The 41,264-nt window shown below is 59.4% G+C and carries 42 protein-coding genes; all 42 read right to left on the bottom strand.

What is annotated here, in order from left to right:
- Positions 1-361: 361 nt before the first annotated feature.
- Positions 362-754, bottom strand: coding sequence for a DUF2802 domain-containing protein (locus NTD86_RS13945; RefSeq protein ID WP_262203060.1), 393 nt, complete (start codon positions 752-754; stop codon positions 362-364).
- Complete coding sequence (locus tag NTD86_RS13950) at positions 755-1,234, bottom strand: chemotaxis protein CheW (RefSeq protein ID WP_262203062.1); 480 nt, start codon at positions 1,232-1,234, stop codon at positions 755-757. It abuts the gene before it with no gap.
- Positions 1,235-1,299: 65 nt separating this feature from the next.
- Complete coding sequence (locus NTD86_RS13955; protein WP_262203063.1) at positions 1,300-2,109, bottom strand: CheW domain-containing protein; 810 nt, start codon at positions 2,107-2,109, stop codon at positions 1,300-1,302.
- Between the two features lie 84 nt (positions 2,110-2,193).
- Positions 2,194-2,982 carry a ParA family protein gene (locus tag NTD86_RS13960; RefSeq protein ID WP_262203064.1) on the bottom strand — a complete coding sequence of 263 codons (789 nt, stop codon included), beginning with the start codon at positions 2,980-2,982 and terminating at the stop codon, positions 2,194-2,196.
- Positions 2,983-3,032: 50 nt separating this feature from the next.
- Complete coding sequence (motD, locus tag NTD86_RS13965) at positions 3,033-3,923, bottom strand: flagellar motor protein MotD (RefSeq protein ID WP_262203066.1); 891 nt, start codon at positions 3,921-3,923, stop codon at positions 3,033-3,035.
- Between the two features lie 2 nt (positions 3,924-3,925).
- Positions 3,926-4,666, bottom strand: coding sequence for a flagellar motor protein (locus NTD86_RS13970; RefSeq protein WP_262203067.1), 741 nt, complete (start codon positions 4,664-4,666; stop codon positions 3,926-3,928).
- Positions 4,666-5,787 (bottom strand): chemotaxis response regulator protein-glutamate methylesterase, encoded by a 1,122-nt coding sequence (locus NTD86_RS13975; protein WP_262203069.1) that lies wholly within the window; start codon positions 5,785-5,787, stop codon positions 4,666-4,668. The genes NTD86_RS13970 and NTD86_RS13975 overlap by 1 nt, the downstream gene beginning before the upstream one ends.
- 49 nt (positions 5,788-5,836) lie before the next feature.
- Positions 5,837-8,071 (bottom strand): chemotaxis protein CheA, encoded by a 2,235-nt coding sequence (locus tag NTD86_RS13980; RefSeq protein WP_262203071.1) that lies wholly within the window; start codon positions 8,069-8,071, stop codon positions 5,837-5,839.
- A gap of 65 nt (positions 8,072-8,136) precedes the next feature.
- Positions 8,137-8,925, bottom strand: a complete 789-nt coding sequence (locus NTD86_RS13985; RefSeq protein WP_262203073.1) for a protein phosphatase CheZ — start codon at positions 8,923-8,925, stop codon at positions 8,137-8,139.
- 20 nt (positions 8,926-8,945) lie between these two features.
- Positions 8,946-9,317, bottom strand: coding sequence for a chemotaxis response regulator CheY (locus NTD86_RS13990; protein WP_262203074.1), 372 nt, complete (start codon positions 9,315-9,317; stop codon positions 8,946-8,948).
- Positions 9,318-9,479: 162 nt separating this feature from the next.
- On the bottom strand, positions 9,480-10,223 hold the full coding sequence (gene fliA, locus NTD86_RS13995; protein WP_262203118.1) for an RNA polymerase sigma factor FliA: 744 nt from the start codon (positions 10,221-10,223) through the stop codon (positions 9,480-9,482).
- On the bottom strand, positions 10,220-11,050 hold the full coding sequence (gene fleN / locus NTD86_RS14000) for a flagellar synthesis regulator FleN (protein ID WP_262203076.1): 831 nt from the start codon (positions 11,048-11,050) through the stop codon (positions 10,220-10,222). Before fleN ends, fliA begins: the two co-directional genes overlap by 4 nt.
- 117 nt (positions 11,051-11,167) lie before the next feature.
- Positions 11,168-12,487 (bottom strand): flagellar biosynthesis protein FlhF, encoded by a 1,320-nt coding sequence (gene flhF, locus NTD86_RS14005; RefSeq protein ID WP_262203077.1) that lies wholly within the window; start codon positions 12,485-12,487, stop codon positions 11,168-11,170.
- 11 nt (positions 12,488-12,498) lie between these two features.
- Positions 12,499-14,628, bottom strand: a complete 2,130-nt coding sequence (flhA, locus tag NTD86_RS14010; RefSeq protein WP_262203120.1) for a flagellar biosynthesis protein FlhA — start codon at positions 14,626-14,628, stop codon at positions 12,499-12,501.
- Positions 14,629-15,869: 1,241 nt separating this feature from the next.
- Positions 15,870-16,439 (bottom strand): hypothetical protein, encoded by a 570-nt coding sequence (locus NTD86_RS14015; RefSeq protein ID WP_262203079.1) that lies wholly within the window; start codon positions 16,437-16,439, stop codon positions 15,870-15,872.
- 138 nt (positions 16,440-16,577) lie between these two features.
- A complete protein-coding gene (gene flhB / locus NTD86_RS14020) occupies positions 16,578-17,714 on the bottom strand; it encodes a flagellar biosynthesis protein FlhB (protein ID WP_262203080.1) in 1,137 nt (378 codons plus the stop codon).
- A 2-nt stretch (positions 17,715-17,716) separates the two neighbouring features.
- Positions 17,717-18,499, bottom strand: a complete 783-nt coding sequence (gene fliR / locus NTD86_RS14025; RefSeq protein WP_262203082.1) for a flagellar biosynthetic protein FliR — start codon at positions 18,497-18,499, stop codon at positions 17,717-17,719.
- On the bottom strand, positions 18,500-18,769 hold the full coding sequence (fliQ, locus tag NTD86_RS14030) for a flagellar biosynthesis protein FliQ (protein WP_122783012.1): 270 nt from the start codon (positions 18,767-18,769) through the stop codon (positions 18,500-18,502).
- Positions 18,770-18,773: 4 nt separating this feature from the next.
- A complete protein-coding gene (fliP, locus tag NTD86_RS14035) occupies positions 18,774-19,517 on the bottom strand; it encodes a flagellar type III secretion system pore protein FliP (RefSeq protein WP_262203085.1) in 744 nt (247 codons plus the stop codon).
- Positions 19,517-19,957 (bottom strand): flagellar biosynthetic protein FliO, encoded by a 441-nt coding sequence (gene fliO, locus NTD86_RS14040; protein ID WP_262203086.1) that lies wholly within the window; start codon positions 19,955-19,957, stop codon positions 19,517-19,519. Before fliO ends, fliP begins: the two co-directional genes overlap by 1 nt.
- A complete protein-coding gene (gene fliN / locus NTD86_RS14045; protein WP_262203088.1) occupies positions 19,958-20,422 on the bottom strand; it encodes a flagellar motor switch protein FliN in 465 nt (154 codons plus the stop codon).
- Between the two features lie 38 nt (positions 20,423-20,460).
- Positions 20,461-21,429 carry a flagellar motor switch protein FliM gene (gene fliM / locus NTD86_RS14050; RefSeq protein ID WP_262203089.1) on the bottom strand — a complete coding sequence of 323 codons (969 nt, stop codon included), beginning with the start codon at positions 21,427-21,429 and terminating at the stop codon, positions 20,461-20,463.
- Between the two features lie 9 nt (positions 21,430-21,438).
- Positions 21,439-21,930, bottom strand: a complete 492-nt coding sequence (gene fliL, locus NTD86_RS14055; RefSeq protein WP_262203090.1) for a flagellar basal body-associated protein FliL — start codon at positions 21,928-21,930, stop codon at positions 21,439-21,441.
- 152 nt (positions 21,931-22,082) lie between these two features.
- A complete protein-coding gene (locus NTD86_RS14060) occupies positions 22,083-23,342 on the bottom strand; it encodes a flagellar hook-length control protein FliK (RefSeq protein WP_262203092.1) in 1,260 nt (419 codons plus the stop codon).
- 75 nt (positions 23,343-23,417) lie between these two features.
- Complete coding sequence (locus NTD86_RS14065) at positions 23,418-23,792, bottom strand: Hpt domain-containing protein (RefSeq protein WP_262203093.1); 375 nt, start codon at positions 23,790-23,792, stop codon at positions 23,418-23,420.
- Positions 23,793-23,822: 30 nt separating this feature from the next.
- Positions 23,823-25,532, bottom strand: coding sequence for a fused response regulator/phosphatase (locus tag NTD86_RS14070; RefSeq protein ID WP_262203095.1), 1,710 nt, complete (start codon positions 25,530-25,532; stop codon positions 23,823-23,825).
- Positions 25,529-25,834 (bottom strand): STAS domain-containing protein, encoded by a 306-nt coding sequence (locus NTD86_RS14075; RefSeq protein ID WP_262203096.1) that lies wholly within the window; start codon positions 25,832-25,834, stop codon positions 25,529-25,531. The genes NTD86_RS14070 and NTD86_RS14075 overlap by 4 nt, the downstream gene beginning before the upstream one ends.
- Positions 25,835-25,978: 144 nt before the next feature.
- On the bottom strand, positions 25,979-26,431 hold the full coding sequence (gene fliJ, locus NTD86_RS14080) for a flagellar export protein FliJ (protein ID WP_262203097.1): 453 nt from the start codon (positions 26,429-26,431) through the stop codon (positions 25,979-25,981).
- A 6-nt stretch (positions 26,432-26,437) separates the two neighbouring features.
- Positions 26,438-27,796 carry a flagellar protein export ATPase FliI gene (fliI, locus tag NTD86_RS14085; protein ID WP_262203099.1) on the bottom strand — a complete coding sequence of 453 codons (1,359 nt, stop codon included), beginning with the start codon at positions 27,794-27,796 and terminating at the stop codon, positions 26,438-26,440.
- Entirely contained in the window at positions 27,786-28,562 is a 777-nt protein-coding gene (gene fliH, locus NTD86_RS14090; protein WP_262203101.1) for a flagellar assembly protein FliH, read from the bottom strand. The genes fliI and fliH overlap by 11 nt, the downstream gene beginning before the upstream one ends.
- On the bottom strand, positions 28,563-29,585 hold the full coding sequence (gene fliG / locus NTD86_RS14095; RefSeq protein ID WP_262203103.1) for a flagellar motor switch protein FliG: 1,023 nt from the start codon (positions 29,583-29,585) through the stop codon (positions 28,563-28,565).
- Positions 29,578-31,368, bottom strand: coding sequence for a flagellar basal-body MS-ring/collar protein FliF (gene fliF, locus NTD86_RS14100; protein WP_262203104.1), 1,791 nt, complete (start codon positions 31,366-31,368; stop codon positions 29,578-29,580). The genes fliG and fliF overlap by 8 nt, the downstream gene beginning before the upstream one ends.
- A 15-nt stretch (positions 31,369-31,383) precedes the next feature.
- On the bottom strand, positions 31,384-31,716 hold the full coding sequence (gene fliE / locus NTD86_RS14105) for a flagellar hook-basal body complex protein FliE (protein WP_262203106.1): 333 nt from the start codon (positions 31,714-31,716) through the stop codon (positions 31,384-31,386).
- A gap of 742 nt (positions 31,717-32,458) precedes the next feature.
- Positions 32,459-33,820, bottom strand: coding sequence for a sigma-54-dependent transcriptional regulator (locus NTD86_RS14110; RefSeq protein ID WP_262203122.1), 1,362 nt, complete (start codon positions 33,818-33,820; stop codon positions 32,459-32,461).
- Between the two features lie 5 nt (positions 33,821-33,825).
- On the bottom strand, positions 33,826-34,986 hold the full coding sequence (locus tag NTD86_RS14115; RefSeq protein WP_262203107.1) for a sensor histidine kinase: 1,161 nt from the start codon (positions 34,984-34,986) through the stop codon (positions 33,826-33,828).
- 201 nt (positions 34,987-35,187) lie between these two features.
- Positions 35,188-36,663, bottom strand: a complete 1,476-nt coding sequence (locus NTD86_RS14120; protein WP_262203108.1) for a sigma-54 dependent transcriptional regulator — start codon at positions 36,661-36,663, stop codon at positions 35,188-35,190.
- A 177-nt stretch (positions 36,664-36,840) separates the two neighbouring features.
- Positions 36,841-37,134 (bottom strand): flagellar protein FliT, encoded by a 294-nt coding sequence (locus NTD86_RS14125; protein WP_262203109.1) that lies wholly within the window; start codon positions 37,132-37,134, stop codon positions 36,841-36,843.
- Positions 37,135-37,158: 24 nt separating this feature from the next.
- Positions 37,159-37,548, bottom strand: a complete 390-nt coding sequence (gene fliS, locus NTD86_RS14130; RefSeq protein WP_262203110.1) for a flagellar export chaperone FliS — start codon at positions 37,546-37,548, stop codon at positions 37,159-37,161.
- A 96-nt stretch (positions 37,549-37,644) separates the two neighbouring features.
- Positions 37,645-39,006, bottom strand: a complete 1,362-nt coding sequence (gene fliD, locus NTD86_RS14135) for a flagellar filament capping protein FliD (RefSeq protein WP_262203112.1) — start codon at positions 39,004-39,006, stop codon at positions 37,645-37,647.
- A gap of 96 nt (positions 39,007-39,102) precedes the next feature.
- A complete protein-coding gene (locus tag NTD86_RS14140) occupies positions 39,103-39,453 on the bottom strand; it encodes a flagellar protein FlaG (RefSeq protein WP_262203113.1) in 351 nt (116 codons plus the stop codon).
- 72 nt (positions 39,454-39,525) lie between these two features.
- Positions 39,526-41,028 (bottom strand): flagellin, encoded by a 1,503-nt coding sequence (locus NTD86_RS14145; protein WP_262203114.1) that lies wholly within the window; start codon positions 41,026-41,028, stop codon positions 39,526-39,528.
- Positions 41,029-41,041: 13 nt separating this feature from the next.
- On the bottom strand, positions 41,042-41,264 hold a 223-nt coding region (locus tag NTD86_RS14150), incomplete at its 5' end, for a hypothetical protein (protein ID WP_262203116.1).

The following is a 41,264-nucleotide window of genomic DNA, read 5'->3' on the forward strand; positions in this document are numbered from 1 at the left end:
GCGGCAATGAAAGAATGATTGAGTACATATCCATTCGATGAGTAACGGCCACTTGGGGTTACGCCCTTACGGCGTGTCACTTTGCAAAAGCGGCAAAGTAACCAAAACGCTCTTGCCCCTACCCCTCGGTGCCTCGCTGTGGCTCGGCATACCCTCACCACAGGCCTTGCTCCGTGGGCACGCCGCGATCGGCCATCCATGGCCGTGTCGCGGCTAACCCGGCGTCCTGCCGGGTTACCCACTACGCAAAACCTGCGCTCGGCCAGCAGGGTTTAATGGGGCCTTTAACATCTAGATCACAAGCCAGATCAACAGCCAGATCAACTGCCGGGTGGGCTATGTTCGACAAGCGCTTCGAATGTCAGCCCTTGTGCATCTTGCTCATCAACTCGGCCTCGGCCTGGGTCAGACCGCATGATTGGGTCAATTCGTCGATGCTGGCGCCCATGCCGACCAGTCGGGCCGCCTGATCGAATGACAGGCTGGTGGGGTCACGCTGTTCCAGACGGGTCAGTTTTTCCGGTAAAGGAGCCACCACCGAACGCATTTCATGCAGTTCTTCACCCATTTGCACGTTGCCGTTCTGGTAGGTGTCCAAACGACGGCCAAGTTCCTTGAGGCGACGGTCGCGCTGGGCATCAGCCGCAGCCTGGCGGGCGGCGAGCACGCGCTGCTTGCGCACGTAGACCACCATGGCGCCCACGGTTGCGGCCCATAGAAGGCCCAGCACGATTACCGCCACCTCAAGCATCAATCACATGTTCTCCAGGTCTGACCACTCTTCTTCGGTCATCATTTTGTTCAGCTCGACCAGAATCAGCAACTCGCCGTTCTTGTTGCACACGCCCTGAATGAACTTGGCCGACTCTTCATTGCCCACATTGGGCGCCGTTTCGATTTCAGACTGACGCAGATACACCACTTCAGCCACGCTGTCGACCAGAATACCGACCACTTGCTTGTCAGCCTCGATGATGACAATGCGGGTGTTATCGCTGACATCAGTACCCGGCAAGCCAAAACGCTGGCGGGTGTCGATGACGGTCACTACGTTGCCGCGCAGGTTGATGATGCCCAAAACGTAAGAAGGCGCACCCGGCACCGGGGCGATTTCGGTGTAACGCAGCACTTCCTGTACTTGCATCACATTGATGCCGTAGGTCTCGTTGTCCAGCTTGAAGGTGACCCATTGCAAGATCGGATCTTCGGAACCCTGTGCGGCTGATTTGTTCATACCCCAAACCCCTGACTAAAAACCTTAACGGTGTGTGTGATCTACCCGCGCCAAAGCCGGGCGATTTACGTGTCTGTCTGCTGCGCGGCGTCTGTCGTGTGCCGGGTCGCACCGCTGGCGATCAATTGCGCCAGTTCGGCCACATCCAGCAATGCGCACATGTGTTCGATCACGGTACCCGCCAACCACGGGCGCTGCCCGCGCTGCGAACGCCATTTGATCTGGTTGGGGTCCAGGCGCAAGGCACGGCTGACTTGATGCACCGCCAGTCCCCATTCATAGCCCTGTACCGAAATAACGTATTGCAGCCCCTCGCGAAAATCATCGCGGTAGCGCTCGGGCATCACCCAGCGCGCCGTGTCCAGCACGTTGAGCTTGCCGCTCTGGCTCGGCAGGATCCCCAAAAACCATTCGGGCTGGCCGAACAGCGGGGTCAGTTCACGGCCTTGCAACGAGTAAATCGAGCCCAGGCAGATAAGCGGTACTGCGAGCGTCAGCCCCGCCACATCGAACAATAAGCACTCGAACGGCTCGCTGGCCCAGGCTGGGCGACGATCGTCCTGCACCGGCAAGCGAGTGCCAAAGGCAACCGATCGTTGCACCTCCAACACCGGCGGCGTCAGTAATCCGCCATCGGGCAGCACCTCGGCCAACGGCAACGCGAGCGCCACTGGCGGCTCCTGGGTCACCGTACGAGCATCGCGAACCTGCTCTTCAAGCACCGCGGCGGCGAAGTCGTCCAGCGCTTCGGGTTCGGGCACGGCCGCTGGCGGTTCCTGCGCCGGTACTTGCTCGGTGGCATCAAACAGCAAGTTGTCCAGATAGGACTGCAACGCCACTTGTGGGCTTGCAGTCAGCGCGACCGGTTGCTTCATCAGGTGCCTCACTCAACCCTGGCGCGACCTTTACCTGTCAAGGTTATCGGCCGTGCCATGCAGATACTTGAATGCACGCCCAGCTCACACCGCTTGCGGTGCGAGTTGCTGGGTCAACATATGTTTGAGCAACGCGCGATACGCAATTGCGCCACGGCTTTTGCTGTCGAACTGCGACGGGGTCAGCCCTGCCCGGCTGGCATCGCGCAGCCGCGTGTCAACCGGGATAAAACCCTGCCACAGCGTTTCGGGGTGCGAATCACGCAACACCCGCAACGTACTCATCGAGGCTTGGGTGCGACGGTCAAACAGGGTCGGCACAATGCAGAACGGCAACGCCTGTTTGCGCGAGCGATTGATCATCGCCAGCGTATTGACCATGCGCTCCAGACCCATGAGGGCCAAGTGCTCGGTTTGCACCGGGATGATCAACTGCTGGCTGGCCGCCAAGGCATTGACCATCAGGACGCCAAGCAACGGCGGGCTGTCGATGATGGCGTAATCGTAGTCTTGCCACAGCTGCGCCAGACCCCGGGCAATCACCAGGCCCAGGCCACTCTGGCCCGGCGACTGGCGCTCCAGCGTGGCCAGCGCGGTGCTGGCGGGCAACAAGGCAATCTGCTCGTTGCTGGTGGGCAACAGCAATTGCGCGGTCAACCCGTCAGGCACTTGGCCCTTATGTAAAAACAGGTCGTAGTTGCTGTGCTCAAGGGCATCGGGGTCATAACCGAAGTAACTGGTCATGGAGCCATGCGGATCGAGGTCGACCACGACCACGCGCTTGCCCGCCTCAGCCAGCAAACCCGCCAGGGCGATGGATGTGGTGGTCTTGCCGACTCCACCTTTTTGATTAGCTACTGTCCAGACTCTCATTCGGTTATTCCTCCCGGTTGCACGCGTGCCGACCGAGAATTGCCATGCACTTATAGGGACGGTGACGGGGAATTGACGGCATTCCCACGAACCAACGGCGTTGATCGAGGCGGTGCAGTTTGTGTGCCAGCACGCATCAAGGCGGCATCCGGTGTGACGTTGGCGGTGCCGCTGCTGGTCAAGCTGCGGCGAACGTCCAGATTGCGCGACACCACCAGAACCACTCGACGGTTGAGCGCACGCCCTTCAGGCGTGCCGTTATTGGCCACCGGCTGGTACTCGGCATAACCCACCGACGCCATGCGTCCGGGGTCGACACCTTGCATGGCCAGCATGCGCACAATGCTCGCCGAGCGTGCCGACGACAGTTCCCAGTTGGTGGGATATTGCGCAGTACGGATCGGCAGGTTATCGGTAAAGCCTTCGACGTGAATCGGGTTGTCGAAAGGTTTGAGAATCGCCGCCACCTTGTCGATGATGTTGAACGCCAGGTCACTGGGCATCGCGTCACCACTGCCAAACAGCAGGCTGGAGTTGAGTTCGATCTCGACCCACAACTCGTTGCCACGCACCGTGAGCTGATTGGAAGCAATCAGATCGCCAAAGGCCTGGGTGATTTCATTGGCAATGGTTTTGAGTGGATCGTCCTGCGCCTGCCCCAACCCTGCGTCGGTGTTTTCACTGTCTTTGATCAGTGGCTCGGCGGGCTTGGTGGTCAGCGGGCGCTCCTCGCCCACCGGGATCGGCTTGATGCTGCGTTCGGTGTCATTGAACACCCCCACCAGCGCCTGGGAAATCACCTTGTACTTGCCTTCGTTAATCGATGAGATCGAATACATCACTACAAAAAAAGCAAACAACAAGGTGATGAAGTCCGCGTAGGACACCAGCCAGCGTTCGTGATTGACGTGCTCTTCGGCAGCGCGGCGGCGACGGCTCATCGTTACCCCGTAAACCCTTGGAGTTTGAGTTCGATGGCCCGCGGGTTCTCACCCTCGGCAATCGACAGAATGCCTTCGAGCAACATCTCGCGGTACAGCGACTGGCGCATGGCGATGGCCTTGAGTTTGCTGGCAATCGGCAACAACACCAGGTTGGCACTGGCCACCCCGTAGATGGTCGCCACAAACGCCACGGCAATGCCGCTGCCCAGCTGGCTTGGGTCGGCCAGGTTGCCCATCACATGGATCAGGCCCATCACCGCGCCGATGATGCCGATGGTCGGCGCATAACCGCCCATGCATTCAAACACCTTGGCCGCCTCAATATCACGGGCTTCCTGGGTCATGTAATCCACTTCCAGCACGCTGCGAATGGCTTCGGGTTCAACCCCGTCGACCAGCAATTGCAGGCCCTTGCGCGAGTAACTGTCGGGCTCGGCATCGGCCATGCCTTCGAGCCCCAGCAAACCTTCCTTGCGCGCGGTGAGGCTCCAGTTGACGACCCGGTTGATACCGCCTGCCATGTCGATGTGCGGCGGAAATAAAATCCAGCGCACGGTCTGAATCGCCCGCTTGAAGGCGCTCATCGGCGACTGCAACAGCGCCGCGCCAATGGTGCCACCCAGCACGATGAGCGCCGCCGGGCCGTTGGCCAGCGCGCCCAGGTGACCCCCTTCCAGATAATTGCCGCCGATAATGGCGACAAAGGCCATGATGATGCCGATCAGGCTGAGCACGTCCATCAGTGGCACGCCTCGACCAAGTGACGACCCATGTCATCGAGGCTGTACACCGCGTCGGCCAGGTTGGCCTTGACGATGGCCATCGGCATGCCATAGATCACACAGCTCGCCTCATCCTGTGCCCACACCTGGCTGCCGCCCTGTTTGAGCAAGCGCGCGCCTTCACGGCCATCGGCGCCCATGCCGGTCAAGACAACCGCCAAAACTTTGTCGCCGTAAGTTTTGGCCGCAGAGCCAAAGGTAATGTCGACGCTGGGCTTGTAGTTCAGGCGCTCATCGCCCGGCAGAATTCTTACCGCACCTCGTCCGTCGATCATCATTTGCTTGCCCCCCGGCGCCAACAGGGCCAGCCCCGGGCGCAGGGTGTCGCCGTCCTCGGCTTCCTTGACGGTGATGCGGCACAGTTTGTCCAGACGTTCGGCAAAGGCTTTGGTGAACGCTGCCGGCATGTGCTGCACCAGTACGATGGGCGCCGGAAAGTTGCCCGGCAATTGGGTCAGCACTCGTTGCAAGGCCACCGGACCACCGGTCGACGTGCCAATGGCCACCAGTTTGTAAGGCTTGCGCTTGGGCGCGGGTGAGTGCGGCACCGCAGCCGGGGCTGGGCGGCTGGCAATCGGTGGCGTACGGGTTGGCGAAGACGTTGGCACAGGTGCAGGCGCGCGGCTGACGGGCGCGGCCACCGGGGCGGGTGACGCGGCGCTGTAGCTGGACAGGCGGCGATTGCTGCGCGAAATGGTGTGGACCTTCTCACACAGCAGTTGCTTGACCTTCTCGGGGTTGCGCGAAATGTCTTCGAAGTTCTTCGGCAGAAAGTCCACGGCCCCGGCGTCCAGCGCATCGAGGGTGACGCGGGCGCCTTCATGGGTCAGCGATGAAAACATCAACACCGGCGTCGGGCAGCGCTGCATGATGTGACGCACCGCAGTAATGCCATCCATCATCGGCATTTCATAGTCCATGGTGATCACGTCAGGCTTGAGCGCCAACGCTTGATCAATGGCTTCCTTGCCATTGGTGGCGGTGCCGATCACGTTTATCGTCGGGTCGGCCGACAGTATTTCCGACACTCGGCGGCGGAAAAAACCTGAATCGTCCACCACCAGGACCTTGACTACCATAAACACTCCGTTAGGCGCCGGGGTGCGCTGGCGCCCCCTGCAACCAGAATCAAATACGCCGCGAGGCGTAGTGCTTGAGCATGCTCGGCACGTCCAGGATCAAGGCAATGCGACCGTCACCGGTAATGGTGGCGCCCGACATGCCCGGCGTGCCCTGAAGCATTTTGCCCAACGGTTTGATGACCACCTCTTCCTGGCCCACCAGTTGATCGACCACAAAGCCGATACGCTGGGTGCCAATCGACACAATCACAACATGCCCTTCGCGCTGCTCTTCGTGCACGGCCGAGGCCACCAGCCAGCGCTTGAGATAGAACAGCGGCAGTGCCTTGTCGCGCACAATCACCACTTCCTGGCCGTCCACCACGTTGGTGCGCGACAGGTCGAGGTGGAAAATTTCGTTGACATTGACCAGCGGGAAGGCGAACGCCTGGTTGCCGAGCATGACCATCAGGGTCGGCATGATCGCCAGGGTCAGCGGCACCTTGATGACGATCTTCGAGCCTTTGCCCAAGGTCGACTCAATGGCAAGCGAACCATTGAGCTGGGCAATTTTGGTTTTCACCACGTCCATGCCCACGCCACGCCCCGACACGTCGGAGATTTCGGTCTTGGTCGAGAAACCCGGGGCAAAGATCAGGTTGTAGCAGTCGTTTTCGCTCAGACGGTCAGCGGCATCCTTGTCCATCAGGCCTTTTTTCACCGCAATGGCGCGCAACACGTTGGCGTCCATGCCTTTGCCGTCGTCCGAGATCGACAGCAAGATATGGTCGCCTTCCTGCTCAGCCGACAACACCACCCTCCCGCACCGCGACTTGCCAGCGGCTTCGCGTTCTTCGGGGGTTTCACAGCCGTGGTCAACCGCGTTGCGCACCAAGTGCACCAGCGGGTCGGCCAGTGCTTCCACCAGGTTCTTGTCGAGATCGGTTTCTTCGCCGACCAGCTCCAGGCTGATTTCCTTTTTCAGCTGGCGGGCCAGATCGCGGACCAGACGCGGGAACCGCCCGAAGACTTTCTTGATCGGCTGCATGCGGGTCTTCATGACCGAGGTTTGCAGATCAGCGGTGACCACATCGAGGTTGGACAGCGCCTTGGCCATGGCTTCGTCGTGGATGTTCAGGCCCAGTCGCACCAGACGGTTACGCACCAGCACCAGTTCGCCGACCATGTTCATGATCTCGTCGAGCCGTGCGGTGTCTACCCGAACCGTGGTTTCGGCTTCCGAAGCCACGGGTTTTTCCTGGGGCGGCGGCGCGGGCCGCGCAGGTGTCGGGCGCGCAGCCGGCGCCTTGGCTTCGGGCTTGCTGGCGATCGGAGCCTGCACGGCCGCTGTGCTGGCTGCGCTCGCCCCTGCACTGACGGTCGCAGCGACCACAGGGCTGTCGACCGAAAACTGGCCCTTGCCATGCAGTTCGTCGAGCAGCGCTTCAAATTCCTGATCGGTAATGTGATCGGCTGGCACTTGCGCCGCCGGCTCGTCGGCCACTGTTGCGGGTGCTGCAGCGACCGCCTCCAGAGCATCGGCGCTGAACGAACCCTTGCCATGCAGCTGGTCCAGCAGCGCTTCGAATTCATCGTCGGTGATTTCATGGCTGGCCGCAGCGGGCTCAGCCGGCGCTGGATCCGTCACGCTTGTGGTGACCGCATCCGGGGAGAACTTGCCCTTGCCGTGCAACTGGTCAAGCAGGGACTCGAACTCGGCGTCGCTGATTTCGTCATTCAGGGCTGCAGCGTCTGTGGCCTGCAGCTCTGCGGCCGCATCGGCCTTGACGGCATTCAGCGAGTCGAGCAGTTGTTCGAATTCGTTGTCGGTAATATCGCCGATGTCATCGTTGGGTGCGGCTTCAACCACCGGCGCAGACGCTGCGGGCGCCGGGGTCGATACGCTGACGTCAGCCGGCTCGGCCAGGCGTGCCAGGGCCGCCAGCAATTGAGGGGACGCGGCCGTGATCGGGCTGCGCTCGCGCACCTGGGCAAACATTGCGTTGACCGCGTCCAGCGCTTCCAGCACCACGTCCATCAACTCCGCGTCCACGTGGCGCTCACCCTTGCGCAGGATGTCGAACACGTTCTCGGCGATGTGGCAGCACTCCACCAACTCATTGAGCTGCAGGAAGCCGGCGCCTCCTTTTACAGTGTGAAAACCGCGAAAAATAGCATTGAGCAAGTCAGCGTCATCCGGGCGGCTCTCAAGCTCGACCAGTTGTTCAGACAGCAACTCTAAAATTTCGCCGGCCTCAACCAAAAAATCCTGAAGGATTTCTTCATCGGCGCCGAAGCTCATGTGTGTGCTCCTTGAGGGAGGACCTTTCAGCGCCGGACGTCAGCGCCCGCACGCCTACTCAAGACCTAGAAACCTAAACTGGACAGCAAATCGTCTACATCATCCTGGCCGGATACGACGTCACTACGCTTATCGGCATGAATCTGCGGACCTTCACCCTGAGTCAGGTTTTTTTGCGATTTATTTTCTGCACGCAACGCGTCGTGGTCATGTTCGATCCCGGCAACGCGGTCGACCTGGCTGGCCATCAGCACCAGCTTGAGCAAGTTCTGCTCGACGTCGGTGACCAACTGCGTGACCCGCTTGATCACTTGACCGGTGAGGTCCTGGTAATCCTGGGCCAGCAGAATGTCAGTCAGGTTACTGGACACGATCTGCTGCTCGGCTTCGCTGCGCGTCAAAAAACTGTCTACCCGACGCGCCAGGTCGCGAAACTCTTCAGCACCGATTTCGCGACGCATAAAACGCCCCCAATCGGCGCTCAAGGCCTTGGCTTCCTGGCCCAGGCCATTGACCAACGGCGTGCAGTTCTCGACCAGATCCATGGTCCGGTTAGCGGCGGCTTCCGTGAGTTTCACAACATACGCCAGGCGCTCGGTCGCATCCGTGATCTGCGACACCTCTTCGGCGCGCGGCATGGTCGGGTCAATATGAAAATCGACGATGGCGTTGTGCAACTCACGCGTCAGCTTGCCGACTTCTCTATACAGGCCGCGATCACGGGTCTGGTTCAGTTCGTGAATCAGCTGGACCGCGTCACCGAACTGGCCTTTTTCCAGGCTTTCGACCAGTTCGTGAGCATGTTTTTTCAGGGTCGATTCAAATTCGCCCGTTGTTGCTTGTTGCCGCTCCATAGCGCCCCCCGGGGAACCGTTCAACCGATGCGTTCAAAGATCTTTTCGATCTTGTCTTTGAGTGCGATAGCGGTGAATGGCTTGACCACATAACCGTTCACCCCGGCTTGGGCAGCCTCGATGATCTGCTCGCGCTTGGCTTCGGCCGTCACCATCAGTACCGGCAGGTGTTTGAGTTTTTCGTCGGCGCGTACATGGCGCAGCAAATCGATACCGGTCATGCCCGGCATGTTCCAGTCGGTCACCAGAAAGTCGATGTGCCCCAGGTTGAGGATCGGGATGGCAGTGGTACCGTCATCGGCCTCAATCGTGTTGGTGAACCCGAGGTCACGCAACAGGTTTTTAATGATCCGCCTCATCGTTGAAAAATCATCAACGATGAGGATTTTCATGTTCTTGTCCAATTCGACCTCCAGCAGTCTTAAACGCGTTCACAACGGGACCGCGCCATTCAATCAATTCGGTTTGTTGCACATCTAAACCCGTAGGAGCGAGCTTGCCTCGCGATCTTTTGATCGTTTGAAAGACCGCGAGACAAGCTCGTTACGGGGGGTTCAATGCGCTCGCCACTGCCCCAAACGTGCGCGCAGACGGGCCGCGCACTGGCTGTGCAACTGGCTGACACGCGACTCGCTCACCCCCAGTACCTCACCGATTTCCTTGAGGTTGAGCTCTTCGTCGTAGTACAGCGCCAACACCAGCCGCTCACGCTCGGGCAGCAAACTGATCGCCTCGGCCAGCGCGGCCTGGAAGCGTTCGTCTTCCAGGTCTCGCGACGGCTCAAGATGGGCACTCGCGCCATCTTCATGCAGACCTTCGTGCTCACCGTCCTGCAGCAGATCGTCGAAACTGAACAGACGACTGCCCAGGGTGTCGTTCAAGATGGCGTAATAATCATCAAGGCTTAACTGGAGTTCGGCCGCAACCTCGTGATCTTTAGCGTCACAGCCGGTTTTTGCTTCAATAACGCGAATTGCGTCACTGACCATGCGCGTATTGCGGTGCACCGAGCGCGGCGCCCAGTCCCCTTTGCGCACTTCATCGAGCATCGCGCCGCGTATACGAATACCGGCGTAAGTCTCAAAACTCGCGCCTTTGCTGGCGTCGTACTTGCTCGACACTTCGAGCAGGCCGATCATCCCGGCCTGGATCAGGTCGTCCACCTGGACACTGGCCGGCAAACGCGCCAACAGGTGATACGCGATGCGCTTGACCAACGGCGCATAGCGCTCGATCAGCTCGTATTGGCTGTCACGCGACGGCTTGCTGTACATGCGATAGCCGCTGGCAGTCATCAGACTCGTCCTCCACCCGCTTGCTGTACCAAGCGTTCGACAAAGAATTCCAGATGGCCGCGCGGGTTTGCCGGCAGAGGCCACGTATCGACTTTTTGCGCAATGGCCTTGAACGCCAGCGAGCATTTGGAACGCGGGAAAGCTTCGTACACGGCGCGTTGCTTTTGCACGGCCTTGCGCACGCACTCGTCGTACGGCACAGCGCCCACATATTGCAGGGCAACGTCGAGAAAGCGGTCGGTGACCTTGGTCAGCTTGGCGAACAGGTTGCGTCCTTCCTGCGGGCTCTGGGCCATATTGGCCAGTACCCGGAAACGATTCATGCCGTAGTCGCGGTTGAGCAACTTGATCAACGCGTAGGCGTCGGTGATCGAAGTGGGCTCATCGCACACCACCAGCAGCACTTCCTGGGCGGCGCGGACAAAGCTGACCACGGACTCGCCGATCCCGGCAGCGGTATCAATCACCAGCACATCCAGGTTGTCGCTCAGGTCGCTGAACGCCTGGATCAACCCCGCGTGTTGCGCCGGGCTCAACTGCACCATGCTCTGGGTGCCGGACGCTGCCGGCACTATGCGAATCCCACCGGGCCCCTGGAGCAAGACATCACGCAGCTCACAGCGCCCCTCGACCACATCGGCCAGGGTAAATTTCGGTGTCAGCCCCAACAGGACATCAACATTCGCCAACCCCAGATCGGCGTCCATCAACATGACGCGCCTGCCCAGTTCGGCCAGCGCGATGGACAAATTGACTGACACGTTAGTTTTACCGACGCCACCCTTGCCGCCGGTCACTGCGATCACCTGTACGGGATGCATGCTGCCCATGATCTTTTTTTACCTTGTCTTACTTAGACGCGGCTACAGAGAGTGCTGCGTGTTCCCCCAGGAACAACACTGTGCAGACCATCAATGTAGGTACATTGCAACGTATTCATCTCTACCCTAACCCACCCGTTTGGGCGGGCTGTGGTAGATGTCAGCGAACATATCGGCCATGGCTTCTTCGCTGGGTTCTTCCTGCATTTGCACACTCACCGCCCGGCTCACCAACTGGTGGCGACGCGGCAAGTGCAAGTCATCGGGAATCCGCGGACCGTCCGTGAGGTACGCCACGGGCAGTTCATTGCTGATCGCCAGGCTCAACACTTCGCCCAGGCTCGCTGTTTCATCCAGCTTGGTCAGGATGCAACCTGCCAGCCCGCACCGCTTGTAACTGAGGTAAGCCGCTGACAGCACCTGCTTCTGGCTCGTGGTGGCCAGCACCAGATAATTGCGGGCCTTGATCCCGCGCCCCGCAAGGCTGTCCAGTTGCAGGCGCAACGCCGGGTCACTGGCCTGCAGGCCCGCGGTATCAACCAGCACGACGCGCTTGCGCGCTAGCGGCTCCAGGGTCTGGCCCAACGACTGGCCGGGGGCCACGTGGGTCACCGGTACATTGAGAATGCGCCCCAGGGTTTTAAGCTGCTCCTGGGCGCCGATACGAAAGCTGTCCATGCTCACCAATGCAATGTTTTGCGCGCCGTACTTGAGTACATAGCGTGCCGCCAGCTTGGCCAGCGTTGTGGTTTTGCCCATGCCTGCAGGACCGACCATCGCGATCACTCCGCCCTCTTCCAGCGGCTCCAGTTCAGGGGTCGTTATCATGCGCGCCAGGTGCGCCAGCAACATGCGCCAGGCTTGGCGCGGGTCTTCAATGCCGGCCACCTGGGTCAACAAATCGTGTGACAACGGACCGGACAAACCGATGCGCTGCAAGCGTCGCCACAAGTTGGCCTGCTCGGGCCTGGAGCCTTGCAACTGGTTCCAGGCCAACGAGCCCAACTGCACTTCAAGCAATTCGCGCAGACCATTGAGTTCATTGCGCATGTCGTCAAACACACGCTGGTCAATCGAGGGCGCGGCGGCCGGAGGCGGCGTGGGCCGTGACGGCTCTTCCAGCCGTGGCTCAATCAAGGGCTCGGCAGCGGTCAGCGGCAGGCCTGCAAACAATTGGCGGCTGGCTTCGGTGTCGCCTTCTGCACGCAAGCTCAGCTCAGCCTGGGCCGAAACAATCTTCGATTGGGTCTTGCGCAGTTCTTCTTCCAGCTCAACGTTGGGCACACGCGGTGCCAACGCAGACAGCTTGTAGTCCAGTGCCGCGGTCAATTCCACGCCACCGGCGATCCGGCGATTGCCAATAATGGCGGCATCAGCGCCCAATTCATCACGAATGAGTTTCATGGCCTGACGCATGTCGGCGGCGAAAAATCGCTTCACTTGCATAAATCAAACCCTCAGCCGTTAGGGCCTACTGTCGCAACGATCGTCACTTGCTTGTTGTCAGGGATTTCCTGGTACGCCAGCACGTGCAGGTTAGGCACCGCCAAGCGGCCAAACCGCGAAAGCATCGCGCGTACCGGGCCTGCCACCAGCAAGATCACCGGGTTACCTTGCATCTCCTGACGCTGAGCAGCATCGATCAGCGAACGCTGGAGTTTTTCAGCCATGCTTGGCTCCAGCAACACACCGTCTTCCTGACCTTGGCCGGCCTTCTGCAAACTATTGAGCAATATTTGTTCCAACCTTGGCTCCAAGGTGATCACAGGCAGCTCAGACTCAACGCCGACAATGCTTTGCACGATGGCGCGGGACAAGCCGACCCGCACGGCGGCAACCAAAGCGGCAGTATCTTGACTCTTATGGGCATTGTTGGCGACGGCCTCGGCAATGCTGCGAATGTCGCGGACCGGCACCTGCTCGGCCAGTAGCGCCTGCAACACTTTGAGCAATTGCGACAGGCTCAGCACGCCCGGCACCAACTCTTCCGCCAATTTGGGCGACGATTTGGCCAGCAGCTGCATCAGTTGCTGCACTTCTTCATGACCAATCAGCTCATGGGAATGCTTGTACAGAATCTGGTTGAGGTGCGTCGCCACCACCGTACTGGCATCCACTACGGTATAGCCCAGCGATTGCGCCTGACTGCGCTGGCTGACCTCAATCCACACTGCTTCCAGACCAAAGGCCGGATCTTTGGCGGTAATCCCGTTGAGGGTGCCAAACACTTGGCCGGGGTTGATCGCCAGTTCGCGGTCCGGGTAAATCTCGGCCTCGGCCAAAATCACCCCCATGAGCGTCAGGCGATAGGCACTGGGCGCCAGATCGAGGTTGTCGCGAATGTGCACGGTGGGCATCAAAAAGCCCAGGTCCTGGGACAGCTTTTTACGTACGCCCTTGATCCGCGCCAGCAACTGCCCGCCCTGATTGCGGTCCACCAGCGGGATCAGGCGATAGCCCACTTCCAGGCCGATCATGTCGATGGGCGTCACGTCATCCCAGCCCAGCTCCTTGGTTTCCTGGGCGCGGGCCGGCGAAGGCAACAGCTCTTGCTGACGCTGCACTTCCTGCAGAGCCTGAGCCTTGGCCACGTTTTGCTTTTTCCACATCCAGTAAGCGGCGCCACCGGCCACAGCTGCCAGGCTGAGGAAAGAAATATGCGGCATGCCCGGCACGATCCCCATGACCGCCATCAAGCCTGCCGACACCGCCAGCGCCTTGGGCGAGGCAAACATCTGCCGGTTGATCTGCTTGCCCATGTCTTCGGAGCCCGAAGCCCGGGTGACCATGATCGCGGCGGCGGTCGATAGCAGCAGCGACGGCAATTGCGCCACCAGGCCGTCACCGATGGTCAGCAAGGCGTAGACCTTGCCCGCTTCGCTGAAACTCATGCTGTGCTGGAAAATGCCGACTGCCATGCCGCCGATCAGGTTGATAAACAGAATCAGCAGACCGGCGATGGCGTCCCCGCGCACGAACTTGCTGGCACCGTCCATGGAACCGTAGAACTCGGCCTCTTGGGCGACTTCCTGACGGCGCTGCTTGGCCTGGTTCTGGTCGATCAGCCCGGCGTTGAGGTCGGCGTCGATCGCCATTTGTTTGCCGGGCATGGCATCGAGGGTAAAGCGCGCGCTCACTTCGGAAATTCGCCCGGCACCCTTGGTGACTACCACGAAGTTGATGATCATCAAAATCGCGAACACCACCATACCGACCACGTAGTTGCCGCCGATGACCACCTCACCGAAGGCCTGGATTACCTTACCGGCTGCGGCGTGGCCTTCCTGGCCGTGGAGCATGACAACCCGGGTCGAGGCCACGTTGAGCGCCAGCCGCATCAGCGTCGCCACCAGCAAAATGGTGGGGAACACCGCGAAATCCAGGGGCCGCAGCGCATACACACACACCAGCAGCACCACAATCGACAGCGCGATGTTGAACGTGAAGAACACATCGAGCAGGAACGCAGGGATTGGCAACATCATCATTGCCAGCATCACCAGCAACAACAGCGGCACGCCCAACTGCCCCTGACCCAAACCGGCCAGACCGTTGCGTGCGGTGTTGATTAACTGAGAGCGATCCAGTGACATGCGTAAACCTTTAGCAAACTTTTGACGCCAGATGCGTCTAGAAGCCTGCCATTGCAAGAAGCCTTCCAACTTTTGGGGGGCAGCTCAAATTGTAGGAGCAGGCTGGCCTCGCGATGGTTTGATCTTGAAATGTCTTGCCGGAACACCTACTGCGCAACACCTTCACTTGGCTGTGGATCAAGATCAACAGATCGCGAGACAAGCTCGCTCCTACAGGGGTTGTGGTTACACCGGTCTTTGGCATGCAACACATCCTGTGGCGCATTGCGATTGATCAGTAAAGCGGGATGCAAGCTGAATTCGTCATAAGCTATGCCCAATGGCTAAAAGCAAAAGCCCCCATCGTCACCAAACCTGATCGCCATGAGGGCAAACGCCAACATCTGTAGGACCGAGCTTGTCTCGCTCCTACAGGAGGGTGTGGTTACACCGGTCTTTGGCATGCAACACATCCTGTGGCGCATTGCGATTGATCAGTAAAGCGGGATGCAAGCTGAATTCGTCATAAGTTATGCCCAATGGCTAAAAGCAAAAGCCCCCATCGTCACCAAACCTGATCGCCTGAGGGCAAACGCCAACATCTGTAGGAGCGAGCTCGTCTCGCGATCGTTTGATCTTGAAATGTCTTGCCGGAACACCTACTGCGCAACACCTTCACTTGGCTGTGGATCAAGATCAACAGATCGCGAGACGAGCTCGCTCCTACAGGAGGGTGTGGTTACACCGGTCTTTGGCATGCAACACAGCCAGTGGCGCGTTGCGATCGATCAGTAAAGCGGAATGCAAGCTGAATTCGTCAGAAGTTATGCCCAATGGCTAAAAGCAAAAGCCCCCATCGTCACCAAACCTGATCGCCATGAGGGCAATCGCCAACATCTGTAGGAGCGAGCTCGTCTCGCGATCGTTTGATCTTGAAATGCCTTGCCGGAACACCTACTGCGCAACACCTTCACTTGGCTGTGGATCAAGATCAACAGATCGCGAGACGAGCTCGCTCCTACAGGATGGTGTGGTTACACCGGTCTTTGGCATGCAACACAGCCAGTGGCGCGTTGCGATCGATCAGTAAAGCGGGATGCAAGCTGAATTCGTCAGAAGTTATGCCCAATGGCTAAAAGCAAAAGCCCCCATCGTCGCCAAACCTGGTCGCCATGAGGGCAAACGCCAATATCTGTAGGAGCGAGCTCGTCTCGCGATCTTTTGATCTGGCTTTGGCGAAGTAAGGGGGGGCCGGCTCAGTTCCAGCGCCATTCGCCCAAGTCGATCACCAGGCAGGCGCTGCTGTTTGAACCAAACACCACGTCTATCTTGCGATTCGGCTCGTAGCGCTCAGTGCCGCTGCCACCAATCAAAATGGCCCCACAGCGCCCGTCACGCACATGCGGGTGTTCTTCCCAGACCGGCACGCTGTCCACCTGCAACTGACGGATGAGTTTGTAGAGGATGAAACTGCGCACGCACCGCCCGTTTATGCCCTCGAAACTCAAGGACTTGCGCATAAACGACAAGATCGACTCACGCTCTTTGTAGCAGCGTTCCATGATTGCCCTGTAGTACTGCTCCCGCCCACAACTGTGCGGCACCGTAGGCAGCGAAATAACAGCCAGCAAATTGCTGCCTTCTGTGGTGAAGCCCACTATGTGGCGGTCTTCAAGCTGGTCCAGCCAAAAGATCGCGAACGTACCGTCCAACGCCGGAAACTTGGGGAACAACCCCTCAAGATCAACCTTGGCCTTTTGTTGCGTATCGCTCAGCGCACAGGTTTTGATGGAGCCATTGGGGATAAGGATTAACTCAATCGACATCGCGCATCTCCGTTGCCTGCACACGAACCAAAAAAGCACTCGACGTCACAAGTTAAGCAGGTTTGCAAAAAGCATCTACTGTCAAAAATGACAGTTAGTCTGCAATAGATCGCCGCTTGTCAGGTCTTGACTGCCAATCTAATCATCACGCCGCAAGTCCGGCGGTATTGGCAGGTCTTTCAATGGATCAGGCCGTTTGCCCTTGCCCGCCTGGTGCTGGCGGATCTGGTACACATACGCCAACACCTGCGCCACCGCCAGGTACAGCCCGGCCGGGATCTCCTGCTCAAGCTCGGTGGAATGGTAGATCGAGCGCGCCAGCGCCGCAGACTCCAGCAGCAAGATGTCATGCTTTGCGCCGATTTCTCGAATCTTCAGCGCCAGAAAGTCGCTGCCCTTGGCCAGCAACATCGGCGCCCCGCCCTTTTCGGGGTCGTATTTGAGGGCTACGGCGTAGTGCGTCGGGTTGGTGATGATCACGTCGGCATCGGGGATGGCGCTCATCATGCGGCGCTGGGACATTTCGCGCTGCACCTGGCGAATGCGCTGTTTAACCTCGGGCCGCCCTTCCTGGTCCTTGTGTTCGTCGCGCACTTCCTGCTTGGTCATCAGCAGTTTTTTGTGGCTTTCCCATAGCTGCACCGGCACGTCGACAGCCGCGATCAGGATCAACCCGCAGGCCATCCACAAGGCACTCCAGCCCACCACTTGCAGGCTGTGGACCACCGCCAGCTCCAATGGCTCATGGGCAATGCGCAGCAGGTCATCGATGTCGGAGTTCAACACCAGCAAGGCGACGATCAAGATGATGAAAAACTTGGCCAGCGCCTTGAGCAGCTCCACCAGCGCCTTGGCCGAGAACATTCGCTTTAGCCCCGCCAGCGGGTTCATGCGGCTGAATTTGGGTGCCAGGCTACCCGCGGCAAACAACCAGCCGCCCAGGGCGATTGGCCCGACGATGGCGGCGATCAACAAGGTGATCAGCACCGGCTGCAAGGCGATCAGGGCGATTTTGCCGGAGTACAGCAGGAAGGCCGCCATGGAGTCGGTGTTGTATAAGGTTTCGCGGCTGATGCTGAAGTTGTAGCGCATCACTTGCATCAGGTCTTCGGCCAGCGCCCCGCCAAAGATCAGCAGCCCGGCCGATCCCGCGAGCATGATCGCCAAGGTATTGAGTTCTTTGGAGCGCGCGATTTCGCCCTTTTCCCTGGAGTCTTTTTTTCGTTTCTCCGTGGGGTCTTCTGTTTTATCGGCGCCGCTCTCGCTTTCTGCCATGGCTATTTCGCCTGTGCCAGTTCACGTAAAAACTGCAAGGCCTCAGAGGCCAGCGGCTGATACTGGTTGAGAATGTCAGCCATGCTGATCCACAGAATGACCATGCCCAGCACCAGGGTCAGCGGAAAACCAATGGCGAAGATGTTGAGTTGCGGCGCCGCACGGGTCATGACGCCGAAGGCGATGTTGACCACCAGCAAGGCGGTGATGGCCGGCAGCACCAGCAACAGCGCCGCACCCAGTACCCAGCCCAGCTTGTTGGCGATTTCCCAATAGTGATTGGTCATCAACCCGCCGCCCACCGGCAAGGTGGTGAAGCTCTCGGTGAGCACTTCAAACACCACCAAATGGCCGTTCATGGACAAAAACAACAGGGTCACCAGCATGGTGAAAAATTGCCCGATCACCGCCACGTTAACCCCGTTGGCCGGGTCGACCATGGAGGCGAAGCCCATACCCATCTGCACCGCGACGATTTGCCCAGCCACCACAAACGCCTGGAAAAACAGCTGCAGCGAGAAGCCCAGCAAAGCACCGATGACGATTTGCTCGGCAATCAGCATCAGGCCGCTAAGGTCCAGCGGGTTGACGGTGGGCAGCGGCGGCAAGCTGGGCATGATCGCCAGGGTGATCGCCAAGGCCAGAAACAGCTTGATGCGCTTAGGCACCAGCGGCGTACCGATGATCGGCATGGTGGCCAGCACCGCGCCCACCCGGAACAGCGGCAGCATAAAGCTGGCGACCCAGGTGCTGATCTGCGCGTCCGTCAGGGCCAGGAGCGACATTTAGCCGATCAACTGCGGAATACTGCCGTACAACTGCAGGATGTATTCCATAAAGGTTTGCACCAGCCACGGCCCGGCCACGATCAAGGTGACCAGCATCACCAGCAGACGCGGCAGGAAGCTCAAGGTCTGCTCGTTGATTTGGGTCGCTGCCTGAAACATGGCCACCAGCAGGCCCACCAGCAAACTGGGGATCACCAGCACTGCGACCATCATTGTGGTCAGCCACAAAGCGCTTCGAAACAGATCAACTGCGACTTCTGGGGTCATGGGCTCACACTCCGCCGAAGCTACCGGCCAGGGTGCCGATAATCAGCGCCCAACCGTCCACCAGTACAAACAACATGATTTTGAACGGCAACGAGATGATCAACGGCGAGAGCATCATCATGCCCATGGCCATCAGCACACTGGCCACCACCAGGTCGATGATCAGGAACGGGATGAAGATCATAAAGCCGATCTGGAATGCGGTTTTAAGTTCAGAGGTGACGAAGGCCGGTACCAGAATGGTCAACGGCGCCGCATCGGGCGTCGGGATGTCGGTGCGCTTGGACAAACGCATGAACAACTCAAGGTCGCTGGTACGGGTCTGGGCCAGCATAAAGTCCTTGATCGGCCCTTCTGCCTTGAGGATCGCATCCTGGGCCGTGAGTTTTTCCGCCAGGTACGGCTGCAGGGCATCACGGTTCACCTTGTCGAACACCGGCGCCATGATGAACAGCGTCAGAAACAGCGCCATGCCGGTGAGGATCTGGTTGGACGGGGTCTGTTGCAGCCCCAGCGCCTGACGCAGAATCGAAAACACGATGATGATCCGCGTAAAGCTGGTCATCAGCATCACGAACGCCGGGATAAAACTCAGGGCGGTCATGATCAGCAGGATTTGCAGGCTGACCGAGTATTCCTGCTGCCCGTTGGCGCCGGTGCCCAGGGTGATCGCCGGAATCGACAGCGGGTCGGCCGCCAAGGCGGCTGGCGCGAGCAACGCCAACAACAGTGCGACAACTAAACGCATTACGACTTGTCCTTTTGCTGGCCGAGGGCTTCCATCAGTCGCTTGGCGAACTCAGGCGTGGTCGTTTGCGTATTGTCCGGCATTGCTACCGGCTCTTTCAGCACGTGCAACGGGGTGATACGGCCCGGCGTAAGGCCGAGCAGAATCTGCTCGCTGCCCACTTGCACCAGCACCAGCCGGTCACGGGTGCCCAAGGCGCGCGAACTGATCAGTTCGATAACTTGCCCCTGGCGAGCCCCCCCTTGCTGAACCCGGCGTAACAACCAGGCCAGGGCGAAGATCAGCCCCAGCACCAGCAGCAACCCCAGCACCAGTTGCGTCAACTGCCCGCCCAGGCTGGTGGCGGCCACGGGCGCAACCGCGGTCGCGGTGCTTGCCACCGGTTCTGCTGCCAGGGCGCTGAGCGGGAGCGCCAGTAAACCGCCGAGAATCCGCTTCACTTAGCGCAGCTTCTTGATGCGTTCGCTTGGGCTGATCACGTCGGTGAGACGGATGCCAAACTTTTCGTTGACCACCACCACTTCGCCATGGGCAATCAGCGTGCCGTTGACCAGCACGTCCAGCGGCTCACCCGCCAGGCGATCCAGTTCGATCACCGAGCCCTGGTTAAGTTGCAGCAGGTTACGAATGTTGATGTCGGTACTGCCCACTTCCATGGAGATCGATACCGGAATATCCAGAATCACGTCCAGGTTGGGACCGTCCAGCGATACCGGATCGTTGTTGCGCGGCACGCTGCCGAACTCTTCCATGGGCAAGCGGTTGGAGGCCGGTTTTTTCGCCTCATCGGCCGCCAGCAGTGCGTCGATATCGGCCTGGCCCACATCGCCGGTCTCTTCGAGCGCAGCGGCCCATTCATCGGCCAACGCCTGGTCGGCGGCGCTTGTGTCGTGTTCGTTAGCCATCAGCTGTCCTCAATGAACAAATACGTGGGTTTCGGGCCTTAGCGCCGAACGATGGGTTCCAGCACTTGCAAGGCCAGATTGCCTTTGTGCGAACCCAGTTTGACCTTGAACGTGGGCACGCCATTGGCGCGCATCACCAGTTCATCCTGCAATTCAATCGGGATCACGTCGCCGGGCGCCATGTGCAAAATGTCACGCAGGCGCAATTGGCGCCGGGCCACGGTGGCACTCAGCGGCACACTGACGTCCAGCACGTCTTCGCGCAGGGCCTTGCTCCAGCGCTCATCCTGGTCGTCGAGGTCGGACTGGAAGCCCGCATCGAGCATTTCGCGCACAGGCTCGATCATCGAGTACGGCATGGTCACGTGCAGGTCGCCGCCACCGCCATCGAGTTCGATGTGGAAGGTCGACACCACAATCGCTTCGCTAGGGCCGACGATGTTGGCCATGGCCGGGTTCACTTCCGAGTTGATGTACTCGAAATTGACTTCCATGATCGCCTGCCAGGCTTCCTTCAAATCGACGAAGGCCTGCTCCAGCACCATGCGCACGACACGCAATTCGGTAGGGGTGAATTCACGGCCCTCGATTTTGGCGTGACGGCCGTCACCACCAAAAAAGTTGTCCACCAGCTTGAACACCAACTTGGCGTCGAGGATGAACAAGGCCGTACCGCGTAATGGCTTGATCTTGACCAGGTTGAGGCTGGTGGGCACGTACAGCGAGTGCACGTACTCACCGAACTTCATGACCTGCACCCCGCCCACCGCCACGTCTGCGGAACGGCGCAGCATGTTGAACATACTGATGCGGGTGTAACGGGCGAACCGTTCGTTGATCATTTCCAGGGTCGGCATGCGGCCCCGGACAATCCTGTCCTGACTGGTCAGGTCATAACTTTTGACACTGCCGGGATCGGCAGTCACTTCGGCCTGTACCAGACCGTCATCGACGCCATGCAACAGCGCGTCAATCTCATCCTGGGACAGCAGGTCTTGCACGGCCATGTCGTGGTCCTACTGCAATACAAAGTTAGTAAAGAGAGCCTGATCAATAACCACTTTGCCGAGTTCTTTTTGCGCCACTTCCTGCACGCTGGCAGTGGCTTTCTGACGCAACATTTCCTGGCCCACCGGGGTGGCGAGGCTGTCAAAGGTCTGACCCGAGAACAGCATGACCAGGTTGTTGCGGATCACCGGCATATGCACCTTGAGGGCATTGAGCTCATTTTGATCGCGCGCCTGCAAGGTGATGCTCACTTGCAGATAGCGCTGGCGGCCGTTGTCATTGAGGTTCACCACAAAGGCGGGCGGCAGCGGCTCGTAGATGGCCGGGCGCTTGACGCTGGATTCGGCCACTGGCGGCTCGGCGCTTTTCTCGCCGCTCATGAAATACCAGGTGGCACCCACCGACAGACCGATCGCCAGCAACAGCGCGACTACCACGAGGATAATCAGCTTGAGTTTGCCTTTAACGGCGGGGTCCTTCAGTGCGTCGCTCGTCGCCATGCCAATAATCCGTCACTTTTGGGTTTTCACAGGTGCATGGCTAGGCAGAGCAAGTGTTATGCCAGAACCCTGATGGGGCTGCCGCAGGCTGCGATCTTTTAAGAGATCAAAAGATCGCGAGGCAAGCGCGCTTGTACAGGGCCATTTGGGGTTCAGGCGTAGTAGTCCACGGCGCTGGTGCCCAGCACGATACTAGGGGCTACGGGTTCGGGGGCCGCCAGCGGAGTGTCGTCGTCAAGGCGCCCGCCACTGGCCTGGGAGCGCTGCTGGGCTTGTTGCTCCTGGCCTTGCCCCTGCCAACTGCGCGATTGGTCCGACACGTTGACGTCGACCTGGCCCATGCCCTGCTGGGCAAGCATGTCACGCAGGCGATGCATCTGGCTGTCCAGCGCTTCACGCACAGCCGCATGGCCGCTGACAAAGTTGACTTGGGTCGACTGGTCCGCCGCCACGTTCACTCGAATATCCAGACGCCCAAGCTCAGCCGGTTGCAACTGAATGTCCGCCGATTTGAGGTTGGCACTGGACAAGTACATCACCCGGTTGACGATGTCGTCCGTCCAGCCGCTCTGGTGCATGGCCAACGGCTGATTGACCGGCAGCGCATTGGCGGTTTTCGGCACGGCCGCCTGGGTTAGCGCAGCCAAACGATTGGCAAAGTCATCGACACGGGTGTCGCTGGAAGCGCTTTTGAGGTCTTTGAGGCCGTCATCCACCAAGCCCTTGAAGGCTTTTTCACCGCCCTCACCCGTGCTGGAGGCATCGGCTTCAGGCTCAAGCATCTGCGCAATCACGTTCGGCTGGCCTTGGCTGGCGCTAGCCAGGTTGTCGGGTTGAGCATTTTTAGCCGGTGACTGGCTGCTGGCAGACACATGGCCGCCCTGCTCCATTGCCAGGCGCACAGCGGGCAGGTCATCCAGCGGATCGGCTTGCGGATCAAATGTGTCATCAACCACAGGCGGTGGCGGCGCTTGCACCGCCAGACTAGCGGCAACCCGTTGCGCGGCTTGCTCATCTGTCTGCGGCGGGGCAACTGGCGCAGGCGCTTCTACAACCGCCGGTGGCGCTTGCACAGCAGGCGGTGTCAATTGGGGAGTCGGCAGGCCATCGCCAGGTTTGACCGGCGTGTCATCTTGATCGGTGCTTTGAGGCTTGCCACCAGGCAAGGGTTTGCCGCTATCGGCAATGGCAGGCGATGGGTTTGGAGCGCTGTTATTACTCGCATCTCGTGCGATCGCAGGCTTGCTGCTGGAGACACCTGAGGTGATGTCAGACGCTTTGGCGTAGACCTTGGAAAACGGCTCGCCCCCCGCTTGCACGGGCTCGACGTCAGGCTGTGCAGCTATGCCGGGCGCGGCTTTGGGCGCAGCGACGGCGGGAGTCTGAAGGAACGGGTTGGCGGCGAGTGGCATGGGCAAAGTCTCCGCTGTACGGCAGGCATCGGTACAGGTAGTAGAGACAGAGCAAGGTTCGGGCCAGCTTTACCGTCAACCTCCGGAAACGAGATCAGAGGCGCCAACCCGCTGGCGTTCGGCGCAATACAGTCGGCGCACCATTTGATACTCGTGATCGATTTTGACCACCAGCTCTTTAATGCCCGCCAGTTGCTTTTTTTGCGCACGCTCTTCGAGTTGACCGCATAGCAGCGCCAATCGCGTGGCACCCATGTTGCTGCTACTGCCTTTGAAGCTATGAGCAGCCTGGGTCAGTTCGTTGGTTTCTCGCGCTCTCTCAGCCTTGTGCAGCTCGATGAGGCGCTCGTCGGAATCGGAAAGAAAGGTGTCGAGCAGATCTGCGTACCCGCCTTCCATGACCTCTCGCAAAGAACTAATGACTTGCTGATCCATATGAATATCAGACACTTGTTCACTCCTTGATCAAGAATGTTCGGATTATGCCAGAGCCTCCCATAAAAACTCTACGGTCGCCTTACGACCCTCGTCGGACCAACGTGCTGACGGGCAGAGCTGGCGTACCACACTCAAACCACGGCCCGATAGACGGTCCAGAACCAGGGGCCGGGACAGCATTCTGGTAACGTCAAAGCCCGGCCCGCTGTCTTCTACGTGAAGTGTCAAGCGCCCGCCTCGGCACTCGGGAACCACTTGCATGGACACGCAGACGTAACCATTTGTCAGCGCATCCAGGCGTTTGTTACGCAGTTGGTAATATTTTGCAAAACCTTTTGCGTCTCGCTTGAGCCGAGAATCCAACCCTAACACCCCATGCTCCAGCGCATTGCTATAAAGCTCGGACAGCACCGCATGGATCTGTGCCCCTTGCGCACGCAAGCCATGCACCTCCATCAGCATGTGCAGCAAGTAAGGCAGCGGGTTGAACTGTTTCAGCGTCGAAGCCCGAAACTCGAAACGGGCGCCCCAGTCGAGCGGGCTGCATTGGCCGCTGTCGGTATAAAGCATCGCAGGCGTGCCCAGGTTTTGCGGGACCTGCGAGGTGATCTGCACCATGCTGACGTCATCACGGGTCTGGCCGCGAAAATCGCGCAGCGCTTGTTCCACTTCATCCAGCAAGTGCTGCGGATCGCGATTGGCCTCCAGCACGCGCTGCAACCGCTCCACCCCAAACATCTGCTCATCTGCAGCAGTGGTTTCGGTCACGCCATCGGTCAGTAAGAACAGTTGGTCGCCAGGCAGCATCGGCAACACCTGGGTGGAATGATCAAACGCCTTGGCCTTCAACACCCCGAGCGGTAAATGCCGGGAAGCCAGCGCCGTGCGTTGCCCCGTGGCCTGGGTGTGCAAATAACCGTCCGGCATGCCGCCGCTCCAGACTTCCAGGCTGCGGCGCAGGGCACTGACACACACCACGGCGGCACAACAAAACATGTCAACGGGCAGGATGCGTTTGAGCTTGGCATTCATTTCACGAAGCATTTCGCCCAGGCCGTACCCTTTTGCCGTCATGCTGTAGAACACCTCCGCCAGCGGCATTGCCCCAATGGCCGCGGGCAAACCGTGGCCGGTGAAGTCGGCCAGCAGCAAATGGGTATCGCCAGACGGGGTATGGGCGGCCAGCAACAGGTCACCGTTGAACAAGGCATAGGGCGACTGCCGGTACTGGATGTTCGGCGCGCTCAGGCAACCGGAGTGCGCCACCCGATCAAACACCGCCTTGGCCACGCGCTGCTCATTGAGCAGGTACACGTTGTGCCGGGCGATCAGGTCGCGCTGTTGCAGCACGGTCTCCTGCAGGCGACGCAGGCGATCCATCACGGTGATCTTGGCCGCGAGCAGCATCGGATTATACGGTTTGAGCAGTACGTCATCACCGCCCGCTTCAAGGGTGCGGGCCAGTGCGTCGACATGGCTGAGTGAGGTCAGGAAGATCACCGGCACTAACACTTCACCGGCCAGCGCCTTGATCTGGCGAGTCGCCTCGAAGCCATCCATCACCGGCATCAGGCCATCCATCAACACCAGTTGCGGACGCTGCTGGCGAAACAGCTCCACTGCTTCGGCACCGTTCTTGGCCAGCAACACCGTGTGGCCCTGACGCTGCACGATACTGGACAACAACAGCCGATCCGTGGCGCTGTCTTCAGCGATCAGCACCGTCAAGCCGGACGCGAGCGGCGGGTTCACGAAATGTCGAACAACTTGTCGAAATTGGAGATCGCGAGGATTTTGCGCACATCGGTATTGCTATTGACCACATGGATATCGGCATCATCGCCACCGGCGTGTTCGCGCAGCAGCAACAGCATGCCCAAAGCAGAACTGTCGATGTAGGTGGCTTCTTTTAAGTCCACGACAATCGAGTCGGGTGTTACTTCGCTCTTTTCGTAGGCATCGCGAAAAGCCTGATGCTTGCCAAAGTCAAACCGACCCTTGATGGCGATGGTCAGTTGATTGCCGTCAGCTGAAGCGTGAGAAGTCACGACCATGGGGTAGCTCCTGGTTCAGGTATCGATTGACTTGAACTATAGACGCTCTGAACAAATGGGCAGGTTGTAAGAGCGAGCTTGTGTCGTGATCTTTAAAAGATCAAAAGATCGCGAGACAAGCTCCCTCCTACAGGGGCATGCGGGTTAATAAACCTCTTTGCGCGGCAGGCGCTGGGACAGTTCGTCCATCAGCTTTTGCTCGCGCTTGTCCTCCAGCTGGCGGGCTTCGTCAGCGTAACGCTGCACCAGCTTGCGCAAGCCTTCGACCCGGGCATACGCCTGCTGCCAGGACTCACGAGCTTTGTTGAGGTTGTTTTCATGCCACTGCAAGCTTTGGCGTTGCTGACCTACTGCCGTTTCGAGCTGGCCGAGAAAGTACTGGTAATTGCGCAGCCATTGGCCTGACACGCCCTGGCTGCCGCGCTCAACCCACTGCGCCTGATATTCACCCCGGAAGTTTTCCAGATCGCCGAGCTTGCTGTTGGCCAGATTGACCTGGCCCTGAAAGTGCCCCAGGCGCTGGGCGGCCGCCTTCTCGGTTTTTTCGGCCATTTCGACCACTGGCGCCAGACGCGCCGCCCTTCCCCCGCTCGCCATAATCGCTTAACCACCCGCCGCCGGAGCGAAGATTGTGGCCAGGTGGCCGCTGCTTTCGCCCAGACTGATGTTGTCGTTCAGCCCTTGGCGCAGGTACGCGACCATGGCCGGTTGCAGGGCAATCGCCGTGTCGGTTTCACGGTCGCCACCGGCCACGTAGGCGCCCACACTGATCAAGTCCCGCGCCTGCTGGAAGCGCGACCACAGTTGTTTGAATTGTTGCGCACGGCGCATGTGCTCGGCGCTGACCACCGACGGCATCACCCGGCTGATGGACGCTTCAATATCAATGGCCGGATAGTGGCCTTCTTCAGCCAAACGTCGCGACAGCACGATGTGCCCGTCGAGTACGCCCCGTGCCGAGTCGGCAATCGGGTCTTGCTGGTCATCACCCTCGGACAACACGGTGTAAAACGCGGTGATCGAACCGCCCCCGGCTTCGGCATTACCGGCACGCTCCACCAGCTTGGGCAGTTTGGCGAACACCGACGGCGGGTAGCCCTTGGTCGCGGGCGGCTCGCCAATGGCCAGGGCGATTTCCCGCTGGGCCTGGGCGAAACGGGTCAGGGAGTCCATCAGCAAGAGGACGTTTTTACCCTTGTCGCGAAAGTATTCGGCAATGCGCGTGCAGTACATGGCCGCACGCAAACGCATCAGCGGCGCATCGTCGGCGGGTGACGCGACCACCACCGAGCGCTTTAGCCCTTCTTCGCCAAGGATATGCTCGATGAACTCCTTCACCTCGCGGCCCCGCTCACCGATCAGGCCCACCACGATAATGTCGGCCTCGGTAAAGCGCGTCATCATGCCCAACAGCACACTCTTGCCCACGCCAGTACCGGCAAACAGGCCCAGGCGCTGGCCGCGACCGACCGTCAATAATCCGTTGATGCTGCGAATGCCCACGTCCAGCGGCACGCTGATCGGGTCACGCTTGAGCGGGTTGATGGTCGGGCCGTCCATCGGCACCCAGTCTTCGGCTTTCATCGGGCCTTTGCCGTCCAGCGCCCTGCCCGCGCCATCGAGGACGCGCCCGAGCATGCTCATGCCCATGGGCAAACGCCCGGTGTCAGCCAACGGCACCACGCGGGCCCCCGGCGCGATACCCGCAACGCTGCCCACCGGCATCAGGAAAATTTTGCTGCCCGAAAAGCCCATCACTTCGGCTTCGACTTCCACCGGATGAAACAAGTCGTCGTTGATCACCAGGCAACGGCTGCCCATGGCCGCGCGCAGGCCTTCGGCTTCAAGGGTGAGGCCGACCATGCGCAACAGCCGACCCTCGACCACCGGTTGGGCAGGCAATGACACCGCCGGGGCGTAGCTGCTCAGGCGCTTGGCGAAGCTTGTGCGCTTAAGGTGCATGGGGCTGATCCAGGTCGATGTCGATGTCCGGCGCAGCCGGGTGCAACGACTGTTCGTGCAGTTGATCAAATACCTGGCTCATGGCCAGTTTGATCCGGGTTTCGATACTGGCGTCGATGCGGCTGTGTTCCGTTTCGATCCGGCAGCCGCCCGGTTGCAGGCTGTCGTCCTCGACAATTTTCCAGCGCTCGTCATGGCGCTCGCGCAAAGCCTTGATCTGGTCGAAGTCTTGCGGGTTGATAAACAGCCGGATGTTCTCGGCGCCCATGGGCAAGAGCTTCAGGCCGTCGCGCAACACTTGCTGGATCTGGCTGGAATCGGTTTTCAACTCGCGCTGGATCACCAGCCGGGTCATGTGCTCGACCAGCCCGACCATGGCTTTTTCAAGCTGCTGGTCTTGCTCGGCCAGCGGTGCCAGCAGGCTGCTCATCAACCGCTCAAGGCTGGCGACCTTGGCGTTCAAGGCCACTTCAGCTTCCTGGCGGACCTTGAGCTGGGTGCTGTGAAAGCCTTCTTTTTCGCCCGTGGCAAAACCTTCGTTCCAGGCTTCCTGGCGGATGCTTTCCAGCTCTTCGAGGGTCAGCGGCTGGACCTCTTCCAGCGGCACTTCTTCGCTGTCGACGGGCAGTTCTTCAACCGGTTCGGGCTCAGGTTCTGGCACCTCGGGTTCTTCTTGGTACGGGTCAAAACTGGGCAACCCCCATACGTCAAAAGCACCGACATCCTTGGCGCGGATTACATCCCCGGGCGACTCACCGTTGCTCACTTAGATCATCTCTTCGCCGCCCTTGCCGCCGAGAACGATTTCTCCGGCTTCGGCCATACGGCGGGCAATGGTGAGGATTTCTTTTTGTGCGGTTTCGACATCGCTGACCCGCACCGGGCCTTTGGCCTCCAGGTCGTCGCGCAGCAGTTCGGCCGCGCGCTTGGACATGTTCTTGAAGATCTTGTCCTGAACGTTGTCATCCGAGCCCTTGAGCGCCAGCACCAGCACGTCCGAAGACACTTCGCGCAACAGCGCCTGAATGCCGCGGTCGTCAACATCAGCCAGGTTGTTGAACACGAACATCAGGTCTTCGATCTGCTCGGACAGGTCTTCGTCGATGTCACGGATCGAGTCCATCAACTGCGCTTCCATGGAGCTGTCGAGGAAGTTCATGATGTCGGCCGCCCGCTTGATACCGCCCAGCGAGGTGCGCGCCGCATTGGAGTTGCCGGCGAATTGTTTCTCGAGGATCTGGTTGAGTTCCTTCAACGCTGCCGGTTGCACGGTGTTCAGCGAAGACACGCGCAGGATGATGTCCAGGCGGGCCTTTTGATCGAAATGACCCAGGACTTCGCCCGCCTGATCAGGGTCGAGGTAGGCCACCACAATGGCTTGAATCTGCGGGTGCTCGAAGCGAATCACATCGGCCACGGCACGCGGTTCCATCCACTTCAGGCTGTCCAGGCCGCTGGTATTGCCGCCCAGCAGAATACGGTCGATCAGGCCATTGGCCTTGTCTTCGCCCAGTGCCGAGGTCAGCATTTTACGGATATAGCTGTCAGAGCCGACGCCCAGGCTGGTCTGATCGCCGACAATTTCGACGAACTCGCTCATTACCTGCTCGACTTGCTCGCGGTGCACGTTGCGCATTTGCGCCATCGCCACACCCACACGCTGCACTTCTTTAGGCCCCATGTGCCGCAGCACTTGCGCGGCATCGGCTTCGCCCAACGACAGCAGCAAAATGGCTGCCTTGTCGACACGGGTCAGCTTGGCGTTGGCGGCCGCTCGGTTATCACTCATCAGCGTTGATCCACTCTTTGACAACCTGGGCCACGCGGCCCGGGTCTTCGGCTACCAGACTCTTGATCGCATTGAGCTGCGCGTCATAGCCCTCGCTCGGGCTCGGCAGCATGATGCTTTGCGGGCCGCTGAGGCTGACGCGGTCATTGGCCAGCTCGCTGTCCAGGCCGCCCATCCCGCCCAAGTCACCATCGCTGCCAATGCCCGCCGCGTTTTTATGACGGCCATTGCCGGTGATGTTGTTGAGGACCGGGCGCAGCACGCCAAACACCAGCACCAGAATGAACAGCACACCCAGCACTTGCTTGACCACGTCCCAGAACCAGGGCTGCGAGTAGAACGGAATGTCGGCAATCACTTCGCCACGCTCGCTGGAGAACGGCACGTTGATCACGCTGACACTGTCGCCACGGCTGGCATCAAAGCCCACGGCGTCTTGCACCAGGCGGGTGAAACGCGCCAATTGGTCGGCGCTCCATGGCGTGCGGGTCACTTCGCCATTCGCCGGGTTGACGACGGCCTGATCATCAATGACCACGGCCACCGACAGGCGATTGACCTTGCCCTGCTGCTGCTTGGTGTGACTGATGGAGCGGTCCAGCTCAAAGTTGCGGGTCGACTGCGAACGCTTGTCGGCCGGGTAAGGTGCGAGCATTGGCTGGCCGGTGGCCGGGTCCATGATTTGCTGGCCGTTGGCATCGAGCAGCGGCTGGCCCGGTTGCACCATGCCTGCGCCGCCCGCCCCGGCCTGGCCGGTTTGCTGTGGCGCGGTAGCCGGGGCTGGCGGTTGATTGCTCAACGCCCCCGGTACGCCTTGCGGGCCATTGCTGGCGGTGCGTTGTTCGCTGGTCGATTGCTCGCTGCGCAAAGCCGGCTGGTCCGGGTTGAACTGCTCGGAGGTGGACTCGACCGAGCTGAAATCAACGTCGGCCGACACTTCAGCCTTGTAGCGATCATTGCCCAGCACTGGTTGCAGGATATTGTGCACGCGCTGGGTGAGCATGCCTTCCATGCGGCGGCTGTAATCGAACTGCTTGCCAGCCATGGTCAGTTCGGAGTTTTCCGCCTGATCCGAGAGCAAGTTGCCTTTTTGGTCGACCACGGTGACCTGGGACTTGATCAGTTCCGGCACGCTGGTGGCCACCAGGTTGATGATCGCCATCACCTGGCCCGGCTCCAGCGAGCGACCAGGGTACAGCTCTACCAGGACCGAGGCGCTGGGCTTACGTTCGTCACGCACGAACACCGAGCTTTTGGGAATCGCCAGGTGCACGCGGGCGGCCTTGATGTTGTTCAGGCTGGAAATGGTGCGCGCCAATTCGCCTTCCAGGCCACGGCGATAGCGCGTGGCCTCCATAAATTGGCTGGTGCCCAGGCCCTGGTCTTTGTCGAGAATTTCAAAACCGACGTTGCCGTCTGAAGGCGTGACGCCTGCGGCCGCGAGCTTGAGCCGCGCGCGCGAGACGTCATCGGCCTTGACCAGCAAGGCACCGGAATTGGGTTCAACGGTGTAGGCAATATCGGCGGCGGCCAGGGTTTCCATGACCTGCTTGGCATCCATACCGGCCAGGCTGCCGTACAGCGGCCGGTAATCGGGCTGTTGCGACCACAACACCACGGCAAAACCAATGGCCACGCTCGCCGCCAGACCGACCATAAGGCCGACCTGACGCAACATGGTCATCTCGGCCAGGTTGTCCAGAAAGGACAAGCCGAACAGCGGCCCTTTGCCGCCACCCAGGCCTGACTTGGCCGGAACGTTTTCCGGGAGTGCATCTGCCATGACTTAATATCGCCCTTAAACCGGCATCTGCATGATGTCTTGGTATGCCTGAACCAGCTTGTTACGGACTTGGGTGATGGCCTGGAAGGAGACGCTGGCCTTTTGCGAGGCGACCATCACGTCGGTCAGGTCGACACCGCTTTTGCCGATTTCGAACGCGTTGGACAACTGCGTCGACGCCTGCTGCGTCTCGCTGACCTTATTGATCGCGTTGCCGAGCATGTCGGAGAAGCTCGGTGCACCCGCTTCAGGAGCGGCCTGCACAGCCGACTTCGGTTGGGCCATGGCGTCCATCTGCATGGCCCGCATATCCAACATCAATCGATTAAATTCAATACCTTGGCTCATGGACAATGGCCTCCGCCGACCCGCATTTTTTTGACACTTTCACTGCTCTTAATGACACATAGCAACAAGGGTGCCAGCTCTTTGTCGTTTTCGCACGATTAACGTTACAAAACATCGCAAGGGATGGAGTGAAGATCAAAAGCCCCTCACCCTAACCCTCTCCCGGAGGGAGAGGGGACTGACCGGGGGGCTGCTGAACATTTACGTCACACCACAAAACAGCCCTCTCTCCCTCCGGGAAATTGAACCGACCCGGGGCTGCTGAACATTTACGTCACACCACAAAATAGCCCTCTCTCCCTCCGGGAGATGGAACTGACCCGGGGGCTGCTGAACATTTACGCCACACCACAAAACAGCCCTCTCCCTCCGGGAGATGGAACTAACCCGGGGGCTGCTGAACATTTACGTCACACCGCAAAACAGCCCCCTCTCCCTCCGGGAGATAGAACTGACCCGGGGGCTGCTGAACATTTTCGCCACACCACAAAACAGCCCCCTCTCCCTCCGGGAGATGGAACTGACCCGGGGGCTGCTGAACATTTACGTCACACCACAAAACAGCCCCCTCTCCCTCCGGGAGAAGGAACTGACCCGGGGGCTGCTGAACATTTTCGCCACACCACAAAACAGCTCCCTCTCCCTCCGGGAGATGGAACTGACCCGGGGGCTGCTGAACATTTTCGCCACACCGCAAAACAGCTCCCTCTCCCTCCGGGAGAGGGTTGGGGTGAGGGGCTTTTCAGGTGGCTGCAAACAAATAAGCCTCGACATCCATCCCGGCGTCGCGCATTTGCGCCAATTTATAGCGCAAGGTACGCGGGCTGATGCCCAGACGTTCCGCCGCCTCTTTGCGCCGACCACGCTCGGCACGCAAGGTGTCGATGATCATTTCAAACTCATGGCGCCGCAGGTCGTCCCCCAACGCGCCCGACGACTCGACCGGTGCCACCGCAGGCAGCGGCGCATAAACCACCGGCCCGGCCAGGCAAAAGTCGGCCGCTTCTATCAAGCCGCTTTGCTGCAGGATCAGGGCTCGCTGAATGGCGTTGTCCAATTCACGCACGTTGCCCGGCCACGCATACCCCGTCAGACACGCTTGCGCCTGCGCCGAAAAACGCACCGGCGCGTGTTTCATTTTGCCAATGTGCTTGGCCAGCAGTCGCTCAGCCAGCGGCACGATATCCGCCGTGCGTTCACGCAGCGGGCGCCAGGCCAGCGGGAACACCGAAAGACGGTAGTACAAGTCTTCACGGAAGCGCCCCGCCGCCACTTCGCCCGCCAGATCGCGGTTGGTGGTGGCGATCACACGAATATCCAGGGCAATCGGCTTGCGCCCGCCCACACGCTCGACCTCACGCTCTTGCAGCACCCGCAGCAATTTAGCTTGCAGGCCCAGCGGCATTTCCGAGATTTCGTCCAGCAGCAAGGTGCCGCCATCGGCCTGCTCAAACTTGCCTGCCTGCGCAGCAATGGCGCCGGTAAACGAGCCTTTTTCATGGCCAAACAAGGTGGCTTCGAGCATGTTGTCCGGGATCGCCGCGCAGTTGATCGCCACAAACGGCTGATCACCCCGGCTGGAATGCTGGTGAATGTAACGCGCCAGCACTTCTTTACCCGTACCCGACTCGCCGGAAATCAACACCGTGGAGTCACTTTTGGCCACGCGGGCGGCCAGTGCCAGCAGTTGTATGCTCGCGGGCTCAACCGCCACCGGGCCTTCGGCATCGGCTGCGCCCAGGCTGCCCAGCGCATGCCGCGCCACGAGTTCCAGCAAGGCCTTGGGCTCAAACGGTTTGACCAGATAATCCGCGGCGCCCTGGCGCATGGCATCTACCGCACGCTCGACTGCGCCGTGAGCGGTCATCAACAGCACCGGCAACTGCGGCTGGCTGGCGCGCAAGCGGCTGAGCAACTGATGGCCATCCATGCCTGGCATGTTGACGTCGCTGACCACCAGATTAAACGCCTCGCCTGTCACCGCCTGCAGCGCTTCTTCGCCAGAGCCTACGGCCTTGAAATCGTGACCGGCCAGCAACAGCGTGTCCGCCAGCGCTTCACGCAGGGCGCGGTCGTCCTCGACCAGCAGAACCTTGATTTGCATCGCCATCAGTTAGCCTCCCCTGCAACTGGAATCAGCGGCACGCAGAGCAAGGCACAAGTGCCCCGCCCCAGCCGCGAACGTAATGACAAATCGCCCTGATGCGCACGCACCACGGCCGTGACCACTGCCAGACCAAGCCCGGTACCGGTGGCCTTGGTGGTAAAAAACGGTTCGCCCAGACGCTCCAGTACTTTGGGCTCAATGCCGCTGCCGCTGTCACTCACACACAGGCGCAGTACGTTGTCGCGGGCGTAAAGATGCACCTTGAGCCGCACGGCGCCGGCTTGCAGCGCGTTTTCAATCAGGTTGAGCAACGCGCCCACCAGCGTGTCGCGGTTGCACAACACTAAACCGTGATGAACATCGCACTGCCAACGCATTGACACCCCTTCAACATGGGTCTGTGCCGCTGCTTGCAGCGCCTGCATCAAGGCTTTGGGGGAAACGCGGTCTTCCAGCGGCAGCTCGCCACGGGCAAACACCAGCATGTCGCGCACCTGGTGTTCCAGTTCGTGCAAGCGCTCTTTCAAACGTCCGGCAAAGCGCTGCTGGGTCTCTACCGGCAACGCTTGCTCGGTCAGATGGCTGGCATAGATCAACGCCGCCGACAAAGGCGTGCGGATCTGATGCGCCAAAGAAGTGACCATGCGCCCCAACGACGACAAACGCTCATGCCGGGACAACTGGTCTTGCAGGCGCCGGGTTTCTGTCAGGTCGTTGAGCAACACTAACTGCCCCGGCTCCGGGTCCAGCGAACGGGTGGCAATCGACAGGCGCCGCCCGTCTTTAAGCGAGACTTCATGGCCGTCGTCTTCACGCGGCGCAAAGCAGCGGGCAATCACGTGACGCCACAACTCGCCCTGCAGCGGCAACCCCAACAGCTCGCAGGCTGCCGGGTTGGCTTCGCTGACCAGGCCACGGTCATCGATCACGATGACCCCGCCGGGCAGCAGGTCCAGCAAGTGTTGCAAGCGATTGGCCAGCCGTTCGTTTTCTGCCAGTTCGGCCACACGCTGCTCACCGGCCAGCGCCAGCTCACCTTTAAGCTCGGCAACCCGGGCTTCCAGCAGGCTGTAAGAGTCGGTCAACTGGGTCGACATCTGATTGAACAGCGAGAACGCCTGCTCAAGCTGCGCCGCGTTGACGGGCATGGTGGTCAGAGACATGGCAGCCCCTGCGAGATCAGGGACCGAGGACTGTTGAGCGGCATGGGGCATGAGGCGTTCTCGCTTGGCTGACCGTCATAAAACGGTTCGTTAACCCAAGCAAAGCAATACCCGTGCCCGAAAAATAACATTCGCGAACTGAAGGTGGATGTGTTGATGCAGATCAAAGGATTGAAACGGGACCCTGTAGGAGCGGCGGGGCTAGTCGTCGCCCTGCTCTTCGCCTTCGCGACGGCTCATGCCGTATTTGCGCATTTTTTCGACCAGGGTCGTGCGGCGTATCCGCAGGCGCTCGGCGGCGCGAGCGACGATGCCGTTGGCGTCGTCCAGCGCTTGCTGGATCAAGCCTTGCTCCAGCCCGCCCAGGTAGTCCTTGAGGTCCAGACCTTCGGGCGGCAGCATCGCGCTGGTGGTGAAGTCCGGCGTACTGTTGTTGATCGCCACGCGCTCTTCCATGTCGCTGCGCAGGCTATCGACCAATTGCTCGTCTTCATCGTCGACATAGCGGAATTTTTTCGGCAATTCGGCAACGCCGATCACGCCGTAGGGATGCATGATCGCCATGCGCTCCACCAGGTTGGCCAGTTCGCGAACGTTGCCCGGCCAGGCGTGGCGGCACAACGACATAATGGCGCCAGAATTAAAGCGGATCGAACCGCGTTTTTCGTGCTCCATACGTGAAATCAGCTCGTTGAGCAGCAGCGGGATGTCTTCCACCCGCTCGCGCAACGGCGCCATTTCAATGGGGAACACGTTGAGGCGGTAATACAAGTCTTCGCGGAAGGCGCCGACTTCAATCATGCTTTCGAGGTTTTTGTGGGTGGCGGCGATGATCCGCACGTCAGCGCTTTGGGTCTTGTTGCTGCCCACGCGCTCGAAGGTGCGCTCCTGCAATACGCGCAGCAACTTGACCTGCATCGGCAGCGGCATGTCACCGATTTCATCGAGGAACAGCGTACCGCCGTTAGCCAGTTCGAAACGCCCGGCGCGGCTGGTGATAGCCCCGGTGAAGGCGCCCTTCTCGTGCCCGAACAGCTCGCTTTCAAGCAGTTCTGCCGGGATCGCCCCGCAATTGACCGGCACAAACGGCGCATCGCGGCGCTTGGAATGGTAATGCAGGTTGCGCGCGACCACTTCCTTGCCCGTCCCGGACTCGCCCAGGATCAACACACTGGCGTCGGTGTCGGCCACTTGCTGCATCATCTGGCGCACGTGCTGAATCGCCCGGCTGGTGCCGACCAAGCTACGGAAAAGGTTAGGCTCACGGTGACGACCGCGCTCTCGGGCCTGATCGTACATTTCACGATAGACCTGCGCGCGATGCAGGGAATCCAGCAATTTGCTGTAGCTGGGCGGCATTTCGAGGCTGGACAAGACCCGGCGGCGCTGGTCTTCAGGCAGGTCCGTGGAAGAAATATCGCCTAAAAGTAAAATCGGAAGGAACTCATCCCAGGTAGCCAGTGTCTTAAGCAGGCCTGAAATTCCGCCAGAAGCGCTCACCGAACCGATCAGTACGCAGAGCACTTCACGGCTGGACGACAAGGCGCCAACCGCCTGCTCCCACTCGTGACTAGGGCTGGTTAAATTCTCCTCGCCGAGAAAATTTAAAATCACCGCCAGGTCATGGCGGCGGACGCTATCGTCATCGATCAGCAGAATTTTGGTTTCACGCCACATGCAATAGCAACTTCCCTAGTCAACTCAGTACCCGGATAGTTTGGGTACGCTAGCCGCCCTGACCCTGTTGGATCTGTAAGGCGACTGAAATCAGAATACGTACTAGTTAAGTCAAAAAAACATACACAGTCAAATTTATGGCGCCGCCAAAGGGATTAACCCCATACTTCTTATGCCTTAACCGAACAAATGGTAAACCTTTGAAGCATTTTTTGCTTGATTGATCTGCGCCATTTGCTCGACCACCAGTTGTCGCTCATCCGTGGCAGCCTCCAGCAGCATGCGATACACCACCAGCAAACCCTCCAGATTTTCGCGCAACACCGCTTCATCCAGCGGCGTTTCGTCCAGCACCGTCTCGACACATTCCCGGCACGCCGAATCCAGTTCGCCGATGGCATCCCAATTACGCTCGGCCAAGGCATGGATCAGCGCGTCGCGGGTTTCTTGAATTCGTTGCAGTTGGCTCATGACGCACTCCTCAGGCCATTGGGTTTATTGCGGGGCGATCTCGTCCCAGCCGCTTTTCACGGTGATCAGCAGGCGCGCGACTTCGTCGATGATTTGCGGGTCGTTCTTGATATTGGCCTGGGTCAGACGCACCGCCATGTACTCGTACAGGCTGTCCAGTTGCTGCAGCGCTGCCTTGTCATCGGTCTTGTCTTCATCCAGGCCCTGACGCAGGCCGCCAATAATGTCCACGGCCTTGGTCAGCAACAGCGCCTTCTGCGGAATATCACCACGGCTCAACGCACCTTTGGCCTGAGCCATGCGCTCGAGACCGCCCTCCATCAGCATCTGAATCAAGCGATGCGGGCTGGCTTCGGAGATTTGAGCGTGGGAATTGACCTTCTGATACTGACGAAGGGCGCGCATCGGGTTCATGTTTCTACCTCATCACAAATGGGCTAAGTCTTACTTCTTATGTCGGCGCCGGGGCTCAAAGCTTTAGCGCTCAAGCCACGTCAGACGCGCGGAAAATCAGTTATTGGACTTCGGGTTATTCAACGAGTTGAGCGTGGTCATGATGCTGGAGCTGCTGGCGTTGATCTTCGCGATCAGGCCGTCCATCGCCGTGTACTTGGCGGTCAGCGTGGTTTTCAGCGTGTCCATGCGGCTGTCCAGGGTCTTTTGCTGATCGGTCAGATCGGTCAGCTTGGCGTTCAGATCCGAGGCCCGGGTGGTCAGCAGCCCGGTGGTGCCGACATAACTGTCGGTGGCCTTGGTCATGCGCGTGATCAGACCGGTGTCGCCGGTAAACACCTTGGCAATCTCGGTAGGCCCGTTCGGCGTGGCCACGGCGGCGTTCCATTTGCTGTCATCCAGAGTCAGCAGGCCGGTTTTCTGGTCCGTACTGATGCCCATCTGCGCCAGGTTGCCCACAGTAGACCCCCCGGTGTTCTGCAGCAGCTCGTTACGGATTCCGTTGACCAGTTGGCGCATCGACGCATCGCCGGTCAGCGCGCCGGTGGTGGTCGTGGCCGCATCACCGGTGGCAGTGACTTTGGTCTGGGTGTTGATGCTGGTCATCAGCGCGTTGTAAGCACTGACAAATGACTGTACCGACGTCTTCAAGGTGGTGGTGTTGGACGCCACGGTAATGGTCGACGGCTTGGTATCGAGCAATTCAATGCTCACACCACTGATGGCCGAGGTGATCTTGTTGCTCGTCGATTCCATCACGACGTTATCAATGGTGTACTCGGCGTTGAGCGGCGGTTTTCCGGCATCATAGCCAGTGGCCAGCTCGGAATCGCCGCTGAGGGTGATGTCCGTGCCCTTGCCGGTGGTCTGCGAACTGATGACCAGGCGCGAGCCGTGGGCGTCGGTCAGCACGTTGGCGCTGATGCCCTTGGATTGCAGCTGCGTGTTGATCGCGTCGCGGGTCTGCTGCATCGTCGCGCCCGCCGGGATTTTAACGTCGTAATTGTTATCGGACTGGGAGATGGTCAGCGTTGCGTCCTTCCCGCTCGAGTTAACGACCGCAGAACTGCCTTCAAATACCTGGCTGGTGACTTTTGAAGCCGTCGCCAATTGCGTGACATTAAGGGCATAGATACCGCTGGCGGCTTTATCGCCCAGCGTGACCTTGGAAATTTTCTCGTCCGATGACGTGCCGGCAAGCCCGTTGAAACTGGCCTCCGTGTTGAGCTTGGCGATGGCCGTGCGGTAGGTTTCAAGCGAAGCCTTGACCGTGCCCACCGCTGACAATTGCGTGGTGGTGGTGGTTTGCAGCTTGGTGATTTGCGCTTGCTTGGGGGCTTTTTCAGCATCCACCAAGGCTTTGACGATGCCTACCGTGTCAAAACCTGAACCGACGCCGGTAATCGTTGAACTGGCCATCTTTATTCTCCTGGTTCGGTGGCTGGCGCTTTATGGGCACACACTTTTTTGACAAAAATGCCGCAGCCACGGACAGCTTCATATTTCATGCCACCTTCAAGCATTGGCGTTAAAAAGCAGACTGTTGGGATCTGCCAGATTTTGCGCCAGTTTAAGGGCAACTTCTGAAGGTAGCTGGCGAATCACTTCACCGCTTTGGCTGGCGATGACTTTGACCACCATGATGCCGGTGGTGTCATCAATCGAAAAATCCAGCTGACGCTGGTGAGATTGCGCAAAGTCGCGTAAATCACTGACCGCTTTTTCAACCTCGAAACGCTCAGGCGGCTTGCCTGGCAGCGCAATGTCGGGGCTGTCAGTCTGAGCAACGGCAACCGCGGCTGGCTTAGGGCTGGACTGCCCGACGGCGGTTGGATAGGCAGAATTCAATTTGATGCTCATGTCCATGTCATCACCTCACCCCTGAAAAAACAAAAGGGCACGTAAACGCGCCCTTCCGTTATCAACCGCGCGCTGAAGTTACTGAAGCAGCTTCATCACAGCGGATGGCAGTTGGTTCGCCTGGGACAGGATCGCAGTGGATGCCTGTTGCAGGGTTTGTTGCTTGGTCAGCTGAGCCGCTTCGGCAGCGAAGTCAGTGTCCTGAACACGGCCCAGGGCTGCGGTCGAGTTCTCGGAAATGCTTTGCAGGTTAGCCACAGTGCTGTCGAAACGGTTTTGTACGGCACCCAGGGCGGCACGTTGGGTGTCGATCTGCTCGATCGCGCCTTGCAGAGCCTGGATGGTTTTTTGCGCCGAGTTGGCATCCAGAATGCTCAGGTCAGCAACGCTGGACTCTTGGCTGATGGCTTTTGTAACGCCCCCGTTATCAGCTGTTACAGCACCATCCAGACCCAACTCCTTCAGACCCGACGCGGTGCTGCCATTGCCAATCTTGATGTCCTTAGTGGAGAACAGGCTCAGGGTACCGTCGTCCTTCAGGCTGGCGGTCACGCCGGTGCTTGCGCTGTTGATGGAGGAAACTACGTCGGCCATGGACGAGTTGGCAGCGAATTTGATCTCAGTGCCATTCAGGGTGATCGAAGAAGCTGCGTCAAGTTTTGGGGCGCTCGTACCTGCTGTAAGGCCCAGCTTTGCCAATGCACCGGCGCCTTTATCACCATCACCGTTTTCCAACTTGATGGCTTTACCATCAGCCGAAGTCAACTCCAGACGAGTTCCGTCGGCGGAGACTTTTGCCTTCACTCCAGTACCAGTACCCGGAACCGGGGGCGTACCCGTATCGGCAGCAGCGGCACTAATCTTTGTAGCTATAGCTGCCAAGCTCGCATCGGCCGCTACAAGGCTAATGGTTTTGCCGTTGATTTTGATATCCGCGTCACTACCCAGACCCGGAGTAACAGCATCACCAGGGTTAGCGCCAGGAGTGCCCGGCAAAGTCACAGCCTGACCTGTTACCGAAGCCGCCAACGAAGTCTTGGTACCGGCAACAGTGGCTTCGCTCGAAGTCCCCTTCAACGAAGCTGCACCGATATCGCTCATACCGAAAGTAATGGTCTGGTTGGCATCCGCGCCTACCTGGAAGGCCTGGTTCTGGAAAGAACCGTCCAGGATGTTACGACCACCGAACGTAGTGGTTTGGGCAATACGGGTCAGTTCACCGGTTTTTGCGGTGAATTCTTGTTGCAGCGCAGCACGGTCGTCGGCGCTTTTATCACCGTTCGCGGACTGCAGAGCCAGTTCACGCAGACGTTGCAGAATGTTGGTGGACTCTTGCATCGCGCCTTCAGCGGTCTGGGCGATGGAGCTGGCGTTGTTGGCGTTGTTGATCGCCACGGTCATGCCTTTGGTCTGCGAGGTCAGACGGTTGGCCATCTGCAGGCCAGCGGCGTCGTCTTTGGCGCTGTTGATTTTCAGGCCGGAAGACAGACGGGTCATCGAGGTGCTCAGCGCATCACCGGCTTTGTTCAGGTTTTTCTGAACGGTCAGGGACGTGACGTTGGTGTTAACGGATAAAGCCATGACGAAATCCTCATTAGATAAATACTGCGGCTTCCGGCCCTGGCAACCGCCGGGTGTGGCCTAGAGAACCTTCGTAATAGTTATCGTCGTGATGGCAGGATGCTTGAGGGCTTTTTTGAATTTTTTTACTGGCGGGGGTTCTTGCCTTGTGTTTCAAGGGGTTGCGCGTTGCCCCCTGGCAAAATCTGATCGTGTAGGAGCGGGGGTTGGGGCGGGTGTTTTTTTTTCTATAAAAA

Source organism: Pseudomonas sp. 7P_10.2_Bac1, from assembly GCF_025465935.1.
In the GTDB taxonomy this organism is placed as follows: domain Bacteria; phylum Pseudomonadota; class Gammaproteobacteria; order Pseudomonadales; family Pseudomonadaceae; genus Aquipseudomonas.

What these genes read in the sequence shown, in the direction of transcription:
- NTD86_RS13955 (WP_262203063.1), bottom strand. Translation starts at nt 2,109, where the DNA reads ATGAAGCAACCGGTCGCGCTGACTGCAAGCCCACAAGTGGCGTTGCAG.
- NTD86_RS14120 (WP_262203108.1), bottom strand. Translation starts at nt 36,663, where the DNA reads ATGTGGCGTGAAACCAAAATTCTGCTGATCGATGACGATAGCGTCCGC.
- NTD86_RS14060 (WP_262203092.1), bottom strand. Translation starts at nt 23,342, where the DNA reads ATGCCACTCGCCGCCAACCCGTTCCTTCAGACTCCCGCCGTCGCTGCG.
- NTD86_RS13950 (WP_262203062.1), bottom strand. Translation starts at nt 1,234, where the DNA reads ATGAACAAATCAGCCGCACAGGGTTCCGAAGATCCGATCTTGCAATGG.
- NTD86_RS13970 (WP_262203067.1), bottom strand. Translation starts at nt 4,666, where the DNA reads ATGGACGTGCTCAGCCTGATCGGCATCATCATGGCCTTTGTCGCCATT.
- fliS (WP_262203110.1), bottom strand. Translation starts at nt 37,548, where the DNA reads ATGAACCCGATGCGCGCCCTTCGTCAGTATCAGAAGGTCAATTCCCAC.
- flhB (WP_262203080.1), bottom strand. Translation starts at nt 17,714, where the DNA reads ATGGCAGAAAGCGAGAGCGGCGCCGATAAAACAGAAGACCCCACGGAG.
- fliN (WP_262203088.1), bottom strand. Translation starts at nt 20,422, where the DNA reads ATGGCTAACGAACACGACACAAGCGCCGCCGACCAGGCGTTGGCCGAT.
- fliM (WP_262203089.1), bottom strand. Translation starts at nt 21,429, where the DNA reads ATGGCCGTGCAAGACCTGCTGTCCCAGGATGAGATTGACGCGCTGTTG.
- NTD86_RS13975 (WP_262203069.1), bottom strand. Translation starts at nt 5,787, where the DNA reads ATGGTAGTCAAGGTCCTGGTGGTGGACGATTCAGGTTTTTTCCGCCGC.
- fliE (WP_262203106.1), bottom strand. Translation starts at nt 31,716, where the DNA reads ATGAGCCAAGGTATTGAATTTAATCGATTGATGTTGGATATGCGGGCC.
- NTD86_RS14125 (WP_262203109.1), bottom strand. Translation starts at nt 37,134, where the DNA reads ATGAGCCAACTGCAACGAATTCAAGAAACCCGCGACGCGCTGATCCAT.
- NTD86_RS14075 (WP_262203096.1), bottom strand. Translation starts at nt 25,834, where the DNA reads ATGGTCGTGACTTCTCACGCTTCAGCTGACGGCAATCAACTGACCATC.
- fliL (WP_262203090.1), bottom strand. Translation starts at nt 21,930, where the DNA reads ATGGCGACGAGCGACGCACTGAAGGACCCCGCCGTTAAAGGCAAACTC.
- fliP (WP_262203085.1), bottom strand. Translation starts at nt 19,517, where the DNA reads ATGCGTTTAGTTGTCGCACTGTTGTTGGCGTTGCTCGCGCCAGCCGCC.
- fliR (WP_262203082.1), bottom strand. Translation starts at nt 18,499, where the DNA reads ATGTCGCTCCTGGCCCTGACGGACGCGCAGATCAGCACCTGGGTCGCC.
- fliI (WP_262203099.1), bottom strand. Translation starts at nt 27,796, where the DNA reads ATGCACCTTAAGCGCACAAGCTTCGCCAAGCGCCTGAGCAGCTACGCC.
- flhF (WP_262203077.1), bottom strand. Translation starts at nt 12,487, where the DNA reads ATGCAAGTGAAGCGATTTTTCGCCGCCGACATGCGTCAGGCCATGAAA.
- NTD86_RS14140 (WP_262203113.1), bottom strand. Translation starts at nt 39,453, where the DNA reads ATGGACATGAGCATCAAATTGAATTCTGCCTATCCAACCGCCGTCGGG.
- fliJ (WP_262203097.1), bottom strand. Translation starts at nt 26,431, where the DNA reads ATGGCGAGCGGGGGAAGGGCGGCGCGTCTGGCGCCAGTGGTCGAAATG.
- NTD86_RS13985 (WP_262203073.1), bottom strand. Translation starts at nt 8,925, where the DNA reads ATGGAGCGGCAACAAGCAACAACGGGCGAATTTGAATCGACCCTGAAA.
- NTD86_RS13990 (WP_262203074.1), bottom strand. Translation starts at nt 9,317, where the DNA reads ATGAAAATCCTCATCGTTGATGATTTTTCAACGATGAGGCGGATCATT.
- fliG (WP_262203103.1), bottom strand. Translation starts at nt 29,585, where the DNA reads ATGAGTGATAACCGAGCGGCCGCCAACGCCAAGCTGACCCGTGTCGAC.
- NTD86_RS14110 (WP_262203122.1), bottom strand. Translation starts at nt 33,820, where the DNA reads ATGCAAATCAAGGTTCTGCTGGTCGAGGACGACCGCGCCCTGCGTGAA.
- fleN (WP_262203076.1), bottom strand. Translation starts at nt 11,050, where the DNA reads ATGGGCAGCATGCATCCCGTACAGGTGATCGCAGTGACCGGCGGCAAG.
- NTD86_RS14115 (WP_262203107.1), bottom strand. Translation starts at nt 34,986, where the DNA reads ATGTCTCTGACCACCATGCCCGTCAACGCGGCGCAGCTTGAGCAGGCG.
- fliD (WP_262203112.1), bottom strand. Translation starts at nt 39,006, where the DNA reads ATGGCCAGTTCAACGATTACCGGCGTCGGTTCAGGTTTTGACACGGTA.
- NTD86_RS14015 (WP_262203079.1), bottom strand. Translation starts at nt 16,439, where the DNA reads ATGTCGATTGAGTTAATCCTTATCCCCAATGGCTCCATCAAAACCTGT.
- motD (WP_262203066.1), bottom strand. Translation starts at nt 3,923, where the DNA reads ATGAGCCGTCGCCGCCGCGCTGCCGAAGAGCACGTCAATCACGAACGC.
- NTD86_RS14145 (WP_262203114.1), bottom strand. Translation starts at nt 41,028, where the DNA reads ATGGCTTTATCCGTTAACACCAACGTCACGTCCCTGACCGTTCAGAAA.
- fliF (WP_262203104.1), bottom strand. Translation starts at nt 31,368, where the DNA reads ATGGCAGATGCACTCCCGGAAAACGTTCCGGCCAAGTCAGGCCTGGGT.
- NTD86_RS13980 (WP_262203071.1), bottom strand. Translation starts at nt 8,071, where the DNA reads ATGAGCTTCGGCGCCGATGAAGAAATCCTTCAGGATTTTTTGGTTGAG.
- NTD86_RS13960 (WP_262203064.1), bottom strand. Translation starts at nt 2,982, where the DNA reads ATGAGAGTCTGGACAGTAGCTAATCAAAAAGGTGGAGTCGGCAAGACC.
- fliQ (WP_122783012.1), bottom strand. Translation starts at nt 18,769, where the DNA reads ATGACCCCAGAAGTCGCAGTTGATCTGTTTCGAAGCGCTTTGTGGCTG.